This window comes from Spirosoma fluminis (assembly GCF_054778895.1).
In genome coordinates this window covers 113,918-171,588 of record NZ_BAAGZD010000041.1, presented here as the reverse complement: position 1 = coordinate 171,588, position 57,671 = coordinate 113,918, and the positions used below count along the sequence as shown (strand labels likewise).

Here is a 57,671-nt window from a genome sequence, read left to right as displayed (position 1 = left end):
CGTACTGGCCCTGAATATGCTGGATGTTGCCCGGCAGCAGTCGAAAGAAGTAAACAGTGTGCGGCTGGCCATGCGCTTGGGAGTTCCGGTCGTGCGGATTAACGCCAGAACCGGCGAGGGGGTTGATCAGGTCAGAAAGGCCGTTCTGGGCCAGATGAGGGAGCCAACCTTACCCGGCAAGTTATTTTTTGACCCCGCCGAAGAAGCGCCCGCCCTCATCGAAGATACCCGGCAGCAATACGAACTGGACAATAACTATCTGGCGCTTCAGTACGTCATTCAGCACGACGGCTTTACGTTCCTGAACCGTTCGCAGCAGGTCGGTCTGGATAAGCTCATCGATCAGCATCAGTTCAGCGAAACGCCGTTTCAGGCGGGTGAAACCATAACCCGCTACAAACGTATTGCGTCCATTGTGGCGGAAGCCGTAGCCGACAACCGCCCGGTTAACCAACCCACCTGGAGCCAGAAGCTCGATCGGTTGCTGCTGCATCCCATCTGGGGGTACGCCATTTTTGGATTTATTCTCTTTCTGATCTTTCAGGCCATTTTTGCCTGGGCGCAGCCGTTCATGGATGCGATTGATACGGGCGTTGCCTGGTTGAATGGCGAGTTGAAAACGCGTTTACCCGCTGGCCCACTCACGGATCTGTTGACGGATGGCGTACTGGCCGGTATCGGGGGCATACTCGTATTTATTCCGCAGATTGCCTTTCTGTTTTTCCTGATAGCGCTGCTCGAAGAATCGGGCTACATGTCGAGGGTAATGGTCATCATGGACCGGATCATGCGCAAGTTCGGCCTGAACGGCCGAAGCGTTGTTCCCCTCATTTCGGGTGTGGCCTGTGCCGTTCCGGCCATTATGGCGACGCGGAGTATTGGTACCCGGCGCGACCGGCTCATCACGATCCTGGTAACGCCCCTTATGAGCTGTTCGGCCCGCTTACCTATCTATACAATTCTGATTGCGCTGGTTGTGCCGGATAAGCGTCTGCTGGGAATTTTCAATTTACAGGGGGTAGTATTGATGGGCTTATACCTGCTGGGTCTGGTGAGCGCGCTGGTTGCTGCCTACGTCTTGAAACAGATGCTACGTACTAAAGAGCGCGGTTTCTTCATTATGGAGCTACCTACGTTCAAACTGCCCCGCTGGAACCACGTAGGCCTGACGGTATGGGATAGTGTTCGTTCGTTTGTCTGGGAGGCTGGTCGGGTTATTCTGGCGATTTCAATCGTTCTGTGGGTGCTGGCCAGTTACGGTCCTGGCAACTCGATGGATGAAGCCGAAGCACGCGTACGACAGCAGACAGGCGTAGCCGCCGATGAACTGAACAATCAGATTGCCTCGCAGCGGCTCGAAGCGTCCTACGCGGGTCGGTTTGGCCATTTTATTGAGCCGAGCATTCGCCCCCTCGGGTACGATTGGAAGATTGGTGTTGCCCTGCTCAGTTCGTTTGCCGCCCGCGAAGTATTTGTCGGTACAATGTCGACGATTTACAGTATTGGCGATGGCGATGACGACGCGGGAACAACCATTCGGGAGCGGCTCCGCCAGGAGAAAAATCCGGAGACCGGCCAGGCTATGTACACCCCGGCGGTGGCTTTTTCGCTATTGATATTCTATGTTTTCGCGATGATGTGCATGAGTACGTTAGCGGCCACCCAGCGCGAGACGAAGAGCTGGAAATGGCCTGCCGTGCAACTCACGTATATGATGATACTGGCTTATGGTTCTGCGTTTGTTACGTATCAGCTCATGAAGTAAGTCAGCATTGGCGTGAAAACAGAAAGGCCCGTTGAAGATGCTTCAACGGGCCTTTTATATTGAAAAAGCACTACCATAGTAATCCTTTAGAGATCAATGGGTAAATGAAGTGATAGACGATGTACGTAAACAAGCCTATCGTTAGACCGCCCAGGGCGGTCGTTTGGTCAATGGAGACCCGTGTTCTGCGTGAACTCCGGCTAACCCGCCAGTCTCTTTGTGCTGTATGCTTCATAGTATGTGTTGAAATGGGGTATTTTCCCATACACAAATTTTAGACCGCATTCAACCGCGCAGATGAGTTACAGATCTGTATTAAGTTAACGGCTTGTTACAACTGACGTTACGAATCTAATATTAGCTATATCCTGTCTGGTCCATATATAGTTCTATATGGCTATGTACTCTATCTGTGGAATAGTGTGGTGATGTTTCTACACTGCTGTTGCCCAGAATCCACAGCTACTCCCAGCGTAATGCGCTGATAATATCCGAAGCTATCATACCGATCTGGCCACGTTGCTTAGCTACTTTGTCTCCTGCCAGCCCATGCGCGAATACACCCAGCACGGCAGCTTCTACCGGGTCGTACCCTTGAGCCAGAAGCGCCGTCAGGATACCAGTCAGGACGTCGCCCGTGCCGCCCGTGCTCAAGCCGGGATTACCCGTTGAGTTAAAATGAACTTCGCCACCGGGAGTCGCTACGGCTGTGTGGGCTCCTTTCAGGACAACCACTACCTGATAGCGCTGGGCGAAGTCGCGCAGCATCGTTAACTTCTCGTAATCGTTTTCCCAGCTTTGAGTGAGTCGTTCAAATTCTTTCGGATGAGGAGTAAGGATGCTGTTTTTGGGTAATCGACTGAGCAAATCCCGATTTTCGGAAAGCAGATTCAACGCATCCGCATCCACGACCATAGGCTTCGTCAGACTCGGCAAAAGCTCACGTAGCAAGGTCAGCGTTTCCGGGGCTTTGCCAATGCCGGGGCCAATGCCGATGGCCGAATACGTTGTAAAGTCGGGAACATCGATTTCAGCTCGTCCGGTCAGGAAGTTCGAATGCCGGTCAGGACGGCACATAGCTTCAGGAACCGCAGTTTGCAGCACTTCGTAGCCACAACGCGGTACCTGAACACTCAACAGGCCAGCCCCGGCCCGTAGGCAGGCTTTGGCGGCCAGCACGGCCGCTCCCATTTTACCGTAACTACCAACCAGCAGCAACGCGTGGCCAAACGAGCCTTTGTTGGAAAATCGGTCGCGGGTGCGAAGCAACAGACGGGCTTCTCGCGGCTGCGTGTAATAATAAGGCGTTGGTGCCGTATCGATGTAGCGTTTCGACAAGCCGATCGCCACTACGTGCCAATGGCCAACGTAACGGCCATTTTTAGGCAGCATAAAAGCCAGCTTGGGCAGTTGAAACGTAACGGTATGATCGGGCTCAATAATGACGTCATCCTGCTGATTAGGCTGGTCGGCAGACAAACCACTCGCGATATCTACCGAGACAACCGTAGCGGGGGCCCGGTTGATACTCTCAATGACACTTTTCACAATGCCTTCGGTAGGGCGCGATAAACCGGAACCCAGAATGGCATCGATCACCACTTCGTTGTGCCGAATGGCGGGTACGTCACGCGGATCTTCGATGTAGTTGATCCGTTCGGTAACCAGTTTCAGGCGACGATGATTGTGCATGAAATCGTTGGACTCGCGGGGGGCGTAACGCACCACGTGGACTTCAATCGGATATGCCCGTTCCAGCAGCAGCCGGGCAATGGCCAGACCATCGCCCCCGTTGTTTCCCAGCCCGCAGAAAACCTTCGTGGAGGTGGTGTTGGGGAAGCGATCAACAAACCAGTCAACAAACGCGAGCGCTGCCCGCTCCATAAGGTTGATAGGAGCAATAGGCTCGTGTTGAATGGTAAATTGATCGAGCGCGCGGATCTGATCAACGTTCAGTATCTTCATAAGTTGGGTGTCGTCACCTAGTGTAATTTTACAAAAGTATTTTCTCCCCGCTAAAATTTTACTATCTTTGCGGCTCATTTCGCAAATAGTTATCTGGCGATTTATATACGGTCATGAGCGAGTTAATCAAATTAGTGGAGGCAGACAACGCGCAGCGTCGCGCCGAGATGCCCACGTTCCGGGCGGGCGATACGGTGAACGTACACGTCAAAATCCGCGAAGGAAATAAGGAGCGTATTCAGATTTTTACGGGCACGGTAATTCAACGCCGGAACCCAAGCAGCGGTGGTGAAACATTCACCGTTCGTAAAGTATCGAATGGTGTTGGTGTAGAACGGATCTTCCCGTTGTTGTCGCCCAATGTTGACAAGGTTGAGGTTGTCCGCCTAGGCAAAGTTCGCCGTGCGCGCTTGTTCTTCCTGCGCGGTCGTCAGGGTAAGGCTGCCCGCCTGAAAGAGCGTAAGCCAAAGGCAGTAGCTGCTTAATCGCTCTCAATGCGTACCCATTTACTGAAAGCTGCCTGTAAAGGCGGCTTTTTTTATGAGTTATAGAGTTGTACAGTCAAAGAGTTGTATAGTTGCTGGCGCTCCTAGCTCAACCGAAAGAACTTTACAACGCTGTAACTTTACGACATTACAACTTTTCTCCGATGAACTTCTCAAAATACCAGGGCACTGGCAACGACTTTGTTTTAATTGATGATCGGGCCGGTGAGTTTCCGGCTACGGATCAGCGGCTTGTTGAACAGCTCTGTCACCGCCGGTTCGGCGTTGGGGCCGATGGCCTGATTTTGCTGCAGACGGACCCAGACTACGATTTTCGGATGGTATATTTCAATGCCGATGGAGCCGAAGGAAGTATGTGCGGAAACGGCGGCCGCTGCATTGTTCGGTTCGCCCACGATCTGGGGATTTTCGGTACACATACCCGCTTTATTGCCGTAGATGGGGAGCACGCAGCGGAAGTTAATGAACATGGTATATCGTTGAAGATGAGCGATGTAACCGGCATTGAAGACCGAAACGATCTGACCTTTCTGAATACCGGATCACCCCATGTGGTTCGGTTTGCCGATGATCTGGAGTCGCTCGATGTCATGGCCGAAGGTCGATCCATCCGGTACAGTAGTGAATTTCAGCCGGGCGGAACAAACGTCAACTTCGTTCAGGTCGTTGGCGGCAATACGTTGTTTGTCAGGACGTATGAGCGCGGGGTCGAAGACGAAACGTACTCGTGCGGTACAGGCGTAACGGCGGCTGCTTTGGTGGCCTCTCAGCAACTTGGCCTGCCAAGTCCTGTGTCGATTCGCACGCTGGGCGGAAATTTACAGGTCGCGTTTACGGTCCAGGAAACCGGCGGTTTCTCCGACGTGTACCTCATCGGACCTGCTGCGTACGTGTTTGGCGGGGAGGTAACCATTTAGATCAATACCAGACAAGTCCTGACAGGAAGCGTTCAACTTACGCGTTCAGTTAGAAACTGATTATTTATAGACGACAAGATTGGTTACCGGCAATCTGGTATTTTTATACAGGACTTACGGCCTTTGCATTGTTTCGCAGGCCGCTGGTTGTGTTTATGTACGCTGCCATAAATACCATCATTGAGCTGCGATATAAAGACCTGCGCATGAAAGATACGCCAAGCGCCTTTTTACAGACCATGGGTATTCTGCTAAGCCTGCTTTGCTCTTTCGCACCAACACGGCCTATGATCGATTCTATGAGGGACGGCAGGCCTGGAGCAGGCGTACTCGTAAATGATACCCGAAATCTCGCTATCTTTTACAATACTGTGCTGCCGACGGATGACATGGATAATCGGCTCTTTTTTGCAAAACGATTTCTAACTTTCCGTTAGCGCTGAAAAATCACCTCCGCGATCAGCCGGGAGCCGATGAGCTTGACATGACTGAAGGAGGACAGCGAAATCTGGCTATCTTCAGTCACAAACCATCCAGTGGTTCTAACCAGCTCTGGTATCGGACAGAAGCGCTGTATCGGCAGGGAGCTATTTCTGAATCATAGCATATTAACCTCAGTAAGTACCTGACGAGCTTGATTAACATCTGTGGCATTTGTGAACGTATTAAGAGTACGCCAATTCCATTTTCCTACAATCTGCTTATCAAGCTGCTTATTATGCTGTACGTGGGTGTACTGCCGTTTACCATGATCGAAATATACGGCTATTTAACCATCCCGGCCGTGTTGTTCACCTCGTATATTCTGGTTGGTCTGGAGATGATCGGGGAAGAAATCGAAGAATCCTTTGGGTTTGAAGGGAATGATCTGCCTTTAAATCAACTGAGCCAGTTGATCCGGGTAAATGTTTACGACATTCTACAAATTGACCTGCCGCACCTAGAAAAAAAGGCTGCCAAACCTGGCTTCACTATTGTCACCTGACTAGCTTTCGTCCTCAATAATACCACCCTGTACGTGATAAATGGCTTTCTGGCGGAATTCGGGCTGACGTAGCAGATCTTTTGCCGCCACCCGGCTGCGGACGCCATTTGTGCACATTACCACAATGGACTCGTACGGCAGCAACTCGTCCTTACGAGCCCGAATATCGGGTAAGGGAATGTTTAACCCGCCCAGGTTGAACTCGTCAAACTCCCATTCGTCCCGTACGTCCACAAGAACCAGGTGGGGCTGCTGGCGAAGGGTTTCGAATTCACGTAACGTTATGTCAGTGTATGGTTGTGGTGTCATACACTGACATAACCGTCATTTTCGGCTTGCTGTTCCATCGGGCGCAACATGTCAACGGTCGCTGATGGCAAGAATTTCGATCTCGTCAACCTGAGGGCGGCTTCCCCATCCACACTCCAGCGCAACTTGTCGGCCTGTTTTATAGAACCGGATTCGGACGGGTTTCTGGGCGGAGTAGCGCTGCTCGGCGGGAACGCTGGATAGGGCATTCTGCAAAATTGGCAACGAACTCGCCGTTGGTTTGTATTGAATAAATGGAGTAGAAGAGCCTTCCGACTCGATTCGGACGGATTCTTCGCAGCCGTCAACCGGTAAGCTATTGCCGGTAATAATGGCAAGGGCTTCCTGCTCAGGAGACGAGAGCGTTGTTTTTTCGGACTGGCAACCAAACAGGCCTGCCAGAACCAGGAATATGGACAGTTTCATAATCTCGTTTTTTAAGATAAAGACCCGCTTACCGCACAACAGGTTGTAAGGTTAGTGTATAAACTCGGTTTCTGTCAATCTGTCAGCCTGATTTATCCTGGAACAGGATTTGTTCCCCACCGGTAGCCAACTATAACAAACATTTATTCCTTACTCATTTCTAACTTATGGAAGCCGTACAGAACGAAAAAGGCGAGTCCACGCAGGGCGAATCCACGCGGGGCCAGATCTCGATTCATACCGAGAATATTTTCCCGATCATTAAGAAATTCCTGTATTCCGATCACGAAATTTTCCTGCGTGAGCTTGTCTCCAATGCTGTCGATGCGACTCAAAAGTTGCGCCAACTCTCCTCATTTGGTGAATTTGGTGGCGAACTGGGGGAACTGAAAGTAACCGTTTCGCTCAATGAAGAAGCCAAGACCATCACCATCAGTGACAATGGCATCGGCATGACGGCCGATGAAATCAAGAAATATATCAACCAGATTGCATTCTCCGGCGCAACGGACTTTCTGGAAAAATACAAAGACAAAACCGACGACAAAGGCCAGATTATTGGTCATTTTGGGCTCGGTTTCTACTCGGCATTCATGGTGGCTGAGTCGGTTGAAATCGTTACGAAGTCGTACCGCGACGGGGCAAACGGGGCCGACCACTCGGCTTCGCGCTGGGTATGTGATGGCTCAACTGAGTTCGAACTGACGACTGCCGAACGTAGCGAGCGGGGCACCGATGTGATCCTGCACATTGCACCCGATTCCGAAGAGTTTTTAGATAAAGGTCGCCTGCGCGGTATCCTGGACAAATACGCGCGTTTCCTGCCCGTGCCAATCGAGTTCGATGGGCAGACGATAAACACGACTACGCCGATCTGGACGAAGGCCCCCGGCGAACTGACCGACGAGGACTACAAAACGTTCTATCGCGAGTTGTACCCGATGAGCGAAGAACCCCTGTTCTGGATTCACCTAAACGTTGACTATCCGTTTAACCTGACGGGTATTCTATACTTCCCGCGCGTTAAAAATGAGCTGCGTTTCCAGCGCGAAAAAATCCAGCTGTACAGCCGCCAGGTATTCATTACCGACGAGGTAAAAGACGTAGTGCCCGACTTCCTGATGATGCTCCACGGGGTCATCGATTCGCCGGATATTCCGTTGAACGTATCGCGCAGCTTTTTGCAGGCTGATGCGAACGTGAAGAAAATTAATGGCTATATCACCCGGAAAGTGGCTGATAAGCTGAACGAGCTATTCAATGCCGACCGCAAAGCGTTTGAAGAAAAGTTTGATGATATCGGGCTGTTCATTAAGTACGGTATTCTGAGCGACGACAAGTTCTGGGAGAAGGCGAAGAACTTCGTCTTGCTGAAAGATACGGAGGGGAACTATGCAACGCCCGACGAATACCGGGAAAAGATTCAGGCGAACCAGACCGATAAAAACGAAACGCTGGTGCTGCTCTACACCACTGACCGCAAGCAGCAGGATGCCTATATTGAGTCGGCTCGTCGGCGTGGGTATGACGTCCTGGTCATGGACAACGTCATTGATCCGCACTTCATCAATGCACTCGAATACAAACTCGAGAAAGTACACTTTGTGCGCGTCGATGCCGATACGCTTGATAAGCTGATCGATAAAGGGCTAAACAACGAGAGTGTATTGTCGGAGGACGACCGGACGAAGCTAAAAGAGGCTTTTGAGCAGGTGCTGGATAACAAAACGCTGACTGTAAGCATCGAAGCGCAGCCTACTGATGAACTGCCGGTTACCATTACCCAGCCCGAGTTTATGCGTCGGATGAAAGATATGTCGGCCTTATCGGGTGAGCAGTCGTTCTACGGTAACTTACCGGCAAGCTATAACGTTGTCGTTAACGCCAACCACCCATTGATCGGTAAAATCATCGCCGAAACCGAGGCTGATACGCAGAAGGCGTTAATCAAACAAGTATATGATCTGGCCTTACTGGCGCAGAATATGCTAACCGGTGCTGATCTGACTGCCTTCGTGCGCCGGACGGTTGCCAGCCTGTAATACTATCATCTATTAAAAATAGAGCGCCCAGCACTAGGTAGTGCTGGGCGCTTTTACATATACAACCTGCTGTTTCGGTCAAGCTTGCCCGTTTCTGCTACGTGGTATCCGGGAAACTACGGTTCCGGCGGATTTATCTGTAGCCTTTGTAAACCAAACCTTTCGCCGGGCAATAAGCCGTCCAATAATGAAGATTAGAACCAGCCCAATCAATACAAAAGCGACCAGAGGCAGTAATATGGTGAAGATCGATAACCCAACCGACGCTACGTTTTCGCCCGTAGCGACAACGGGATTGGCCACACCGCCAGTAGTCGCTGTTGAACCAAGACGTAACAAGCTGGTGCCAGCCTGAATAACGCCCGCCGATCCGCCACCCAGCATAAGGCCCAAACCCCAATGTATCACTGGGTTGTCGATGTGCAGAAAGGACGTACTCAGCAGAGTTCCAGCGGCAATAGAAGCTGGTGTCGCCAACGTATCGAGCAAGTTATCCAGCCAGGGAATGTAATAAGCCCCGACTTCGAATACGGTAGCCACGGCTAGTCCGCCAATGGTTGGCCATCCGCTTATCCACTCGAAACCCGACACAGGCCCAACAAGACCAAACTTCGTCGCCAGACTGGCGATTAATAAGGGAACAAACACCCGAAACCCGCAGCAGGCGGCCAAACCAATACCAACACAGGCACTAATGAACCAATCAATCGTCATGGTTGTGAATGGGTTTATAAAGCGTATATGCAGTTGCTAGAACTATTATACCGTTACGATAAACCCGTTTCACAGCCAAAGGTTTATCCAAAGAACTGCGGGTTGAAGTTCATCAGGAAGGCTTCGTCGGTGGCGCGGGTAAGGGCCGTGTAGAGCCAACGGACGAATTCGTCGTTTACCTGACCGTCGGGCAGAAAGCCCTGATCGACGAATACAGCGCTCCACTGACCACCCTGCGCTTTGTGGCAGGTTAAGGCATACGCAAACTTAACCTGTAAGGCATTCAGATAGGGATCGCGTCGCATGGCTTCGGTGCGTTCCTTTTTGCTCTTGATATAGAAGTAGTCCTTCATCACGCTTTCGTACAAGGCCTTGTACTGATCCGAAGTCAGCGAAGGGACCGGTGAGTGAAGCGTATCGAGCATGATCTTGGCGTCGAAATCAGGCTGATCTTCGTAATCGACCAGGCGTAACGTAACGGTGGCAAAGCGGAAACCGTGCTGCTCTTCTTTATTCCGAATCTTTAGCACTTCGGCAAACTCGCCATTGGCCAAAAATCCAGCGGGCGAATCTTCATCGAGGACGGTATAGTTATTACGGGCAATCATCAGCATATCGCCTGCGTCGAGTTCTTCCTCGCACTGGTCAATCATTCGCCGAACAAACTGGTTGTACTGGACGGCCGTTTTGTTGGAACGGCAGATAATCGCCGTATTTTCACGACCGTATTTGTCGTAAGCGTATCGAATACCATCTTCCAGCTTAGTGAGGGGCATTTTATAAATGTCCTGAAATGACCGGACGTTGAGCTGAATGTCGGGAGAGCCGGTTGCCGAAGGCGCATTGTCGCTCAGCAGCGCATCAAAGCCAACGGCTTTTGGGGTTAACTGCGGCTCATCCAGCAGCATGCGTAAACCCGTGGCGTTATATAAAATACCCGACTCTTCATCTTGCCGCATTACTTCGGTCAGCTCCTGTTCATACACCGTCATGTCGAACGAGCTGGCTAAAAAGCCCTGATCAAGAGCTGGGCTTAACTCCCGGCCAACGGGCGGCAACTGAGCCGTATCTCCCACCAGCATAAGCTTGTTACCCGGGTTTTCGAATACGTAGTCGATAAGATCTGTGAGCAGCCCCTTACCACCAAAGTCCGCTTCGTCGGAGATCATAGAAGCCTCATCAACGATGAACAGCGTGTCTTCGTGGTAGTTCTTCTGGCGCTGAAACGCCAGCGTTCCCGAACCCGGGTCGGCTACCTGCCGGTAAATTTTTCGGTGGATCGTTTGGGCGGGTTTTTTGGCGTAGTTCGCCATCACTTTGGCAGCCCGGCCCGTTGGGGCCAGCAACACTGATTTATACCCGAAACGCGGGAGAACTTTGATGAGCGTTCCGACGAGAGTAGTTTTACCCGTACCGGCGTAGCCACGCAGCAGAAAGCAATCGCGGTAGTGCTCGTAATCTTCGTGGGTGATGAACGCGCCGATTTTTTCGAAAAATTGCTCCTGGCCGGGTGTGGGTTTGTAGGGGAAGCGTTTGGCCAGCAAATGCGCGGCCGTTTGGGTTTCGTTCATGGTTCTAAGTTACAAAAAAAGCCGCTAAAAAGGAAGCCTGAGCCGGGCCAAACGAAACGTCGACCCACAAATATTTCTGCTTTTCAGGGTTAGACTTTACTCGGTTCGCCTTTTTTCTTACATTCACCTGCACTAAATCCTTCACGCACATGAATGTACGCCAAATTCTTCAGGGAAAAGCGGTTAACGCCCTCTACGCTGTCTCTTCCGACCAGACCGTTCTGGATGCGCTCCGGCTAATGGCCGAAAAAAACATTGGTGCGGTACTGGTCGTGGACCAGGGTGAGCTGACGGGTATCTTTTCGGAACGCGATTACGCCCGCAAGATCGTCTTGAAAGATCGCCATTCTGACGACACGCGGGTTGCCGACGTAATGACGACCAATGTAATCACCATTGAGCCTGATCAGAGCTTGGAAGACTGCATGCTCATCATGTCGGACCGGCACATTCGCCACCTGCCCATCGTTGACAAAGGCGAGTTGGTGGGCATCATCTCCATCAATGACGTAGTGACCTCCATTATCCGGGATCAGAAGAGCCGAATTGACTCGCTGGAGAGCTATATCTCAGGCAGTCCCTATTAGCCCGTTTATCCTAAAGTTGAACAACCGGGCGGTCACTTTGTCGTTCATGACGAATAAACTGACAGACTCTTTTGTACCTTTGCGTCCCGAAATAGGAAGAGCATTGTGACGCAAGTAGTTGAAATGCCCGGTTTAAGTGCCGGTACGATGGATTCGCCCCGAGAAGAGGTATTCAAACTGTATGGAAATCGGTTACGACTGCGTGTCTGTGGCCTTTACCGGGATGGTGACCGTTTGCTGATGGTTCGCCACCGGGGAATTGGCGTAACCGATACGTTCTGGTGCCCGCCGGGTGGTGGACCTCAGTTTGGCGAAACCGCCCCCGAAGCCCTCGTTCGCGAGTTTATCGAAGAAACGGGTCTCGAAGTCGAAATTGGAAAGCTGCTTTTTGTCAATGAGTTTATGCAGCCACCTTTGCACGCGATGGAACTGTTTTTCGACGTAAAGGCGACGGGTGGGTTCATTCGACAGGGCATCGATCCGGAAATGAGCTTAGACGAACAGATTATTCAGGACGTACGGCTAATGAGCTTCGCGGAAATAAAAAGCTACCCGCCCGAAGAGGTACACGCCGTATTCCGGCACTGTCAGTCACTGGATGATGTGTTCAATCTGCGCGGCTATCTGCATTAAGTGGTCTGACCTTATTTCGTAACTGCGTTATTCTGATACAAGCTGTTAAACTTTTCGTAAGTTTAGTAGCTTCCTTTAAAGTACATTTTTACCTGCCCTGTATTCGTGCAACTTGCTGTGACTTTAGCACCTACTGTTACTATTCGTTCTCACTCATTCGACCCAACGGATACCGCAAAATCCGTATTGTGTCTGGAGGTGGGCCGGGATCGGTTTCGGTTTGTGGTGCAGAACGCGCAGCGACGCAGCGTCTATCTTGAAGAGTATACCTTTCCGTCGTTATTAACCGAACGGCCGCTGGTCGGTGTGCTGCCCGATGTGTTTCGTGGGCACGCTGTGCTGTCGGCCGGGTCGTGGCAGGAGGTTCGGGTGAGTGTTAACTCTCCCTCATTTACGCTGGTACCCAAACAGTTATACCGGAAGGAGTACGCGGGGAGTTACCTCGCGTTGATGCGGGGTAGTCCGCTACCTGCTCATGAGTTCGCCCAGGCTTACGCCCACGAGTCTGAAGATTTCCTGTCGGTTTTCAACCTGGAGCACCCACTCGCGGACTATTTCTCGGAAGCTTATCCGCTCCAGCCGCTTACGTTTGTGCATCAGATGGGCGCATTGATTCAGGCCACAGCCCGTCTGGATCGTCAATCGCTTACGCCAGCAGCCATTCATCTGTACTTCGAGGATGAATTCGTTTCGATCATTTATCGAAACGAGCGGCAGCTTCGGTATTGCAACCGCTTTGGCTACCGAAATGTGCAGGATTTAGCGTACTATATCTTGTATGTGCTCGATGAACTGGCGTTACGTCCCGAAGCGCTGAATGTGCTGCTCTATGGTGAGATCACACCGTTTGCCGAGCAATACGCTGAATTGAGCCGTTTCCTGCCGAATTTAACGTTTGGTCATTTACCCTCCGGGCTGACGATGGCTAAGGAGTTCGACGAGCTTCCCGAACATCGGTATCTCAGTTTATTTGGTCTGTCATTACTTAGCGAATAAGCAGAAGAGCCAGAGAGGGGATAAACAATCCCAAAATCATTCCTTCGCTCGTTCCCGCATTGATATGAAGCGTATCGCCTTGTTTCCCGGCTCTTTTGATCCATTTACCAAAGGCCACGAAGACATTGTTCTGAGAGGGCTTAATCTGTTCGACGAAATTGTAATCGGTATCGGCCGGAATGCCCGTAAGGAACGGTACTTTCCGCTGGAGCAGATGACGATTTTGATTGAAGAAGCGTTTCGGGACTATCCGGCCGTACGTGTCATTAGCTACGACGATTTAACGGCCAGCGTGGCCCGTGCCGTTGGCGCGCGATTTCTATTACGCGGTCTGCGGAACACCACCGATTTTGAATACGAAAATGGCATTTCGCAGGTAAACCGCTACGTAAACGAGGCCGTTGAAACGGTGTTTCTGATTACTTCGCCCCATCTGGCACCGATCAGCTCAAGCATCATTCGCGATCTTCACCGCTACGGGCAGAAAGTAGATGATTTTCTGCCGTATCGCCTGGAGCAGCTAAAGCAATGATACGTTCGTACTTACCAAGTATAGGCTGATCCAGATCAGACTGGTTTGGTTAATAATTCCGGGCGTCCAGTTCTTTAAGCTGGTCAATTACGTAACGAATGGAGCTGAACGAGTTAGTGAGCGCCAACTGCGTTTCCCGACGGTCAAGCCAGGCCAGCTTTTCGATGTCCTCATCTTCCTGAGGAGCCATGTCCGTGTCGTCGACTACGCGCATCAGATACCACTTGGTACGTTTTAAAATACGACTGCCATTGAGCGTATACGTATGCCAGGTCGTGCAGATGCGCTCGCCTACGGCTACTTCAACGCCTGTTTCTTCTTCAACTTCCCGGGCGGCTCCCTGTCGGGACGATTCGTCCTGGTCCAGTTTGCCTTTGGGCAGGTCCCAGACGCCCCGCCGAAACATCAGCAGCATCTGGTTATCCTTAACCACCACGCCACCCGCGGCTTTGACGATTTTAAACGGCTTCTTTATCGCGTTTTCGCAGGCCACCTTGTCAAGACAGCCGAGGGTAACCGACAGCAACTGGTTCGCATCTGCTTTCTGAAGCAGGAGAAGCAATTTCTCGATGGTAGCAGGCGTCGCGTTTAGCACAAGCAGATGCCCGTGTAACATATCCGCTTTGAGTACCTCAAGGCGGGCGTCTACGATTTGATCGTAATCTTTAAACGCCTTTGAGTCTGAAGGATCAGTTAATTGAGAAGCGGCTTTAGGGCCAACGAGCCGGATTGGGCGGTCGTTTATAAAAACAATCATTGACGCAATGAGCAGTTCGGGCTGTAAAAGTAGTAAAACAGAAGCGCTATCACACAGTTGAACCCATTACAAACAGGTAGAGTTTACTATTTTTGCGACAAGCCAACCTTCTCCCTTTGTGGAACTTCTTATCATCCTTTTGTTAACGATTGTGAACGGAGTGTTTTCGATGTCAGAAATCGCTCTGGTTTCATCCCGTAAATCCAAGCTGGAAACGGCGGCCAAGAACGGGGACCGCCAGGCACAGACCGCCCTCGACTTATTCAATTCACCCAACCGGTTTCTGTCGACGGTGCAGATCGGTATTACGTTAATTGGCATCTTGCTGGGTATTTTTTCGGGCGATAAGCTGACCACCGACGTTCAGGACTTTGTGGCTCAGGTAGAGGTGTTCCAGCCCTACGCTCATTCGATTGCGGTGGTACTGGTACTGTTGCTGCTCACGTATTTATCGCTTGTTTTTGGCGAATTGGTCCCTAAACGTATCGGTCTTTCCAATCCCGAAGGAATCGCCAAAACGGTGGCTGCTCCCATGAACATCCTGTCGAGGCTGACCTCGCCGTTCATCGCGCTGCTTACGGTTTCCAGCGATTTGCTGCTGAAACTCCTGCGGATACGTCCGAACGAAAGCGCCGTGACCGAAGAAGAAATCAAAAGTTTAATTCAGGAAGGAACATCGGGGGGCGCTATCGAAGAAATCGAACAGGAGATTGTGCAGAATGTTTTCCAGCTTGGCGACCGGAAGATTACGTCGTTGATGACCAACCGTCAGGAAATTATTTACCTTGATCTGGAAGACGACCCGGTTGAGAATAAGCACAAGATACTGGAATACAAACATTCGGTGTACCCACTTTGCGCTGGTAGTGTCGATGAGGTTGTCGGGCTTATTTACTCAAAAGACTTATTGGGTAAAGACCTGGATTCGGAATTGTTACACCTGACTGATTTTAAACGGGAAGCGCTTTTCGTTCCGGAAAATAACCGGGCGTACCAGGTGCTCGAACGATTCCGGGAACGCAGGCAGTACGTCGGCGTCATTGTCGATGAATACGGGGGCGTACTTGGCGTGGTAACGCTCAACGATATTCTGGATGTGCTGGTCGGTGATATCAACGACGACAGTGATTCAGATTATGAAATCCGGGAACGCGAAGATGGGAGCTATCTGATTGATGCTCAGATTCCTTTTGAAGACTTTTTGTCTTACTTTGAAATTACTATAACCGCTCAGAACCGTCGGGATTTAACCGGATTTGATACGTTGGGCGGGTTTGCCCTGCACATTCTTAAAGACATTCCACAGGCGGGCGAATCATTTGTCTGGCAAAATTACCGGTTCGAGATCGTGGATATGGATAAGAGCCGAATCGACAAGATGCTGGTCCGTAAACTAAAGGAAGAATAAGCTTCTCGTGAACAGTCGATTGGCGTTATAGGTTATTGTGATGAACCAAAATCTCAATAACCATGCGACGCTTCATCCCCGATTCAGTTGATCTAGGCGGCACTCCATCGCCCCAACGGTCCAGCCGCGAGGTACCATCCGTGCTGGAAAATGATCCGCACGCCGACGAAGAAATCATCAACCAGCAGGCGGGGGAACAATACCCGAAGGCGGTAGAAGAACCCGCTGCCGAAGCTAAAATCGCGCCCGATGATCTGGCCGATTCGATTGCGTACGCGATTGACGGCAGTGGACCAGGCCCAACCAATGACCGCCCCAATGTCTCGGGGCATAAAACCATTACGGAGGGCATCACCGGGGCCAGTCTCGATGAAGAAGAGGACGCATTACGGGCGTAGTACGTTACACCACTTCCTTGTATTGCATCCGGTATAGATTCGCGTAGAACCCCTCGCGCTGGAGCAATTCTTCGTGGTTCCCCTGCTCGACAATGCGTCCTTTGTCGACAACAATGATGTTGTCGGCTTTCTGGATAGTCGATAATCGGTGCGCAATTACAACCGCCGTACGGCCTTTCATGAGCTTACTGATGGCGTTCTGGATCATCTCCTCGGTTTCGGTGTCAACCGAGGACGTGGCTTCGTCCAGCACAATGATTTTTGGATCTTGTACCATCGCCCTTACGAACGAGATGAGCTGACGCTGCCCCACCGATAGGGTTGCCCCGCGTTCCATTACGTTGTAATCGTAGCCACCTGGTAACCGCTCAATAAAGTCGTGAACGCCTACCAGTTTGGCGGCTTCAACGATTTTTTCGCGCGTGATCCGTTTGTCGCCCAGCGTAATGTTGTTCTCAATCGTGTCGGAGAAGAGAAAGACGTCCTGTAAAACAACGCCGATGTTTCGGCGTAAATGACCCAGTTCGTATTCGTGCACGTCAAGGCCATCGACCAGAATCTCGCCTTTGTTGATGTCATAGAACCGGCTCAGCAGGTTGATAATTGATGATTTACCCGCGCCGGTGGCACCCACAAACGCTACGGTTTCGCCAGCCTTAACCCGGAACGAAATGTCACGTAATACGTAGTCTTCGTCATTATAGGCAAACCAAACTTCTTTGAATTCGACCTCACCCCGTAACGTTGCGGGGGCGTGGGTGCCGTTGTTGGCCGTAAATTCATCGCTGTCGAGGAGCTTAATGATACGGTCAGTGCTGACGATACCCATCTGGAGCGTATTAAACCGATCGGCCAGCATTCGGATCGGGCGAAAGAAGAGGTTAATAAACATCACAAAGGCCGTAACCGTACCGAACGTAATGTCCGAGTTTATGATCTGTTTCGCGCCGTACCAGACGACCAGCCCAACCGCTACGGCCGAAATAATGTCGGCAACGGGATAGTAAACCGAATAATACCAGATCGAGCGAATATTAGCCTGTCGGTGTTCATTATTGATTTCCCGAAACTTGTCGGCCTCAATTTTTTCGCTGCTGAAAATCTGCACGATGTTCATGCCCGTTATGTGCTCCTGCACAAACGAGTTCAGGTTGGCCACCGCCGTACGGACTTCGTTGAACGATTTCTTGATCTTCTCTTTGAAGACGTACGTACTGAACAGCATCAACGGAATCGTCGATAAACTGATAGCCGCCAGCCGCCAGTCGGTGTAGAACATGACACCGATAATCAAGACCAGCTGCAGGATATCGCCGGCAATGGCCGCCATGCCTTCGCTGAATACGTCAGCCAGTGTCTCCACGTCCGAGATGGAGCGCGTAACTAACCGGCCAATGGGGGTATTGTCGAAGAATTTGAGCCGGAGTTGCAGAATCTTCCGGTAGAGCTGCACCCGAATATCCCGAATGACGTATTGTCCCAGCCAACCCGACAAATACGTATTTAAGAACTGGATCACAGCCTGCGCCACCAGTACCCCGATCATAATGGCCAGCATAACCGTTAGCTGCTGGTAATCGCCCACGGCAATAACATTGTCGATCGTGTGCCGGATGAGCAGGGGCGTCAGTGGGGCCAGGCAGGCTGCCAGCATAATAATGCCGATCAGAAGGTAAAAACGGGTTTGATACGGCTTAACAAACGTATAAAGTCGACGGAGAATCTCCCAGTCAAATATTCGACCGGCCGGCGACCCGGCGCTTTTCTGTTCTTGGTTCACGGGAAAGCAAAAATGGCGAGTTTAGGGTGTAACAGCTTTTTACGGCCGAACGTTTCCGCTTCGGTGCGATACTGAGAATTGTATAAAAAACTAAACGGCTTGTCTTGGTGAGCGTAAAGGATACGTGCTTTCGAACAGTATAAAGAAGGGGTATTTAAATTTTTAGATCAGCTGATAATACGTAACCAGGCCCATATATTGTCACTATGCTTATGCGAAGCGACCCGGCCGTGGCGAAACCAGTTAAGAATTGCCTATGAAACGAAGAACATTTAGCCGGTTGGCCGTTGCTCTGCCATTTGGGTTAGGGAGTAGGCAGGCGAAACTATTGGATGCATCGTCAAGCTTGCCTGCCGATGCGAACGATGATCGGACGTATTGGCTGCAAACCTTGCTGAAGGTAGCTGATCCGGTGCTGACGGCGTTGTCGCAGAATAAGCTAAAGGCGACGATGCCGATTGAATCAGCACCGGGACAGTTGGAAAGTCGAAAGGCTGTATCGCACCTTGAAGCCCTCGGCCGGACAGTGGCCGGGCTGGCTCCCTGGCTCGAATTAACGGCTGATAATTCAGCAGAAGGACGTTTGCGGCAGCGGTACTTCGATCTAACCCGTGCTTCCATCGTTAATGGTATCAATCCGAGCTCACCTGATTATCTGAATTTTACAAAAGGTGGCCAGCCCTTAGTAGACGCTGCGTTTCTGGCGCACGGCTTACTGCGGTCTCCTAAGCTTTGGAGTGCATTAAGTGCCGCAGAACAGGCGGATCTGGTCAAGGCGTTGCTGTCGACTCGGGTGATTAAGCCTGGATACAGCAACTGGTTGCTGTTCAGCGCCATGGTTGAAGCAGCTTTGCTGAAGTATACCGGCTCGGGCGATGAGTTACGCATGGATTATGCCATTAAGCAGCACCAAAATTGGTACAAAGGCGATGGAGCGTACGGTGATGGCCCGGATTTTCACTGGGACAACTACAACAGTTACGTAATACAGCCCATGTTGCTGGATGTCGTCAGAACGTTGGTAGAGGCTGGTAAAGCCGAAAAGAGTTTGTTCGATACGTTGCTGGCAAGAGCGCAGCGGTATGCGATCATTCAGGAACGTATGATTAATCCTGACGGCTCGTTTGCGGCTTTTGGGCGATCGCTGGCCTACCGCTGTGGTGCGTTTCAGTTGTTGTCGCAGGTGGCGTTGCAGAAAGATTTACCTCCGGAGCTAACACCTGGCCAGGTGCGGTCTGCTTTAACAGCGGTGATCCACCGCACGATGGACGTTCCGGGTACGTTCGACAAAAACGGCTGGCTGCAAATCGGTCTGTGCGGGCACCAACCCACTATCGGCGAAACCTATATTTCGACGGGCAGCCTGTATCTATGTTCAGTAGCCTTCCTGCCACTTGGCTTGCCTGCTTCCGACCCATTCTGGGCGTCTGCCTCAACAGACTGGACCGCGAAGAAGGTATGGTCAGGGCAGGCCGTAAAAGCCGATCATGCCATTAAGGGGTAAAAACTTATAAAATCAGAAAGCCATGTACACGTAGCACATGGCTTTCTGATTGTCAGCTTAATCAGTTAAAAGCTTGACCAATTCTGGTTTAGATTAGCTTACCGTTCCGCCGTTCCAGACTGAGTCGCCGGGAGCGATGAGCGATAGTTTACCGTCGCGGTCTTCGGCCATCAGAATCATCCCCTGCGATTCGAGCCCCATCATTTTACGGGGAGCCAGGTTCGCTAAGAACGTAACTTGCTTTCCGATGATGTCTTCGGGGGCGAAGTGCTTAGCGATACCGCTTAAAATCTGCCGACCACCCAGGCCGTCGTCAACTTTCAATTTTAACAGCTTATCGCTTTTCGGTACCCGTTCGGCCTCGGTAATGGTACCGATACGAATGTCCATCTTCGCAAAATCGTCGTACGTAATTTCGTTACGTAATGCCGGTATGGTCTTTGTTTCTAATTCATTCATGCGTTTGGCGTTCAGCAGTTTCTGAACCTGCTTATTAATTTCTTCGTCTTCAATTTTTGCGAATAGCAGTTCTCCCGTACCTAATTCGTGACCTCCCACTAGCAGGTCAGCTCGTCCTGCATTCTGCCAGTCAAGCCGGTCTTTGATGTTTAGCTGGTCGCAGAGTTTTTGAGACGTAAATGGCAAAAACGGCTCACAAACAATCGCCAGGTTTGCTGTAATTTGCAGGGCGATGTTCATGATGGTATTCACGCGTAAGGGGTCTGTCTTAACGGTTTTCCAGGGCTCAGTCTCTGCCAAATACTTGTTACCCAGTCGTGCCAGATCCATTACATACCCCAATGCTTCCCTAAACCGATATTGTCCGATGGCTTGACCAATGCGATCAGGTAACTCTGCAAGTGCATCCAGGACTTGTAAGTCGTAGTCCGTTAACTCACCCCGAACCGGAACTTTGCCGTCGCAGAATTTTTGCGTCAGGACAATCGCTCGATTGACGAAGTTGCCAAAAATGCCGACCAGTTCAGCATTGTTACGGGTCTGAAAATCCTTCCAGGTAAACTCACTGTCTTTTGTCTCTGGCGCATTAGCGGCCAGAACATAACGTAGCACGTCCTGCTTACCCGGCAATTCCTCTAAGTATTCATGCAGCCAAACCGCCCAGTTGCGCGACGTACTGATTTTGTCGCCTTCGAGGTTCATAAACTCATTAGCTGGTACGTTGTCCGCCAGAATGTAACTGCCTTCTGCCATCAGCATGGCCGGGAAAATGATGCAGTGGAAAACGATATTGTCCTTGCCGATAAAGTGCACGAGCTTCGTATGCTCATCCCGCCAGTATAGCTCCCAATCGCGACCCTGCTGTTCGGCCCACTCTTTGGTCATGGAGATATATCCGATGGGCGCGTCGAACCAGACGTAGAGTACCTTGCCGTCAGCGTCGGGCAAGGGCACTTTAATGCCCCAGTCGAGGTCGCGGGTCATGGCGCGAGGTTTTAAACCTTCTTTTAACCACGACTGGCACTGGCCAAATACGTTTGTTTTCCACTCGGTATGGCTATTTACGTATTCTTCAATGCGAGGCTGCATCCGATCGAGGGGCAGGAACCAGTTCTTCGTCGAACGCATCACGGGCTTGGAGCCTGACAACGTGGAGTGAGGTTCAAGCAGTTCGGTAGGGCTCAGCGCTGTTCCGCAACGTTCACACTGGTCGCCATAGGCATTTGGATTACCGCAGACGGGGCACGTACCGACGATATAGCGGTCGGCCAGAAATTGCCCGGCTACTTCGTCGTAGTACTGTTCGGTTACCTCTTCATCGAAGTTGCCGCTGTTATACAGATTCAGAAAAATTTCCTGCGAAGTCTCGTGGTGAATCGGCTTAGACGTGCGGGAGTAGATATCGAACGAAATGCCGAACTCTTCGAACGCCTTCTTGATCTGGACGTAGTATTTGTCGACAACCTGCTGGGGCGTAACGCCTTCTTTTTTGGCTTTAATTGTTATCGGTACACCGTGCTCATCGGTACCGCTGATAAAGGCGACATCCTTACCGGTTGAGCGCAGGTAGCGTACATAAATGTCAGCGGGCAGGTAACAACCAGCAATGTGGCCGATGTGAATCGGTCCGTTGGCGTAGATGAGGGCCGCCGTGACGGTATAGCGTTGGGGATTTTCTAACATGCTTTGTGGTCAATAGTCAATGGCGCTGGCAAATCGAATCGATGTGGTATAACCACGAACGAGCACCAGGTCACTATTCGGGCGCAAAATTAGCAATTCAGACCCGAACGTTGTTATGTTTACGCGAAGAGTAAAAAAGGGGCTGTAATGGAGAACACTCCGTCGAATACAAATAATTTCCTGAACTGGCCGGGCCACCGATGCGGTCGAAATTAAAAACTTCAAATCGATCAAAGATCTCCGGCTCGACTGCAGGCGCGTAAATATCTTTATTGGCAAGCCAAACAGACGCCAATTACTTCCGAATTCTGAATGACATCGTCACTACCTAACACAGTTTTCATTACCGGCGCAACGGGCTTTATTGGCTCTCACTTCGCACGACGTTACCTGAACATGGGCTATGGCGTTTCTGCCTTGAAACGCCCCGAAAGTGGGTATGGTCTGTTAGCTGATGTAGCCGATCAAATCAACTGGCGGGAGGGGGATATACTGGATATACCGTCTCTTGAAGCGGCTATTCAGCCTCATAATGACGTAATTCATGCGGCTGCCATTGTCTCGTTTCTGCCAAAAGACCGTGATCAGATGGAGCGAATCAATGCGGAGGGCACGGCGAACGTAGTGAACGTATGTCTGAAGGCGGGCGTGCGCAAACTCGGCTATGTAAGTTCAGTAGCGGCATTAGGGCGTCCGATGGCAAAAGGAGGGAAGACCGATGAATCCGTACTCCTTGCCGAAGATCAGAAATGGGAGGAGTCGCCCAATAATTCGACCTACGCAAAAACCAAATACCGCGCTGAACTGGAAGTTTGGCGCGGTGTGGCTGAAGGACTGAATGCCGTAATGGTGAACCCATCGGTTGTGCTAGGCGTCGGTGATTGGACCCGGAGCAGCCTACAACTGATAAAATACGTCTACGACGAAAAACCATTCTACCCCGCGGGTCTGGTAAACTATGTAGACGTACTGGATGTGGTTGACGCACTCGTTACGTTGATGCAGTCAGAAGTGACGGCTGAACGCTACATCCTGAATGGGGGCACCATTCCCTACCGTTCCTTGTTAGAACAGATAGCGGCTGCGTTAGGCAAGCGTGCACCCGCAATGCAGGTGCCGCCCGCCTTAACGCGGGTACTCTGGCCGTTAGAAGCACTACGGGCCTGGATAATGGGCAAATCTCCGCTCATCACGCGTGAGACTGCCCGATCGGCAAGTTCGTCGTATGCCTATAACGGTCACAAAATTGAGCAGGTGCTTGGTTTTCAGTACCGACCGTTGAGTGACACCCTGAAGCGAGTGGCAGCCGCGTTCAGAACCGCCCAAACCTAGGGTAAATAATCGGGAAAGGGGGTTGGAGTTTCGCTTTTTTGAGTTTATATTTCACTGCCAAAGGATAAATCGCGCCAATGGCGCGGCCCCTATCCGCCCCACATTTTGAAGGCAATAGCATGGAGCAAGAGTTCGAAGAACGAGAAGGTGACATAAAAGAATCAATCCGGCGTTTTGAGCAGATGCTGGACCAGCAGGAAAGCCAGTTTTTCGATTTGGACGTTTATGAACAGATGGTTGAACATTACCTCAACCATGGTGATTTAGACAAGGCCTTTAAAGCCGCCGAATTCGGTCTGGAAAACTTTCCTTACGCACTGGAGTTGATGCTCGATAAAGCCCAGATCCTGGCTAATTTCCAACGGTTTGATGAATCGCTGGATTTGCTGGAACGGGCTTCTTTGTTTAACCCCGGTGATCTTGACGTACCCTTTATGCAGGGTTCGGTCCTGAACATGGCCGGTCGATATGAAGAGTCGATTCAGGTGCTGGAAGAGTTACTTGATCGAGCCGACGATAAAGACGATATCCTCTTTCAACTGGGCCAAAGCTACCAGAACTGGGGTAAGTACGATGAGGCCATTACGCAGTACAAAAAGTCGATTGCCTTAAACATCAACAATGAAAATGCGCTGTATGAGCTGGCATTCTGTCTGGACGTAACGGGCGAACTCGAAAACAGCCTGTCGTATTATCAGCAACTGATTGATCAGGAGCCGTATTCGTATAATGCCTGGTATAACATCGGCATTGCCTACAGCAAGCTTGGGCGCTATGCCGAAGCGGCTGAAGCGTATGATTACGCGGTTATTATCAAAGGTGATTTCGCATCGGCCCATTTTAACCTGGGCAATACCTACATGAATCTGGGGTTGTTCGAAAAAGCCGAAGTGTGTTATCGGGAGACGCTCAAATACGAAGAAGCTACCGCTGATACGTACTGCCACCTGGGCGCGAGTCTGGAAAAGCAGGATCGATTACCGGAAGCCGTTAAAGAATACCGTGAAGCGCTTAAGCTCGACCCTATGTGGGATGAAGCCTGGTATGGTATGGGCGTTTGCCTGAGCGATTCGGGTAAGTGGTACGAAGCATTGCCCTTCCTGCAGAAGGCGGTTAAACTGAACGATAATAACGGGGAGTACCTGCTTGCGTTGGCCGAAACGGAATACAAGATCGGAAACGTTATTTCGAGTGTAGAAGCGTTCGAGAAAGCGGCTGAGGTCGATTCCGAGAATCCGGATGTTTATCTGACGTGGTCACTGGTGCCGTTTGATCAGGGCGACTTTCTGCGGGCGAATGAGATCATTCAGCTCGGTATCGAGGATATGCCCACTGAGGCTGATTTATATTACCGTTCAGCGGTTTACCTGATTCATGCCGGTTACTACCGCGAAGCGTTGATCCAGCTCGAAGCGGCTTTATCGCTCAATCACGATGCGCATGTTCAACTCTTCGAGTTTTTTCCGGAGTTAGAAAAGCAGAAAGCGCTTTATAAAATTATCCAGCAGTACAAGAAAGACTGAACTGGCGACTCCAGCCGCCTGCGTACCTGAATAAAGAGCCGCTGCCCATTCCGGTAGCGGCTTTCTTATGGTGGATCTTCTGGCCGCTCGTACCCGTAAAGAGCTGGAAAAGCCCTAATTTAGGGCCTAAAATCAATACGCTTACATGAAGTTACGCGTTCTGGTAAACATCATTTTTCGACGGTATGGGCTATGGATCGCAGCGGCTCTGGTGTTACTGGCAGGCATTTTAATTTTTCGTTCGTACCGCCAGAGCGATATGGACTGGCGTTTTGTCAAGGCCTTCGGCATTCGCTTGCCTATGCGCTACGGAATTCACGGTATAGACGTATCGCGCCATAACGATCGAATCAACTGGGAACGGGTACGGCAGATGGAAGCCGAAGGGGTACGCTTACAGTTCGTATTCATCAAGGCCACCGAAGGCGCTACGCTGGCCGACAAGCATTTTAAGAAGAACTGGCGGGAGGCAAAAAAAACGAACCTGCGTCGGGGTGCCTATCATTTTTTTCACCCTACCCGTGACCCTATTAAACAAGCCGCCAATTTCATCGACCATGTTGATCTGACCGCTGGCGACTTTGCGCCCGTGGTTGATTTTGAAGTGGTAAATAATCAGTCGGACGAGACGATCATTAACGGACTTCGGCTTTGGCTACAAACCGTTGAGGAACACTACGGGATTCAACCCATCATCTACACCAACGGAAATCTCTACCGCCGATACATCAAAGGCAACCTGGATGCGTACCCGCTCTGGATCGCAGATTACTCGACCAAGCATTTGCGCAATTACGACCCCGACAAACTATACCTGTGGCAGCACAACCAGAACGGGTGGGTGCAGGGTATTCGTGGTCAGGTCGATTTCAACGTCTTTGTGCTGGACGAAAACCGGATGCAGGAAATCTGTCTTCAGTAGTTCATTGTCACTGGGCCATTGGTTGTCTCATAATAAAAAAATAGGCTACAACCAACGGGTCAGTGATAGCAAATGATTAACTGTTCAAATAGTCATTTTGGCCAATTCGACTGGCTTCGCGAACCAATCTTTTGCTTTCTCGCCGAACGCGCTCATGTGCGGCATTTGGTTGTGCGCATCCAGACCGGCCTGGTCGTCCCATCGTTCGTGCATGATAAAACGTTCGGGATGTTCGAGGCTTTCGTAAAGCTCGTAAAGCTGGCAGGCTTTTTCGGTGCGCACCTGCTGGATGAGTTCGAGCAATCCTTCCCTCAGATTGGTTTCGGCACCTGGTCTGGCCGTGATCGTAGCGAAAACTAATAAAGGCATATTGGTTGGGTTTAGTGAATTACAGTAAATCACGCTTTGTCTTGCCAGATCTCCCAGGCTTTCTCGGCTTGCAGAACGAGCATCTGATAGCCATTCAGAACTAGCGCACCCTGCGCTTTGCCAAGCTGCATAAATCGGGTTTCGGCAGGGTTATACACCAGGTCGTAGAGTATATGACGGTCGGTAAGTTGATCGTAAGGGAGGTTGGGCGCTTCCTGTACGTTCGGATACGTGCCCACGGGTGAACAGTTGATGATTAAGTGGTGGGTAGGCAATAAATCCGGTACTTCCTCGTACGTACTGGTTTTGCTGGTTTTAGTCCGGGACACGTACTGGTAGTGTATCCCCATGTCGATCAGCGCAGCCACTACAGCCTTTGACGCTCCCCCCGTTCCCAGAACCAGGGCCTGCAGTTCCTTATTGCGTTTGGCCGTTTTCAGACAATCTTCCAACGTGCTGCGAAAGCCGTAGTAATCGGAGTTATAGCCAATTCGGGAGCCGTCGGCAGCGAGCTTGATAACGTTCACGGCCCCTACTTTTTCAGCGGATGCATCCAAGCGGTCGAGGTAAGGCAACACCGCCTGTTTATGCGGAATCGTTACGTTCAACCCGCGCAGATCAGGCGTTTGCAGTAAGGCCGGTAACGCCGTTACGTCGGGCATCTCGAACAAATCGTAGCGACGATCGGCAATACCTTCGCGACTGAATTTTTCGGTAAAGTAGCGCTGAGAAAACGAGTGGGTAAGCGGATAACCGATAAGGCCGTAACGTATCATGGTAGACTGAATTGACGATGCAAAAATGGGGAGCCAACCCCTGTGGTCGACGCCCCATCCTAAAAACCTTTGCTGAGGTAAGTTAGCTCATCCGTTTCCGGATTGCACCGATGATGATGGGAAGTACAGACAAGCCAATAATGCCAAAAACAACTAACTCAAAGTTTTTCTGAACGAATTCGATGTTGCCAAAGAAGTAACCCAGCAGCGAAATACCAGTTACCCACAATATGGCACCTATGATGCAGAACTTGATGTACGTACCATAACTCATACTCCCCGCTCCGGCTACAAAGGGAGCGATGGTACGTACAATCGGGATAAAACGAGCCATAATCACCGTTTGACCACCATATTTGGCGTAGAACTTCTCGGTTTCAGAAATATACTCCCGCTTAAAAAACAGAATACGTTCCTGCATTTTTATGCGATTTCCCAGAAATTTTCCGACGAAGTAGTTTACGTTATCGCCTAGTAAAGCAGCCGTTATCAAGAGCGGAATAATTACCCAGACGCTTAATTCATTGGTATCCCGGGCGGCCAGTGCCCCAGCCGCGAACAAGAGTGAATCGCCGGGTAACAGCGGCATCACAATCAGCCCCGTTTCGGTAAATACAATCAAAAACAGGATGGCGTACAGCAAAACACCGTATTCGTTAGCCCATAGATCGAGGTAGCGATCAAGATGAAGCAGAAAATCAAGCAACGATTTGATTATGTCCATGTGTTGATTGTGAGCAAGGAGTCAGAAGCGAGAAGGGCTGGCGCGTTCACGAATGGGCGTATGCCTACTTCTCGCTGCTGCTTTCTGATTACTTATCTAAAAAGTGGGTAAATGTATCTCCACGAAGTCCTAATCGGATGGTTTCTAGGGGGATAACTTCGTGAGGGGCAATGTTGCCGACGTTGACATTTGCGCCCAGCAGTTTAACAAACCAGACTTGCTGTTCTTTCTGGGGAGCTTCCCAAAGGATACTTTCGAACGGAATCTGGGTCAGAATTTCTTCGACCAGCCCCTGGCGAACTTCACCACTCGACCGGAACAAACCGACCGTACCCCCCTCGCGGGCTTCGCCGATCACTTTCCAGGCTCCAGCCTGCAGCTCTGCTTTCATGAGTTGAATCCATTTGTAGGGCGGAATGATCTTGGCCTCATCTTTCGAGCCTACCTCCGATAAGACGGTTACCTGCGAGGTTAGTTGCCGGATGTATTCGCATTTGTCATCCTGGTTCATGTCAATAGAACCATCGGACACTTCCGCGTATTCCATGCCATATTTATCCAGCAGCTTCCGGTAGTCGTCGAATTGATTGCGTACCACAAAGGCTTCGAACAGGGTACCGCCAAAATAAACCGGCACGCCCGCCGAGCGGTAGATCGCAAGCTTCTCTTTTAGATTAGGCGTAACGAATGAAGTTGCCCAGCCTAGTTTGATAATGTCGGCGTAATCGGCAGACGTAGACAAAAAATCCTCTACTTCGCGTAGGCTCAGCCCTTTGTCCATTACCATGGTTATGCCACTTTGGCGGGGCTTGGTAGTGCGTTCAGGAAGCTGCGTAAGCGTATAATTCATTACAAATGATTGAATAGGCGAGTTTAAAATCGCCCAAAAGTAGCATAAGTCCCGAAAACCTCCCAAGAAAGTACACAAATAAAAGCGGTAGATGGGCTTTGGACTTAGTTTAATGCTATTTTTGCTTCTAATGGACAATTCATTAAATCATCGCCTTAATCTCTTTCAGTCGCTGGTCGGTCAGGACATGAGCACGAGCATTTCGCCATTCGGCCGGTGGCTTAATGGGACGCTTCGGTCGGTTGAGATCGGTCGATTAGTGGCTGATTTTACGATTCGTGAGGACATGACCAATCCGGCGGGGGTGTTACACGGCGGGGCGGCAGCCGGTATATTAGACGACCTGATCGGGGCAATGGTCTTCACACTTGGCCGAGAGCACGCCTTTACGTCCGTGAACATCGCGGTGGACTTTTTGCATGCAGCCCGCATGGGTGAGGTCGTGATGGCAACGGCGGAGGTGATCAGAGCGGGTAAAAACATTATTCATTGCGAAGGACGTATCGTGGCTGCCGATGGGAAGTTAATTGCCAAGTGCGCAACAAACCTGGTTCAGACATCAGTCAAGCTTCCTTTTTAAAGACAAATGACCAGTTATTACGGATGGGCTATTGATTATTAATTGATGTATTCGTAATTTTGCACCCTCATTTTCAATTTTATACACAAATCATGTACGCAATCGTAGAGATCGCAGGGCAGCAATTCAAGATCCAGAAAGGTCGTTCTATCTATACCCACCGGTTAGAGGGCGATGTGGACGCTGCACTTGCCTCCGACAAGGTGAAAGTTCTCCTTGTTGACAACGAAGGGAGCATTACCGTTGGTGCCCCAACCGTCGCCGGAGCGACAGTAGCCGCCAAAATCGTTGAACACCTGAAAGGCGAAAAAGTAATCGTCTTCAAAAAGAAACGTCGGAAAGGCTATAAAAAGAAGAATGGTCACCGCCAGTATTTGACCAAAGTTTTGATCGAAGATATCACTTTATAAGTAGTCAGAAGCGAGCGGTGAGAGATGAGAATGCTCCGCAGAAGCGGATACATAGTAACTTCCATCTCCTGGCTCCTAACTCCTAAAAAAATGGCACACAAGAAAGGTGTAGGTAGTTCCAAAAACGGCCGCGATTCACACAGCAAACGCCTGGGTGTGAAACTGTTCGGCGGTCAGTCGGCCATTGCCGGCAACATTATTATTCGTCAGCGTGGTACGAAGCATCACCCTGGCAAAAACGTTGGTCTGGGTAAAGACTATACGTTATTTGCCCTGGTTGATGGCGTCGTGAAGTTCCGTCCCGGCCGCGATAGCCGTTCGTACGTCGACATCATTCCCGCTGGTCCGTCTGCCGTTGAGGTGGCACCCGTAGCTGCGGCACCTGTCGAAGCGTAGTCGAAGCGCAGAAGCTTTATATGAACCCGTCTGGCGAATACCCGGCGGGTTTTTTTGTGGTTAAAAACTAAAAAAAGGGGGATGCTGTTAAACGCATAACCACGAACCGGAAACGATAAACCGCATACGAAAATGAATCAGACGTTAGGTCGCCCAGTATCTATATTCACGGAAGGAAGCCCCAACCCGAACTCCATGAAGTTCGTTGTTAATTTTGAGCTGGTTCCGTCCGGGCTTTCATTCGATTATGCCACGCCGGGCGATGCCCTGCTGGATGGCAAGTCTTCTCCATTGGCGGTGGCTTTATTTGGGTTTGAGTTCGTGCGTCGCGTGTTCATATCCGCTAATTTCGTAACCGTCACCAAAGACGACGAGACGGATTGGGATGAGGTCCTGTTCGAGGTGAAATTGTTCTTAAAAGAATATTTCAGTGAGCAGAAGCCGGTGTTTGCGCAGCGGACGATGGATGCCAATACCACCAAACTGGAGATAGATTCGGAAACGGTACAAAAAATCAAGGCGGTGCTGGATCAGTACGTACGGCCAGCCGTTGAATCGGATGGAGGGGCCATAAACTTTCACTCCTTCGATGAGCCAAGCGGTACGGTGAAAGTGCTCTTGCAGGGCTCATGCAGCGGATGCCCCTCATCGACGCTGACACTGAAAGCGGGTATTGAAAACCTACTGACTCGCCTGGTACCAGAGGTTAAACTGGTCGAAGCCGAAGGCGTTTAGTTGCTATAAACAGGCCGCCCTCAGTTGGTTGTACATGCTCGAAAAAGCGTTTACAACCGACTGAGGGCGGCCTGTTTATTTTCCACTTACTCAATAAAGCACAAATCAGGTCAACAGGCAGCGCGAATAGACGTTTACTTTACACGAGAATTTACCAACTAATCTACCATTCATGAAGTATTCGCTGTTGCTGGGGTCACTATTGCTGATGACAACGGCCAGTTTTGGCCAGAATTTATTAGGCCTGTCAACGAGTCGTTACGGCGGAACCAATCGATTATACATTAACCCTTCATTAGCTGCCGATTCGCCGAGCAACGTTTATTTCAACGTATTTGTCGGCAATATTCACGCCAACAACAACTTTCTCCGCTACCAGGCCCCCTTTTCGCTGTTAAGCCTGATTACAGGTACGGTACCCGATCAGTATAAAAGCCAGGACGGTTCGTTGAATTTTGCGGTGGGCTACACCCGCGAAACGCTCGATGGGAGACCTAAAAATGGAACCCTGGCTGGCGAGGTACGGGGACCGGCTCTTCTGATGCGTACCGGCGCACGGGGTGCCTTTGCGATAACAAGCCGGTTTAGGGCTGTTGGACAGGTCATGGGCGCGTCAGAATCGCTGCTGTCTGCGTTTCGGGCGGGTTTGAACGATGGCGCTCTATACAGCATTCCGAGTAACGACAATCAGCTCAGTGCCAATACCAATACGTATGCGGAGTTAGGCCTGACGTATGCCGGTACCGTTTGGGAAGGGGATGGGCAACAGCTGTTAGTCGGTGCTACGGTGAAAGGGTTGCTCGGCTACAATGCACAGCACTTTATCAACCGGGGCCTGAACTACCGCATTGCTACGGACCCGAGCAATCCGAACACGGCTTTCCTAGAGGTCAATCAACTGAACGCTACGCTGGGCTACACAACCTTTCTGCAAAATCGGTCGCTGAATCTTAAATCCCTTCTCAGCACGGCCGCGCCCGGCGTGGGAATTGGGTTCGACCTTGGCTTTACGTACGTCAGTCAGTACGACTCCGACAGCCCCGCCTTGCGGATCGGGGCCGCAGTGACGGATCTGGGCGGGTTAACTTATAAAGGGGAGCAGTATAATTACACCGATATTGGTCAAAATCCTGTGCGGTTCGGAAGCAGCGACTTCAACAATGTCAGTGGTAGCATTGAGGTTACCCGCGTGATTCAGGAAAAGCTGAACACAGGGCGGAATCCAGATCGCACTACGTTCCGGGCCGGTTTACCTACCTCGATCAATCTGTCTCTTGACTATCAGATGCCGGATGGGGTGGGCATTAACGTAACGTATTTGCAGGACGCCCGGTCCATACAGGCTACGGCCATTCATCAGCCGACCATTTTTGCGGTTACTCCCCGTTACGATGCCCGATGGTTAAGCATCGCCGTGCCAATTGCCTACCTGAACCGGGGCTTTACGGCGGGGGCGTCGCTACGGGTTGGCCCCGCCTGGCTCGGCACTGACAATTTTCTGGGTCTCGTCGGAAACAGCTCAAATGGTATTCAGCCGCGAGGTTTAGACGTATACGCGGGTATTGCGTTCGGCATTAGCCGAGCCGACGATGACGAGTAATGCGGGCTTTTGTTTTCGGCGAAAATCCGTAAATTTGGTCGATTCAGACCGGGTCAAATCCCAGCCGTAAACCGAGATTTACTGGGTCAGTTATGACCGAACGAACGACTTTTTTCGATACACCACTTCTTTACCTGAAGGGTCTAGGCCCGCAGCGGACGGAGCTGCTCAATAAAGAGCTGAATCTGTTTACCTACGGCGACCTGATCCAATATTATCCGTTTCGCTACGACGACCGGTCGCGTTACTACACGATCAGTGAACTGATGGATTCCATGCCGTCGGCCCAGGTACGAGGGCGGCTCCGTGACTGGTCTATGGAAGGCGAAGGGCCCAAGAAGCGACTCGTCGCTACGTTCACCGATGGAACCGGATCCATTAGTCTGGTCTGGTTCCAGGGCATTACGTATATTGAAAAGACGCTCCGTCGCGATGGAGAGTACGTTGCCTACGGAAAGCCGCAATCCTTTAACGGTCAGTTCAGCATTGTCCATCCTGAACTGGACAATGCCGTGACGGCTTCGGAGCATGAGCCGGGTTTTTTTCCGGTTTATAACCTGACCGATAAGCTTCGTAAGCGCCACCTGGATAGTAAGGCGATCGGAAAAGTGATGCGTGGGCTGCTCGAGCAATCCTGGCCGCATATTCGCGAAACCTTACCCGAGTCACTGATCCAGCAATACCGGCTTATCGGCAAGCGGGAAGCCATGTGGAACATCCACCTGCCGCAGGATCAGGCCTGGCTGAAGCAGGCGCAACGTCGGCTGAAGTTCGAAGAACTGTTTTACAACCAGTTGCGGCTGATCAAAAACAAGCTGATTCAGAAAGAAGAGTTTCCCGGCCAGATCTTCCGCGATACGTCGCTGATGAAGCACTTTTATAGTGAACTGCTTCCTTTTGAACTGACGGGCGCGCAGCAGCGCGTCATTAAAGAAATCTACGCCGATTTTCTGACGGGCAAGCAGATGAATCGGTTGCTGCAGGGTGACGTAGGAAGTGGCAAAACCATAGTGGCGTTTATTGCCTGTCTGATGGCCATTGGCAATGGGGCGCAGGCCTGTATCATGGCCCCCACCGAAATTCTGGCCGATCAGCATTACAATGGGTTAAAGCCGTTTGCTGAGGCTATGGGCCTGAACCTGGGTATTTTAACGGGCTCAACCAACAAAAAACGTCGGGTCGTTCTGCACGAAGAGCTGCAATCCGGAAAGATGCATATTCTCGTCGGCACCCATGCCTTGCTGGAAGACGCCGTGCAGTACAAGAATCTTGGCCTGTCTATCATCGACGAACAGCATCGGTTTGGTGTAGCGCAGCGGGCTAAACTCTGGCGCAAGAACGAGACCGTACCACCTCATATTTTGGTTATGACGGCTACGCCCATTCCCAGGACGCTTGCCATGACGCTCTATGGAAATCTGGACGTATCGGTGATTGATGAGTTGCCCAAAGGACGTAAGCCAATCAAAACCGTTCATAAGTACGACAAGCATCGCTCGGAGGTATTCGGGTTTATGCGGCAGCAGATTGAGCTTGGCCGTCAGGTGTACGTTGTGTATCCGCTCATCGAAGAGTCCGAAAAGCTGGATTACAAAGACCTGATGGATGGCTTCGAGAGCATGCAGCGCGCTTTCCCGCGGCCCAGGTACGAGATTGGGATTCTGCACGGGAAGATGCTGCCGTACGAAAAAGATGACGAGATGAAGCGGTTCATCAACCGCGAAACGCAGATTCTGGTAGCAACGACGGTTATCGAGGTTGGGGTGAACGTACCGAATGCCAGTGTCATGGTCATCGAAAGTGCGGAGCGTTTTGGCCTTTCTCAACTGCACCAGCTGCGCGGTCGGGTAGGGCGGGGGGCCGAACAGTCGTATTGTGTTATGATGACGGGCTATAAACTAAGCAGTGATACGCGCACCCGGCTCGAAACGATGTGTCGTACGAATAACGGCTTCGAAATTGCCGATGTCGACCTTCAACTTCGGGGACCCGGCGACCTGACCGGTACCCAGCAAAGCGGGGTTATGGATTTAATGATTGCCGACCTGGCCAAAGACGGGCCTATTCTGACAGCTGCCCGCGAATCAGCGCAAACCATTCTCTTGCAGGACCCTGAGTTGATACTGCCTCAGCACGCACCCATCCGCAATCACGTAGATAACATTAAAAAGTCGGAAAACAACTGGGGACGTATCTCGTAGTAATTCCTGCAAATGATGTGTGACCGGTTTTACAAGAATCGAAGTATATACCGTTTAATTTATAACATTAATTAAAATAGAGTAAGCATCTGGTAAAAAAGAGTAAGTAAAAACAACTACTCAACCGGCTTTAACCTAAGATTAATACACGTTAAATCTTGGTTAAAGCCCATGAAAAATCAATCTACTAAACAAGCGGCTTGCTCAATTCGGGAAGGGACCATCCCGCGCCGGGTGAACTGGGTCCGGGTCAATGTACTGGCCGTGCTGCTTGGCTTGTGCTGTTCACTAAGTGTACTAGCCCAATCCAGGCTAACCGGGAAGGTTACCGATGAACAGGGGCAAGGTTTACCCGGCGTTAGTGTCGTTGTGAAAGGCACCACGACCGGGTCCGTAACGGATGTTGAGGGTCGGTTCTCGCTCAACGTACCGGCGAATAACCAGACGCTCGTATTCTCGTACATTGGGTATGTCACCCAGGAAGTTGCCGTGAATGGTCGAAGCACCCTCAATCTCACATTAGCTTCGGACAACAAAATGCTCAACGAAGTCGTGGTGGTGGGGTATGGCGTGCAGAAGAAAGAAACGATTACGGGTTCGGTTGTTGCCGTTAAAGGCGCTGACCTGGTCAAATCGCCAACAACCAACTTGTCGAACTCGCTGGCGGGCCGCCTACCCGGCGTAATTGCCGTAAACCGGAGTGGTGAACCTGGCGCCGACGGATCTGCCATCCGGATTCGGGGTACCAATACCATTGGTAACAACAATGCCTTGGTTGTAGTGGATGGTATTCCGGCGCGGGCGGGTGGCCTGGATCGGATCAACCCGAATGATATTGAGAATATCTCCGTGCTGAAAGATGCATCAGCGGCTATTTACGGGTCGCGGGCGGCCAACGGCGTTATCCTGATTACGACCAAGCGTGGAAAAACGGGGAAACCCCAACTTTCTTACTCATTTAATCAAGGGTTTTCGCAGCCAACGGTTGTCCCGAAGCTGGCCAATGCGGGCCAGTATGCTCAAATGCTTAATGACCTGGACATCTATGGGTTACCCGTCAGTGAGTGGTCAGCGGCTACGCAGGCATATAAGACTTCGGGTAACTATACCCGTCCAGACGGTTCAGTACGCAAAGCACCTTACACACCAGAGGATATTACCAAATATAACGATGGCTCTGATCCGTGGGGTCATCCCAATACCGACTGGTACGGCTCGACGCTTAAAACCTGGTCTCCGCAGCAGCAGCATAATCTGCAGCTAACCGGCGGAACTGAAGATTTCAAGTATCTGGCCTCGTTAGGATATCAGAACCAGGATGCGTACTACAAAAATTCAGCAACAGGCTACAAACAGTACGATGCGCGGGTGAACCTGGACGCCAATATCAACAAGTATATTCACTTATCTGTTGGTTTACTGGCTCGTGAAGAGTTCCGTTTTTACCCGACGCGTGGTGCCGGTGCTATTTTCCGGATGCAGATGCGGGGTAAGCCAAATCAACCGGCTTTCTGGCCCGACGGTCGTCCCGGCCCCGATATTGAAAATGGTGAAAACCCGGTAGTTATCACGACCAATGCAACGGGCTACGACCGCGACCGGCAGGATTACTTCCAGTCGAACGGTCAGGTCGATTTCAAGATACCCGGCATTGAAGGACTTAAGATCAGCGGTACAGCAGCTGTTGACAAACGCCTGCGTAACCGTCGGCTCTGGCAGACGCCCTGGACTCTCTACGAACGCGGAACAGGTACCGATGCCAACGGCATCCCGAACCTGACAGCCAGCGTACGCGGTCCGGCTGAACCTCGCCTGAACGTATACGGTGAAACGCAGTTAAATATTCTGCTGGGTGGCCTGGCTACCTATGAGCGGAAAATTGGCGACCACGGGCTGACATTCCTGGCCGGGGTAAACCGGGAGACCATCTCAGGGGATAACGTCGAGGCTTTTCGGCGCTTCTTTATTTCCCCCTCAATCGATCAGTTATTTGCGGGGGGAGATCTCGAAAAAAACGCAACGGGTGGTGCTTATAACCGGGCGCGTATCAACTACTTCGGCCGGGTAGCCTACAACTACAAAGAGAAGTATCTGGCCGAGTTTCTGTGGCGCTACGACGGCTCCGATATTTTCCCCGAAGCAACCCGCTATGGGTTCTTCCCCGGTTTTCTGGCCGGCTGGGTTATATCAGAGGAAAATTTCTGGAAGAACTCAGTGCCAGCGGTTAACTACCTGAAACTGCGGGGTTCGTGGGGGCAGCTGGGTAACGATCAGATTTACATTCCAAACACTGATCCACCACAATTTGCCACTTATCAGTACCTGGCTACCTACGGGTTCAATACCTGGATTGTTGACAACGCACCGCGGACTACTCTGTCAGAAGCCCGGATTCCGAACCCGACCATTACGTGGGAGGTGGCCAACAATGCCAATATTGGTCTGGAAGGACAGTTGTTCAACGGTAAGATCAACTTCGAGTTCGATTACTTCAATAACCTGCGGACGTCCATCCTGTATCCCCGTAACGCGTCGATCCCCCGCTCAACGGGCCTGACCTTACCGCCCGAAAATATCGGAAAACTACGAAACCGGGGCTTTGACCTGCTCGTCGGCTACAACGGTCAATCCGGAGCTCTGAAGTATTCGGTCAGTGTAAACGGCGGCTACGCACAGAACAAAATTTTATTCTGGGACGAGGCCCCCGGTGCACCCGAGTGGCAACGGACGACGGGCCGTGCGCTCGATTCATACCTGGTGTATGAGTACGACGGGGTATTTAAAGATCAGGCCGAGATTGATGCCAACAGGATCGATTATACGTCCATTGTGAAAACGATCCGCCCGGGCGACATGAAATACAAAGATTACAACGGCGACGGAAAAATTACCCCCGACGACCGGTATCGGCTCGAACGCACGAACCTACCCTTGTTTCAGGGCGGTATGAACATTACCGCTTCGTACAAAAACTTTGATTTGACCATCCTGTTTCAGGGATCGGCTGGGGCTCGTCAGTACATCAGCCTGGGCGAATCGGGTAACATCGGTAACTTTCTGAGTGAGTTTTATACCGATCGCTGGACGGTTGAGAATCCAAGTAGTGTTCACCCGCGGATTGCCAACCGGAGCGATCAGTATTACTCAAATGGAAACACGTACTGGCTGCGTTCGGCAGATTACATTCGGTTGAAGAACTTCGAACTGGGGTATACCATTCCCGAGGCTATTGGCCGGAAGGTAGGCCTTAACAACCTGCGGGTGTATGCGAACGGGCTGAACCTGTTCAACATTATTAATAAACTAGGTTCGTTCGATCCCGAATCGTCAAACTCGACTGGGCAATATTACCCACAAGCCCGTGTTATGAACTTCGGTGCATCGCTACGCTTCTAATCAGCAAGTCAATATGATACGTAACGTTAAAACCATAAGTTTAGCCTTGCTTCTCGGTGCTATGACCGTGACGGGCTGTAACGATAATTTTGTCAATACGCAACCGCTGGACCAGGTCTCCGGCACGGCTGTGTGGTCGGATGCTTCGCTCGCCGAAGCCTTCGTGACGGGCATTTATGCCGGCTTAGAGTTAGGTGGCTTCCGGGAGGAACAACTCGCATCGACCACCGACGAAGCGCAGTTTACGCACCCTGGCCGTAACATAACCACTATTACGGAAGGCCGGGCTAATGCCGCCGATCAGGGGTGGGCCAACAATCCGCATGAGTGGAATGCCATGTACCTGCGGATTCGGGCCTGTAACCTGGCTCTGGAGAACCTGGCCAAGCCTGGGTTCACCAATGCAAACAACATCGTGGAGCGGCTGACCGGCGAAGCCAAGTTTTTGCGCGCTTATTATTACCACCAGTTGGTTCGGTATTACGGTGGCGTACCGATTGTGGATAAGACCTACGGACTTGGTGCGGCTGATTACACCGTTCCCCGCAACACGATGGAGGAGTGTATCAACTTTATCGTGAAAGATGCCGACGAAGCGGCTACGCTGCTCAAGGGTAAAACAATGGCGCTGGGTCGGGCCAATGAGGCAGCCGCCCGCGCCCTGAAGTCCCGTATCCTGATCTATGCCGCCAGTGATTTGTACGACGCGGCAACGGCCAAGACTAAGTCGAGTGCTCATGCTGCCTTTTCCAGGCCCGAATTACTGGGCTATGTAAGTGGAAGCCGGACTGACCGCTGGCAGAAAGCCAAAGACGCGGCCAAAGCTGTACTGGATCTGACCGCCTACGGTTCACAACTGAATCTGGCCGCTCCGGCCACGAAAGAAGAAGGAACGGCTAACTACATGAACGTTGCGCTAGCCCGGAATGGTGGAGAAAAAGACATCCTTTTCTCGCGGCTGTTCTCGAACATCAAGCAGGAAGACGGCGGTCGTCAAGGGCTGTTCAACGGCCCGAACGGCTATCATAACTGGGCCGGAAATACGCCGATTCAGCAGATGGTCGACGACTACGAAATGATGGACGGAACCAAGTTCAGCTGGTCTAACCCAGCCCATGCTTCCACCCCTTACACGAACCGGGACCCGCGTTTTTACGCATCGATTCTGTATGACGGTGCGCCCTGGAAGCCCCGTACTGCCGACGTAGCGGCCAAAGACCCCGCCAATCAGATTCAGACTGGCCAGTATGAGGTAATCAGCGGTGGTAACAAAGTGTCCATAGCTGGGCTCGATACCCGTAAAAGTTCCGTGGAAGACTGGAATGGCAGCTACACGGGTTATTATATGCGGAAGTTTGTTGACCCCAGCCCGGCTATTGTCGACCAGAATACTTGGCAGCAGATTCCCTGGCCATTCCTGCGGTACACCGAGGCTGTGTTAAACTATGCCGAGGCCTGCATCGAACTGGGCCAGGATGCCGAAGCCGTTACCTGGCTAAATAAAATTCGCTTCCGCGCGGGTATGCCTGCCCTGACGGAAACGGGTGATGCACTGCGGCAGCGGTACCGGAACGAGCGCCGGGTTGAACTGGCCTTCGAAGAACACCGCTATCACGATGCCCGGCGCTGGATGATTGCCCCCGCCACCCTGGGCCGTAAGGTACAGTGGATTACGATTACAGGTACGCTAAAACCAGGCAAAACGGTAACACTCTATCGGTATGACCCAACCAGTTACGATTATATGTATCGGGTTGTAGAAGGCGATCCTGGAAAAGAAAATCGTTCTTGGGACGATAAAATGTATTTCCGGCCGATCAACCGTGACGAAATGAACCGGAACGGTAAACTGTTGCAGAATCCAGGCTACCAATAACCGTTTATCTGCCTGACGTTCTATGATTCAACCGGTGCCAGCGTAGCGATATGCTGGCACCAATTTTTTATGAATAGCCAGACGTTCGTCATGAAAACAAAACTGCTGCTAATCGGCATCGGGATTATCGCCCACGTAACCAGCTGGGCGCAGACATCGCCGGTAATTCGGATAAAAGGAGGGGCCGAAGGAGCCAAAGCGATCCCATTCGCCGACCGATACCGCTATGACCAGTTTCGCGAGGGAAAAGTAATCTACCAGAATGGAACGGCGGCCGCTGCCCGGCTGAACTATCATATTCTGCTGGGTGAAATGCAGTTTATCAATCCCAACGGCGACACGCTGGCCTTGGTGGACGACCCGGTTGTCCGGCTTATTGGGATCAACGGCCCGATGGCACAGCAGGATTTGTTTGTTTACGACCGGTTAAAAGGATATATAGAGGTTGTTGCCGATGATAACGGCTACAGGTTGGGAATGAAGCAAGGCGTGAAAACGGTCAAAAATGAAAAACGGGGTGGGTATGATCAGTCGTCTGGCGTGTCGGCCATCACCAACTATCAGTTCAGTGTATCAGGCAATGCTTCAATTGCCAAACTCGATGCAAAAGGCGATCTTTTGTTGATCAAAGACAAAACTTATTTCATTATTGACCCGAATGGCCGATCTTATCCCATTAACAGAGCCAGCCTGTTGAAAGTATTCAACAAACATCGTCAGCAGGTGGCCGCGTATCTCGACAACGAAGCCATCAACTTTAGAGAGGAAGCTGACCTGAAAAAATTGCTCCACTATTGCAGTGGATTGTGAAGCTATTTAGGGTTTAACTTTGAGGAAGTTTTGCCTATTTTAATCGACTACGTGTCCCGGTTAGTGTACCAAAAGTCGGCCGACTTTTCGCTGGATTCCCAGTAGCTGAACCGGCTCTATTTTAAACTTTATCTGTAGTGCATTTTTCGTTTCCGTTTTATATGAAGTTGTCGTCGCGGGCTGCGTGTGGTTGGTTAGTGCTGACAACCTGTTGGCTTGGTTTGAGTTGCCAGAAAAAAGAGGCTGCCAATGAGCAGACCACCACGGTCGAAACCAGTGGCCCACCGCTGTTTACCCTACTTTCTCCGGACCAGACCGGCGTTACGTTTGCCAATAACCTGGACGAAGGGCTGAACACCAACGTCATGATGTATGAATACTTCTACAACGGGGGTGGTGTGGCAGTTGGTGATCTGAACGGGGACGGCTTTGATGATCTGTATTTCACCGGGAATATGACCCCGAACCGGCTATACCTGAACCGGAAAAACATGCGGTTTGAGGACGTAACAGACAAAGCGGGTGTAGCTGGTCGCGAAGGTCCCTGGAAAACCGGCGTCACCATGGCGGATGTAAATGGCGATGGTCGGCTCGACATTTATGTGTGTCATTCCGGCAGCTTAAGCCCGGAAAAACGGTTGCCTGAACTGTTTATTAATGAAGGTCCCGATGCGCAGGGAGTTCCGCACTTTACAGACCAGACGGCCGCGTATGGTTTAGCTAAGCCGATGCAGAGCACGCAGGGCGCTTTTTTCGATTACGACCGCGATGGTGATCTTGATCTGTTTCAGCTAAACCATAATCCCCGATTATTACCAGTGCTTGAGGCCACGGCTACCGCGTCACTGCTCAAGCAGGCTAATCCTGAAATTGGGGTACGGCTGTTCAAGAACACGGGCAAGCGCTTCGAAGACGTTACCGAAAAGGCCGGGCTGAGTAGCTCGGTACTGACATACGGCCTGGGCGTTGGGGTTTCGGACCTCAATAACGACGGCTGGCCGGATGTATACGTATCGAATGATTATGGCGTGCCGGACTACCTGTACCTCAACCAGAAAAACGGTACGTTCAAAAATACGTTGAAAACCTCGCTGGGACATATCTCCAACTTCTCGATGGGAAATGCTCTCGCTGACGTCAACAACGACGCCCGTCCGGATATCCTGACGCTGGATATGCTGCCCGAAGACAACCGACGGCAGAAGCTGCTCATGGCCCCGGACAATTACGAAAAATACGCGCTTGCCGTTGAATCGGGCTTCCACCACCAGACCATGCGCAACATGCTTCAGCTCAACAACGGTGATGAAGCCAACAATCTTTCGTTCCGCGAAGTTGGGCAACTGGCGGGCATTTCGAATACCGACTGGAGCTGGGCACCCTTGTTTGCCGATTATGACAATGACGGCTGGAAAGATTTATACGTAACAAACGGCTACGTGCGTGACTACACGAATATGGATTTTCTGAAGTACATGAACGACTTCATGCAAAACCGACCGACTAATCCCACCCGTGAGGATGTGTTACAGCTGGTGCATCAGATGCCTTCGTCCAACGTAGCAAACTATATGTTTCGCAACCAGGGTGGTGATCAGACCGGAAACGTAACGTTTGCCAATGCCGGAGCCGCCTGGGGCTTAACCCAGGTGTCGAACAGCACGGGAGCGGCCTATGCTGATTTAGACAATGACGGTGATCTGGATCTGGTCGTAAACAACACCAATCAACCCGCATTCATCTTTCAAAACGAAGCGAACAAGCAACGTAACCACCATTACCTGACGGTTCAGCTGGCCGGAAGTGGGGCCAACACGCAGGGCGTGGGTGCTAAAGTGATCGTATACCAGGCTGGCAAGCAGCAGTTTGTGGAACAGATGCCGACGCGTGGTTATCAGTCCAGCGTTGCGCTCCGTTTGCATTTCGGCCTGGGTACTAACCCCCGTATTGATTCCTTACGGGTAATCTGGCCCACGGGAAAGCAACAACTCCTGACCAATGTAACGGGCGACAAGCTGCTGACGTTGCGGCAAACCGAAGCTAAAGAGACGTATCATCAGCTCCAACCCGAGTCTCCGTTGTTTCGGGAAACGGAATCCCCTATCCAGCAATCGTATCCGGCCCGGCCCATCAATGATTTTAAGCGACAGCCGCTGCTGGTAAATGCCTTATCATTCACTGGACCATGCCTGGCGAAGGCCGATGTGAATGGCGATGGCCTTGAAGATGTGTATGCCGGTGGCAGTAATGGACAAGCGGGTGTTTTGTTTCTGCAACAGGCCGGTGGACGTAATGGCTCCGGCTCATTCAGTCGTCGTACGCAGCCTGCCTTCGAAGCCGATAAGGCGAGTGAAGATGCTGATGCTGTTTTTTTCGATGCCAACGCCGATGGATTTGTCGATCTCTACGTATGCAGTGGCGGATACAATGATTTTCAGCTCAATGACCCCCGCTTGCAGGATCGATTGTACCTAAACGACGGCAAAGGAAATTTCACCAGAAGCACTACTGCGCTGCCAGCTATGCGTTCGAGCAAAAGTTGCGTGCGGGTCGCTGACGTTAACGGCGATGGTCGCCCCGATTTATTCGTGGGTGGGCGGGTTGTGCCGGGCCGGTATCCTGAAGCTCCGCAAAGCTATGTACTCATCAATACCAGTAAGGGTGGCCAGCCGCAGTTTACGGACCAGACGACGCGTTTGGCACCTGATTTGGCCCGTATCGGTATGGTGACCGATGCCGCCTGGACAGACCTGAATGGCGATCGGAAACCTGAACTGGTCGTAGTGGGGGAATGGATGCCCGTCAGCGTATTTGCGACCGAGAACGGTCAGTTTGTCAACAAAACAAGCCAGTATTTCGATAAAGAGAGCAGGGGGTGGTGGAACAAATTGCTGGTCGACGACTTCAACGGCGATGGTCGCCCCGACTTGATTGTCGGCAATTATGGTCTCAACACCCAGTGCCGGGCCAGTGATCAGCAGCCCGCCGAGCTGGTATATAAAGACTTCGATAACAACGGCAAAATTGATCCGGTCCTGTGTTTATACGTACAGGGCAAAAGTTACCCGCACGCCACCCGCGACGAACTGCTCGACCAGGTCGGTATGCTGCGCTCCCGCTTTACAAGTTACGATACGTATGCCAGCGCTACGTTGACCGACATCTTTACCGCTGATGAACTACGCGAAGCCAGTACGCTAACGGCCAACCAGCTGCAGACTACTTACTTTGCGAGTACGAAAGCGGGTAAACTAATACCGAAACCGTTGCCAGTGACTGCCCAGCTAGCGCCGGTTTACACCATAACCAGCCTCGATTACGACCGCGATGGTCGAAAAGACCTGCTTTTGTGTGGGAACACTACCCAGGCCCGGTTACGATTTGGCCGTTCCGATGCAAACAATGGCGTTCTGCTGCATGGTACCGCTGGAGGAGGATTTGAAGCGGTGCCCCCGGCTCGCTCGGGCTTTCGCCTGACGGGTGACGTACGGAGTGTGTTACCCATTGGAAACACGTTGCTCGTTGGCATCAATCAACAGCCTGTTCGGGCGTATCAATCCGCCAAACCCTAAGTTAAGTTACCAGATAGTTCATGTTGTATGGCAACGAACATTACAGTAGCTGAATACGGCTTAATTAGCGTTGCCCGCGAATATGAGGAGCCGACTGGTGACGTAGTGTTTGTGGCTGATACTACGTTTAAGGTGCTTCGGCAACTGGCTTTCGACACCGAAGGGGTTGATTCACTGCTCACTTTTTTTGTGCAGAAAGGACGCGAATACGTTCGGGTACGTAATTACGTCGGCGTAGTAACCCTGCCTGATGGCACGCAACTTGAAATTGTGCCCAAAGTAACAGGCGGGGTAGAGGGCCGGTCTGTTCTGTTCAATATGCTGAAATACCTGCGACATAGCCCGTTCCGGACGCTCGGATCGGCCCGAACCCAGGGTTTGTCGCTGCCCGTCTGGGATGTATTTGTAAGCGTGTTTCTGGATACCGTAGAACTGTTGGTCCGGCAGGGGCTGCAACAGGCGTATGTGTCGGCCGAACGAAACGGAACTAGCTGGAAAGGCAAATTTCAGCCCGCTCGTCAGCAGCGTGAGAATACATACCATGCTGAGCGCCTGGCCATACGGTACGATACGTTAACGGCCGACGTAGCGCCTAATCGCCTGGTGAAAACAACGCTGGATTTCGTGCTGCACCGAGCAACAAGTGGAGCAAACCAGCGCCGGATTCATCAGCTTTTAGGAGTGTTGGTCGACGTGCCCGTCTCTGAATCCATTCCGGCTGATCTGAAAAGCGTTCAGCGAATGAGCCGACTGTTTGACCGTTACAAACCGGCCATTCGCTGGTCGGAAGCGTTACTGACGGGAAACGGCTTTGGGGTTCGGACTGGATCGACCACGGATCTCTCCTTACTGTTTCCGATCGGGCAGGTATTTGAAGACTACGTTACGCATGGCATTCGAACGTATTGGCCCGAAGCGGGTGCCGTGGCCGTGCAGGAGTCGTCGGCTCACCTGGTCGATGAGCATGTTGGTCTGCCTAAGTTTAAGCTGCGCCCGGACATTATCATTCGCCAGCCGAGCCGGACGTTTGTGCTTGATACCAAGTGGAAGCAGATTAAAGGCGATGACCGGATCGGGAATTATGGTATCGAACAGACCGATTTATACCAGCTTTATGCCTATGGCAAGAAATACCAGGCTGACGAGCTGTTCCTAATCTACCCGGCTAATGAAACGTTTCGTGAACCACTGGCCGTGTTCGGGTATGATCCCGCTACCCGTCTGCACGTAGTGCCGTTCGATATAGCCGCTCCGTTAGCTAAAGAAGTAGAAATGCTGGCCGCGTACGCTTTATCGTTTTAATGATAGTTATAACGCAGATGACGCGGTAATGACGCAGGACGATAGCGCGAAAACGCTGTGTTTTTGCGTCATTTGCGTTTGAGCCGATCAACCACCGTAACCCTATGCCTCTAATTCTTACCCTCATCGGGATTCTTACCCTTGTTCTGTTAGTTGCTTTTGTTCGCTTAGACACGTTTATCTCGTTTGTGCTCGTTTCGCTCGGCATTGGGCTGGCATCGGGTATGAGCGTTGGGGACGTGGGTAAATCCATCCAGACCGGTATTGGCGGTACGCTCGGCGATCTGGTACTCATCATTGGGTTTGGCGCCATGCTGGGTCGGCTGGTTGCCGAGAGCGGAGCCGCCCGACGCATTACCGATGTACTGATTGGTATTTTCGGGCTCAAGAACATCCGCTGGGGGCTGGCGCTGGCGGGCTTCGTGGTCGGTATTCCCCTCTTCTACAATGCCGGGTTCATCATCGTTGTCCCGCTGATTTTCACCATTGCCGCTTCGTCCCGACTGCCGTTGCTGTCGGTGGCCGTTCCCATGTTATCGGCGCTATCAGTCGCGCACGGTTACCTGCCTCCGCACCCCTCGCCGTCGGCCGTAGCGGCCCAGCTTGACGCTAACATCGGCCAGACGCTGCTGTATGGCATCCTCATTGCCATTCCGGCCATAGTCATTGCCGGACCTATATTCGGTAAAACGCTGGTGAACATGAAAATCGCCCCCGACAAAGAGTTGTTCGATATTCGGGAGGTGCCTGATCAGAATTTGCCGGGTGCGGGCATCAGCTTTTTTGTGGCCCTGCTGCCGGTACTGCTGCTGACAACCTTTGGGCCGCTCAAAGGTGCGATGCCCGACGATTCACCGCTCAAAACCATCGTTACCATACTGGCTGAGCCGTATATGGGCATGCTCCTCTCAGTGCTGGTGGCTATGTACGCGCTGGGTATCCGGCGTGGAATGACCATGAAAGCGGTTACGAAAGACATGGAGGAAGCAGTAAAAGCCATTGCGCCGATTCTGCTCGTGATAGCCGGTGCGGGCGCATTGAAACAGATATTTAGTGACAGCGGCACCAGCAAATACATTGGTAGTTTGCTGGCCGATGCGTCTATTCCGCCGTTGGTACTGGCCTGGGGTATTGCCGCTTTTATCCGCATCTGCGTCGGGTCGGCTACCGTAGCCGGGTTAACGACATCCGGTATTATTGCCCCGCTTATTCAGAGCCAGACCATTAAACCCGAACTGATGGTACTGGCCATTGGCTCCGGGAGCCTGATGTTTTCGCACATCAATGATGGCGGTTTCTGGCTGTTTAAGGAGTATTTCAACCTGACCATCGGCCAGACGATTCGAACATGGTCGCTCATGGAAACCATTGTGTCTATTATCGGGCTGTTTGGCGTGCTGGCGTTGAACCTGGTTGTGTGAGAGCGTACCAAGTGAATTGCATTGTGTATGGTTTGTAATTAAAGACAGGCGCGTATCCCCGCCGTAGCGGGAATACGCGCCTGTGACTATTTCTGCAGTATTACTTCTAGCCAAATACGATCAACGTTCCGTAAGCTAGGGAGGCTTTCTTATCGGCGTATTTAGCGTCGTTTAAGTCAAGGATTTCGGTCCTAATTTATTCTTTTATACCGTCATCAGCCTTGCTCATGGCCGCTACTACGGGGGCGACAACATCGTTCATAAAATTCCAGTACGTAGCATTGCTGTCGTAAATCACCTGGTGATAACGACTTTCCCGTTGGTTACCAGTGACGCAATGGTTGGCCCCGGCTCCCCCATTCCGGAGGCCACATCAAGGACTATATCCGTACCGTGCAACCCTAACGCCCGAATAATTTCGTCCCCCATGGGTTTGAGAAAATTCATGGTGAAGTCGTCTCATTTCCGCCAGCCTGGAGAAAATTTATTCCAGGTCGCTTTCTGCTGTTCCCGAATCTATTCTAGTTAAGCTTCCATACGGTTACGATTTAGGTTGATTATTTACGTAAAGCCACGTATTGATTTTTCTAGGATATTATTGATACAAGCGATATAATCGCTGATAATCAGATTGTTGTTGGTTTTTGCTGCCGAAGATTTAGATTGATACTAGGACGATACAAATACGCTTTATCGAGTGGTATTGAGTTTCGACTGAAGGGTATCTCGGGAATTGGGCCCGTTCTAGCCAAAATTGTGACTGGGTAAATTCGCCAGATACGCTGCTTTTCTAGCCATGAAAACAATTCTCCGACTTTCCCTTTTACTGGTAGCCGGCTTACTGGCTATGGCCCCGGCAAAACCAACCCGTGTCGTTTTCTTCGGTGACTCAATCACCCAGGCGGGAATTAAACCCGGCGGGTATATTGACCGCTTAAAGACAATGCTGCCCGGCGATCAGTTTGAACTGATTGGAGCGGGTATCGGCGGCAACAAGATTTATGACCTGTTCCTGCGCATGGATGACGATGTGCTGGCGCAAAATCCCGATGTTGTTGTCGTTTGGGTGGGCGTGAATGACGTCTGGCACAAGGCAACCTACGGCACCGGTACCGATCCCGACAAGTTTGTGAAATTCTACGAAGCTGTTGTGAAAAAATTGCAGGCTGCCAATGCTCGGGTTGTTCTCTGCACGCCTGCGACTATCGGCGAGAAAACCGATATGAGCAACCAGCAGGATGGCGACTTGAACCAGTACAGCCAGTTGATCCGCGATATTGCCAAGCGCCAGAACCTGCCCCTGGTCGATCTGCGCAAAGCGTTCCTAGACCATAACCTCAAGAACAATCCCGAAAACAAGGATCGTGGCATTCTGACTACCGACCGCGTTCACCTGAGTGAAGCCGGTAATCAGTTTGTGGCCGAACAGATGCAAAAAGTGCTGTCGACGGTAAAATAAGAAGACTATAACTTTCAGACCCGTAGGGTTCTAGACTTCATTCCCCGAGCTGTTAGCTTTCCGTTGGGAGCTAACAGCTCTGCTTTTTTACTGCCTTGTCCGTAGCGGTATCCAGCCACTCAATGCGGTAAGCGCCTTTAGGCCTCATTAATTGTATCGAAAAAGTACAGGTACTCCAATCGTCCGGCGCCGTTACGTTAAAGTCAGTCACTTTATTCAACGCATAATTAGTTCGACGAAACCATCGCCAAATTTCAAGGTTATGGGTCTGATAAGCGGCTCAACAATTTCTTATTATTGATTTAAGCGGTGTTGCCATGATTAATGAATGGTTTGGCGATATTTTTCACAAAGATGATCAGTTAACCGATCCGCAAATGGCCTGTCGGGCGTTTGTTGTATTTATGCTGGCTATAGCGCTGGTTCGTTTAGCAGGCCGACGGGCGTTTGGGCTACGGTCACCGTTTGATACGGTCATTTCGCTTTTGTTAGGAGCTACACTGAGCCGCGGTATCGTGGGGGCATCATCCTTCACGGGCACCTTGATGGCCTGCATAGTGCTGGTTGTTTTGCATCGCTTGTGTGCCTATGTGAGTGTACGCAGCCCTGAATTTAGTCGATTGATGAGCGGCCAGCAGAGAATTCTGTATGAGAATGGCCGGTTCCACAAAGAGCACATGGATGCTATGTTGGTTACCAAACAAGACTTGCAGGAAGCGGCAAGGCACGAAGGAAACGAAGCCTCGCTGGATGATGTAGCCGCGGCCTTCATTGAACGGAACGGACAGATTAGCATCATTAAGAAGCAGCCTCCAGAGAAGAAAAAGACAGTGCTATGACCTATCATGTTGTGTAAAGCTGCTTATAAAACCCGTCGTCAGCCGGGCTATTTTGAAACATTCGGTAATCTTCATAAACCAAACAGGCGTCTGATGCTTAGACGCCTGTTTGGTTTCATATAATCAATTCAAAAACGTGTCAGGGCAGCGCGAACGCTACGTATTGATTACCTTTTCTAGCGCCTAACTTGGCTCCTCCGCAGGCAATTACTACGTACTGTTTACCTCCTGCCTGATACGTAGCGGGCGTGGCAAAGCCAGCCGCGGGAAGCTGCGTTTCCCAGAGGAGCTTCCCGGTTTTTTTGTCGAAGGCCCGAAATTTCTCGTCTTTAGTAGCCGCAATGAACAGCAGACCGCTAGCCGTTACGACGGGTCCGCCGTAGTTTTCCGTACCTGTATTGCGAATCCCTTTAGCTGCCAGCTCCTTTTCTTCGCCCAGCGGAATCTTCCACAGAAACTCGCCCGTGTTCAGGTTGATGGCGTTAAGCGTTCCCCAGGGTGGTGCAATGGCCGGGTAACCTTTGCTGTCCTGAAATTTGTTGTAGCCCGTTACTTTATAGGGTAAATAAGGCTCCTTAACCTTCGCGGGGTAGGGCGAGCCGCTCGACACCTCCTGCTTTTCGTCGTTGAACAGGAAAGCAACCAGCGCCTGCTTTTCGTCGGCAGAGAGGGCTGTAAAACCGGGCATCATGCCTTTACCGGTCGTAACGATATTCGTTACGTAAGGCCGGTCACGCCGTTGGGCAATATCGACCAGAGACGGGTAGCCGCTGCGTGCATTCCCTTTCCGCTCGGCCCCGTGGCATCCGACGCAATTCTGGGTGTAGACCCGCTGGCCAGGGCTAAGATGTGCGAGTTCGTCGCTTTTAGGAGCGTCAACGATGGTGAATATCCACGGTACATCGTTTGCGTTTACGTATAAAATACCGTCCGGGTCAGCCGCTGAACCGCCCCATTCAGCCCCACCGTCACAACCCGGAAACAGCAGGCTGCCACGTTTGCTGAACGGCTCATAGAATCGACTGCCAATGCCCCGGAATACCTTCAACAACGAATCACGATCAGTCGAATACGGGTTAATGTCGGCTTCGGTCATCTTCTGCCGGGCAAACGCAGCGGGCTTCCGGGGAACGGGTTGGGTAGGCCAGCTGAACTCACCCGGCAGGTCAGATTTGGGTACCGGAACCTCGTCAATCAGAAATAGAGGCTTGCCCGTTACCCGATCGAACACAAATACGTGGCCTGATTTGGTAACCTGAGCTACGGCATCGATTTTTCGGGGCCGACCGTCGGGGCCTTTCTGAGTAATCGTTACCAGATTCGGCGGAGAGGGAAAATCGCGGTCCCAGATGTCATGGTGAACGGCCTGGAAGTGCCAGAGCCGCTTACCCGTTCTGGCATCCAGGGCAAGCAGGCAGTTGGCAAACAGATTTTGCCCTTTTCGATTACCGCCGTAAAAATCGTACGAAGCTGAGCCGGTCGGTACGTAGATAATGCCGCGAGGCCGGTCAATGGCCGTACCCGACCAGTTGTTGGCTCCGCCTATATCGATGTTCTTATGGGCTTCTTTGGGCCAGGTTTCGTACCCATAGTCGCCGGGCTTGGGAATGGTCCGAAACGTCCAGGCCAATTTGCCGGTTCGTACGTTAAACGCGCGGATGTAACCGGGAGCCGCATCTGATCCTTCCGATACGCGAACGGGCATGATGATCAGATCTTCGAAAACGGTGCCGGGCGTATTCGAAATAATAAATTTGTCTTTGGCCTGTTCCCCCAACCCTGCGTGCAGGTCGGTATGGCCGTTTTCGCCGAAACTGTCGATAGGCTTGCCGGTTTTGGCGTCGAGGGCATACAGTAAGGGGCCGACGGTATAGAGGATACGCGCGGCTTCAGTGCCTGATCTAGGAGCCCAATAAGCCACACCCCGACTTGTGCTGTGCCATACTTTCAGGGGATCGCCAAATTTCCAGATTTCTTTGCCCGTCGTGGCATCGAGCGCAAAGGCCTGAACGGTGGGCGTAACGCCGTAGAACACACCGTCGATGATGATTGGATTAGTCTGGATCTGACCACTGTCGGGGGCCGAGTATGACCAGGCAACTTTAAGCTGACCAACATTCTGTGGATTTATCTGGGTGAGCGCTGAATAATGACTCCGATCCGGTCCACCGAGGTATTCGCCCCAGTTGGTGTAGTCATTGGGCTTGTCGTCCGTAAGGTTTTGGCCGAAGCGTACCCAGCCAAGCGCCAGTGCTGCCAGCGCACCGATCGGTAGAAGCAATCGTTTCATCGAGAGTAAACAAGGAATCCAACAAAACTATGAAATTTTGCTGTTTTAAAGAGAAGTGAAACGTATTGATATCAACCAAAACAAACGTAGTGTTTCACAATCCGCCAGCCCATAAAGCGGTGGACTATTCCATAGACAGCAAGCTGGCTAACTGCATAAAAAAAGCCCTGGAATACATTCCAGGGCTTTTGGTTAATAATTTTTATCTGAGTCGAAATTTGTGAATCGACTATTGCCGGTTCCGCGTTGGGGTCGTTGTGGTCTGGCTTCCTGACGAGGTTTGCCCGCATAGTCGTTGTTACGTTGCTGACCGTAGCCACCTTCGCGACGGGGCGAATCGGAACTAGCCGCTGCCTTTGGCCGATCGTTGGCCCGGCGCTGGTTGTTACTGGCTGATGCTCCGGCCGGGCGAGGGCTACTGCTCTGGCGACGATCGTTGTTGCGACCGCTGCCCCGCTGGTTTGTTTGTCCGCCTTTCCGTTGCGGGGCTGTGGGCGAAACCGCCGAAAGGGGAACATCCAGAACATACGGATGGTCTTCAATGACCGGTACGTGCTTGCCAATCAGTTTGTGAATATCTTTCAGAAAGTCGGCTTCTTCAGCATCACAGAATGAGAGCGCAATGCCATCATGCCCGGCCCGGCCCGTACGCCCGATTCGGTGTACGTAAGTTTCCGGAATGTTTGGCAACTCGTAGTTGATAACGTGCGAAAGCTCGTCAACGTCAATGCCCCGGGCGGCAATATCGGTAGCAACCAGCACGCGGGTTTGCCGGGATTTAAAGTTTGAAAGGGCGCGCTGACGAGCGTTCTGTGATTTGTTGCCGTGAATGGCTTCGGCCTGAATACCGGCTTTCTGCAGATCTTTAACAACCTTATCGGCACCGTGCTTCGTGCGGGCAAATACCAGAGCTGACGCGATTGCCTTGTCGGCCAGAACGTGAACCAGAAGCTTCCGCTTGTCTTCTCTGCCAACAAAGTATACCGCTTGCTGAATCGTATCGGCCGTCGATGAAACCGGTGTTACTTCAATCTTGGCAGGGTTATTCAGAATGGTATCGGCCAGTTTCGCTACGTCGGGCGGCATAGTTGCCGAGAAAAAGAGCGACTGACGACGTTCCGGCAAGCGGGCGATGACCTTCTTTACGTCGTGGATGAAGCCCATGTCAAGCATGCGGTCGGCTTCGTCCAACACAAAGAACTGAATGTCGCGCAGCGAAATAAAGCCCTGGTTGATCAGATCGAGCAAACGACCGGGTGTGGCAATAAGAATATCCAGACCAGCTTTAATGGCATTGACTTGTGAATGCTGCGAAACCCCGCCGAAAATAACGGCATGACGAAGTTTAAGGTGACGACCATAAGCCGCAAAGCTTTCATCGATCTGAATGGCCAGTTCACGCGTTGGCGTCAGCACCAGGGTTTTGATCCGGCGGGGTGCCGTTGGATTTTTACTCTGTCCTTCGCTGAGCAGTTGAAGAATGGGAATGGCAAAAGCGGCCGTTTTTCCCGTGCCGGTCTGGGCGCAGCCCAATAAATCCCGGCGGTTCAACAAAATAGGTATGGCTTGTTCCTGGATGGGTGTCGGCGTAGAATAGCCTTCTTCGGTAAGTGCCTTCAGGATGGGCTCACTTACTAATAAATCGGAAAATTGCATGTGTTGGCTGGACGTCGGTAGGCAAGGAAATGAATAGCGTCCAACGTCTAAATGGAAGTTATATATGTGTACAACCTCATTAGCGCAAATAAAGTGCCATCATTTCGCTTCGATTACTCGTAGATGCTCCCCGCCGTTTGCTCAACTACCCGTTTGGGCATAAGCCAGGCCATAAACGCGCCTAGCTTATTGAGCGCTCCGGTGATCAGTTCGGTGCGGCCTGCCAACGTAGCGTCAACTGCCTGCCGGGCTACGTCGGCCGGTGTCATATTGACCCGTTGAGCAGCTTTACGGCCTTTCTCGCCAATCTGCGCCCGCGTTACAAAATCCGTGTCAGTCGAGCCCGGGCAGACGCAGGTTACAGTTACGGATGTACGCCGAAGCTCCTGCGCCAGTCCGCGGCTGAATTGCAGCACAAGCGCTTTGGAAGCCGCGTATAAACTCAGCCGGGGCACGGCCTGGTAAGCCGCTGAACTGCCGATATTCAGAATGTATGCCCGGGGTTGTTGCTGAAGCTGGGGTAGAAACAGGTAGCACAGTTGCACCAGCGCCGTATTGTTAACGGCCAGCATATCTAAATGAGCGGCCAGCGGATGGCTCTCAAACGGGCCGCTTAAGCCGTAGCCTGCGTTATTAACGAGCAGTTGGACGGTGTAACCCTGCTGCTGACACCAGTCAAATACACGTTGCGCGGATTCGGGTTGCGCCAGGTCTGCGGCCAGCATGTCCGTTTTAACGCCAAAGGTCGAGGTTAACCGACTGGCTTCCTGCCGGAGCGCTGATTCCGAGCGGGCCACCAGCAACAGGTCGAATTTACGGCGGGCTAACTCCTGGGCAATGGCCAAACCAATGCCTTTACTGGCTCCTGTTACTAAGGCGTACGCCATAGGTGGTTATAAAGCTATAAAGTTGTAGCGTTACAAAGCTGTAGAGCTGCTATTGAAAACAACTATACAACTTTATAACGCTACAACTTTATGACTAATTAGATGTTGACTTTCGAAATGAATCGGTGATAGAAGGGGGTCTTGCTGTTTTCGTGCTTAGGCATGTATTTGCCTGTAACGACTGGAACGTACATGACCCGACGGCGGCTCGCTTCGCCAAAGTGAGGAGACTGCTGCGCCCGGTGCCAAAGCCGACCATCATGAACTGACAAATCACCGGCGTTTATGTCGAAGCCAATTTCGTGCTTGTCAGGGTCGTTATCGACAAAGTACTTTTTGCGGAACAGCATTTTGAACAGCCCCTGCTTGTGCGTACCAGGAATGACACGTAAGCCTCCATTCTCGTACGGTGTCGGATTCAGATGAATGCCTACATTCAGCATCGGCATAATGCGCTGACCCAGGAAGATGTCACGTGGGCTGTCGGTGTGCCAACCCATCTGCGAAAATTTACTGTTCGGTGTCCGAATGTAATGATTCAGAATAAGGCCGTCTTTTTCGATTTCAGCAATTCGACCTTCGTAAGGTTGAAGCAGATCAACGACCGCTTGCAGACGTGGGTCCTGCAAAAACTCATGGAGTGCTGCGCTGTGCTGAGACAGAAAACACATCCGCTGGATCATTGGCTTATCTTCTTCGTCCTGGCCAAATTTCAACGGAACGCCATTGACTTTGTCTCGACCTTCAGCCAGCCATTCTCTTTCGATACGCTCTACTTCACTGATAAATTTCTTTACTGTTTCGGGTTCAATAAAATTCCGGAAAACAATAACACCATGCTTGTTGAAAAACTGCCGTTGCTCCGGAGTAATGGTTTCGCCCAGGGTGAAGGGCGGCAAGTTAATTTTGCTCATATCGGTGGTTTACAGTTCGGGGGTTCGCCTTTCGTGCTGACCTTGCCTATGGGCGCAGCCTTAATGGTTTCTTAAAGCCCCAAATCTACAAAATTTACAATTTTAGGCTTACTTTGCGATCATTTAATTAATGCGACTTTAATTAACGGTCATCTATCCTTTCGTGAATGTTATTTGTGATAAGCGGCTGATTTGTTTGTTAATCAGCTTATTATTGGGTTCGGTCGCCACCTTGAAGGCCCAGCCTGACAGCGTAATTTTACCACGCGAGTCAGCGCCCAGTCAGTTAGTGCGGACACAAAATACGCTAATTTTACCCTTAATTGCACGTTCTATTGAAACAGATTGGTCAGTTGGGATTGCCGGTTCATTCACATTTCGCTTCAACCGAAACGACAGCCTCACTCGAACATCTAACACACAGGCATTAGCTTTATACTCATTACGCAGGCAGTTTATTGCCGCCGTGAACGGAACTACCTATCTGCCCGGTGAGCAGTATATCCTGTCCCATCAACTGTCGTATAGCTACTTTCCGGATAAATTCTGGGGATTGGGGAAAGAAGCTGCCGACGCCAACGAGGAGTCCTACACGTTTCGCCAATACTACCTGTATCTGCATTTACAACGAAAGCTGAAAGATCGGTTTTTTGCCGGACTCATCTACGAATATCAACGGCTACTGACGGTAGAACACGAACCCGGCGATCTGCTCGATCGGCTCAGCGTACTGGGCCGTAGTCCATATCACATCTCCGGTACGGGACTCAGTTTAACCTATGACACTCGTAACAATGCCTTCGCACCTGATAAAGGCGCATTTGCTCAGGTGCTTTTTACCCATTTTACGCCCTTGTTGGGTTCTGGGTTTCGTTATACTGCGTATGCCGTTGATGTTCGTCGTTTTATTCGCATCTACCGGCAGCAGGTCCTGGCGTTGCAGGCTTACGGTCAGTTTAACTCTGGCGACGTACCGTTGCGAAGCTTAGCCAGTTTTGGCGGCTCAAACAGCATGCGGGGATTTTACGACGGTCGGTTTCGCAGCAAGAACCAGGTGGTTCTCCAGGCCGAATACCGGGTGCCCATCGTCTGGCGGATTGGCGCTGTAGGGTTTGCGGGCGTAGGTAACGTCGGCGATCACCTGCGTGAGATAAACCTGCAAGACCTGAAATATTCTTACGGAGGAGGGTTGCGCGTAGCACTGAACCGCAAAGAGCGGCTTAACTTACGGATAGATTACGGCTGGGGCGTTGGCGAACATACGTCCCACGGCCTGTATTTTCAGCTCGGCGAAGCCTTTTAGGTTATTGATCGATGTTCTTCTCCTGGTCGTTCCAGCCGCTGAGTGCGATCTTCTTGCCAAGCCAGTAAAGGGGATAGGTAAACAAAAACGCGCCTAGTACGTCGACGGTGTAATGCACGTGCTGAACAAGCAAGAGACTTCCCACCAGCAGTGATCCGATCAGGGCCAGGAGCCGATCCCACCAACGCCGGAAGCATAAAAACATCAGAAAAATAGTGGAGGTGTGGCCCGAGTAGAAAAGGTCTTTGGTGATGTACGTTTTTCCATAAAAGGCGTTACTGATGGGGTCGATCAGCGGGATAAGGCCAATGGGTGGATCAAGTGGTACGAGGTTGATGCTCAACATCCGCGACAGGCTGACGATGATGTAGCTGTACATAAACATCATAAAGACCGCCGGACTGCGCCGGGCCCGAATCAGCAGCAGCAGCGCCGTGGCCCAGATCAGGAGAAAAATCGCAATCGATACGTCCTGCGGAGGGAGCTGAGCCAGTAGCCAATCGCTCAGAACAGGACCGGTATGCCGTTCAATGGTTTGAAAAAAGACGGGGAAAGTAAAGAGCAGCGCGATCGTTCCGGCGAGGCCAATGAAAAATTTACGGCGAAAAACGGGCGACTGCCAGGCTGCCTTCCAGGCTAGATCACCGGTCGGATCGGGAGTAAGTAAAGACATACTAAGGCGTAAAAGGCCGCAAAGGTACAAAGTTAGGCCGGAAGCTGCCAAGCCCCTACGATTTAAACCATCAGCAGGCGCCAAATGCCCGAAATCAGCAGGAGTACCAAGCTAACGGGGGTCAGCACCTTCCAGCACAGGAACATCATCTGATCGACGCGGATGCGCGGGAACGTCCAGCGGACCCACATCTGAAGCAGAACGGCGAAGGCAACTTTCGACAGGAGCCAGAATCCACCCGTAAGGTTACCCCAGATGGTACCGGGAGCGCCACTCGTCCACTCCGCCAGTCGGACGGGGCCGAGGTTAGGCAGCGGGGTGTTCCAGCTGCCGAGAAACAGAATGGCCCCCAGGAAGGACACCAGCAGCATCATGGCGTATTCGGAGAGGTACAGCAAGGCAAACCGCATCCCGGAGTATTCGGTGTGAAAGCCGCCTACAATTTCAGATTCGCCCTCGGGAAGGTCAAACGGAGCCCGGTTGCTTTCGGCCAGCGTACAGATAAAAAAGATGATGTAAGCGATCAGCAGAAACGGATTGCGGAGGATGTTCCAGGCGAAAATGCCGCCCCAGTCCGTTACGTCAATTCCGAGCGCTTTGAGGCCAAACAGGTAATTTGTCTCCGTGGCAAACAGACCTTGCTGATAACTGATTTCCTGTAGATTAAGCGTCTGGCAGATCATGACAACGCACAGGATGGTAAGCCCCAGCGGTATTTCATAGGAAATGATCTGCGCGACGGAGCGCATGGCCCCAAATAAGGAATATTTGTTGTTGGAACCCCAACCCGCCATTAGGATGCCCACTACGTCGAACGAAACGACGGCCATCAGGTAAAAGACACCCACGGCTGCGTTTGAACCTTGCAGGTCGGGCGTGAGCGGAAGCACGGCAAAACCGGCAAATACTGACGCAAAA

At 51.4% G+C, this 57,671-nt stretch carries 49 protein-coding genes (2 of these 49 running past the window's edge); 30 read left to right on the top strand and 19 right to left on the bottom strand.

The features are described from left to right. Positions 1-1,765 carry the 3' portion of a ferrous iron transport protein B gene (gene feoB, locus ACYVBJ_RS22625; protein WP_460984570.1) on the top strand. The gene continues 347 nt to the left of window position 1, outside the view, so 1,765 of the gene's 2,112 nt are visible here — the last part of the coding sequence; its start codon lies off the left edge, out of view; its stop codon occupies positions 1,763-1,765. 462 nt (positions 1,766-2,227) lie between these two features. Here feoB and ACYVBJ_RS22620 read toward each other — a convergent pair whose 3' ends face one another. Next, positions 2,228-3,730, bottom strand: a complete 1,503-nt coding sequence (locus tag ACYVBJ_RS22620; protein WP_460984569.1) for an NAD(P)H-hydrate dehydratase — start codon at positions 3,728-3,730, stop codon at positions 2,228-2,230. 113 nt (positions 3,731-3,843) lie between these two features. Here ACYVBJ_RS22620 and rplS point away from each other — a divergent pair, with 113 nt between their 5' ends. The 3 genes from rplS (at position 3,844) to ACYVBJ_RS22605 (ending at position 6,138) form a co-directional block, all read left to right on the top strand. After that, the gene (gene rplS, locus ACYVBJ_RS22615; RefSeq protein ID WP_460975537.1) at positions 3,844-4,215 is read left to right on the top strand and encodes a 50S ribosomal protein L19; all 372 of its coding nucleotides are present in this window, start codon (positions 3,844-3,846) and stop codon (positions 4,213-4,215) included. 164 nt (positions 4,216-4,379) lie between these two features. Continuing rightward, complete coding sequence (gene dapF / locus ACYVBJ_RS22610) at positions 4,380-5,153, top strand: diaminopimelate epimerase (protein ID WP_460984568.1); 774 nt, start codon at positions 4,380-4,382, stop codon at positions 5,151-5,153. Positions 5,154-5,787: 634 nt separating this feature from the next. Next, positions 5,788-6,138: a hypothetical protein gene (locus tag ACYVBJ_RS22605; protein WP_460984567.1), complete on the top strand. Its 351-nt coding sequence runs from the start codon at positions 5,788-5,790 to the stop codon at positions 6,136-6,138. On the opposite strand, the gene ACYVBJ_RS22600 is transcribed toward ACYVBJ_RS22605, so the two are convergent. Beyond that, positions 6,139-6,447: a rhodanese-like domain-containing protein gene (locus ACYVBJ_RS22600; RefSeq protein WP_460984566.1), complete on the bottom strand. Its 309-nt coding sequence runs from the start codon at positions 6,445-6,447 to the stop codon at positions 6,139-6,141. 51 nt (positions 6,448-6,498) lie between these two features. After that, positions 6,499-6,873 (bottom strand): hypothetical protein, encoded by a 375-nt coding sequence (locus ACYVBJ_RS22595; protein ID WP_460984565.1) that lies wholly within the window; start codon positions 6,871-6,873, stop codon positions 6,499-6,501. A 167-nt stretch (positions 6,874-7,040) separates the two neighbouring features. Between ACYVBJ_RS22595 and htpG the strand changes: the two genes are divergently transcribed. After that, positions 7,041-8,915, top strand: a complete 1,875-nt coding sequence (htpG, locus tag ACYVBJ_RS22590; protein WP_460984564.1) for a molecular chaperone HtpG — start codon at positions 7,041-7,043, stop codon at positions 8,913-8,915. Between the two features lie 78 nt (positions 8,916-8,993). Here htpG and ACYVBJ_RS22585 read toward each other — a convergent pair whose 3' ends face one another. Beyond that, complete coding sequence (locus ACYVBJ_RS22585) at positions 8,994-9,629, bottom strand: DUF4126 domain-containing protein (protein ID WP_460984563.1); 636 nt, start codon at positions 9,627-9,629, stop codon at positions 8,994-8,996. Positions 9,630-9,712: 83 nt separating this feature from the next. Next, the gene (locus ACYVBJ_RS22580; protein ID WP_460984562.1) at positions 9,713-11,200 is read right to left on the bottom strand and encodes an ATP-dependent DNA helicase; all 1,488 of its coding nucleotides are present in this window, start codon (positions 11,198-11,200) and stop codon (positions 9,713-9,715) included. Positions 11,201-11,349: 149 nt separating this feature from the next. On the opposite strand from ACYVBJ_RS22580, the gene ACYVBJ_RS22575 reads away from it, so the two are divergent. The 4 genes from ACYVBJ_RS22575 to coaD all read left to right on the top strand — a co-directional run bounded on the left by ACYVBJ_RS22575 (position 11,350) and on the right by coaD (position 13,948). After that, positions 11,350-11,787, top strand: coding sequence for a CBS domain-containing protein (locus ACYVBJ_RS22575; RefSeq protein WP_460984561.1), 438 nt, complete (start codon positions 11,350-11,352; stop codon positions 11,785-11,787). Positions 11,788-11,934: 147 nt separating this feature from the next. Then, complete coding sequence (locus ACYVBJ_RS22570) at positions 11,935-12,420, top strand: NUDIX domain-containing protein (RefSeq protein WP_460985262.1); 486 nt, start codon at positions 11,935-11,937, stop codon at positions 12,418-12,420. 105 nt (positions 12,421-12,525) lie between these two features. Further along, the gene (locus tag ACYVBJ_RS22565) at positions 12,526-13,416 is read left to right on the top strand and encodes a DUF3822 family protein (RefSeq protein ID WP_460984560.1); all 891 of its coding nucleotides are present in this window, start codon (positions 12,526-12,528) and stop codon (positions 13,414-13,416) included. Between the two features lie 64 nt (positions 13,417-13,480). Continuing rightward, the gene (gene coaD, locus ACYVBJ_RS22560) at positions 13,481-13,948 is read left to right on the top strand and encodes a pantetheine-phosphate adenylyltransferase (RefSeq protein ID WP_460984559.1); all 468 of its coding nucleotides are present in this window, start codon (positions 13,481-13,483) and stop codon (positions 13,946-13,948) included. A 49-nt stretch (positions 13,949-13,997) separates the two neighbouring features. Here the strand turns inward: coaD and ACYVBJ_RS22555 are convergent, their stop codons facing one another. Further along, entirely contained in the window at positions 13,998-14,705 is a 708-nt protein-coding gene (locus tag ACYVBJ_RS22555) for an NUDIX hydrolase (RefSeq protein WP_460984558.1), read from the bottom strand. Positions 14,706-14,823: 118 nt separating this feature from the next. Here ACYVBJ_RS22555 and ACYVBJ_RS22550 point away from each other — a divergent pair, with 118 nt between their 5' ends. Further along, positions 14,824-16,113 carry a hemolysin family protein gene (locus ACYVBJ_RS22550; RefSeq protein ID WP_460984557.1) on the top strand — a complete coding sequence of 430 codons (1,290 nt, stop codon included), beginning with the start codon at positions 14,824-14,826 and terminating at the stop codon, positions 16,111-16,113. A gap of 62 nt (positions 16,114-16,175) precedes the next feature. Beyond that, a complete protein-coding gene (locus ACYVBJ_RS22545; protein ID WP_460984556.1) occupies positions 16,176-16,511 on the top strand; it encodes a hypothetical protein in 336 nt (111 codons plus the stop codon). A gap of 4 nt (positions 16,512-16,515) precedes the next feature. Here the strand turns inward: ACYVBJ_RS22545 and ACYVBJ_RS22540 are convergent, their stop codons facing one another. Continuing rightward, positions 16,516-18,291: an ABC transporter ATP-binding protein gene (locus tag ACYVBJ_RS22540; RefSeq protein ID WP_460984555.1), complete on the bottom strand. Its 1,776-nt coding sequence runs from the start codon at positions 18,289-18,291 to the stop codon at positions 16,516-16,518. 256 nt (positions 18,292-18,547) lie between these two features. On the opposite strand from ACYVBJ_RS22540, the gene ACYVBJ_RS22535 reads away from it, so the two are divergent. Further along, entirely contained in the window at positions 18,548-19,795 is a 1,248-nt protein-coding gene (locus ACYVBJ_RS22535) for a DUF2264 domain-containing protein (protein WP_460984554.1), read from the top strand. 93 nt (positions 19,796-19,888) lie between these two features. On the opposite strand, the gene metG is transcribed toward ACYVBJ_RS22535, so the two are convergent. Next, positions 19,889-21,937, bottom strand: coding sequence for a methionine--tRNA ligase (gene metG, locus ACYVBJ_RS22530; protein ID WP_460984553.1), 2,049 nt, complete (start codon positions 21,935-21,937; stop codon positions 19,889-19,891). 312 nt (positions 21,938-22,249) lie between these two features. Between metG and ACYVBJ_RS22525 the strand changes: the two genes are divergently transcribed. The 3 genes from ACYVBJ_RS22525 to ACYVBJ_RS22515 all read left to right on the top strand — a co-directional run bounded on the left by ACYVBJ_RS22525 (position 22,250) and on the right by ACYVBJ_RS22515 (position 25,714). Next, positions 22,250-23,269, top strand: coding sequence for an NAD-dependent epimerase/dehydratase family protein (locus ACYVBJ_RS22525; RefSeq protein WP_460984552.1), 1,020 nt, complete (start codon positions 22,250-22,252; stop codon positions 23,267-23,269). A gap of 119 nt (positions 23,270-23,388) precedes the next feature. Next, positions 23,389-24,792, top strand: a complete 1,404-nt coding sequence (locus tag ACYVBJ_RS22520; RefSeq protein WP_460984551.1) for a tetratricopeptide repeat protein — start codon at positions 23,389-23,391, stop codon at positions 24,790-24,792. Between the two features lie 145 nt (positions 24,793-24,937). Then, the gene (locus tag ACYVBJ_RS22515; protein ID WP_460984550.1) at positions 24,938-25,714 is read left to right on the top strand and encodes a glycoside hydrolase family 25 protein; all 777 of its coding nucleotides are present in this window, start codon (positions 24,938-24,940) and stop codon (positions 25,712-25,714) included. A gap of 84 nt (positions 25,715-25,798) precedes the next feature. Here ACYVBJ_RS22515 and ACYVBJ_RS22510 read toward each other — a convergent pair whose 3' ends face one another. From ACYVBJ_RS22510 to ACYVBJ_RS22495, 4 genes are all read right to left on the bottom strand, one after another. Further along, positions 25,799-26,083 (bottom strand): putative quinol monooxygenase, encoded by a 285-nt coding sequence (locus ACYVBJ_RS22510; protein WP_460984549.1) that lies wholly within the window; start codon positions 26,081-26,083, stop codon positions 25,799-25,801. A gap of 29 nt (positions 26,084-26,112) precedes the next feature. After that, positions 26,113-26,859, bottom strand: coding sequence for a shikimate dehydrogenase family protein (locus tag ACYVBJ_RS22505; protein ID WP_460984548.1), 747 nt, complete (start codon positions 26,857-26,859; stop codon positions 26,113-26,115). Between the two features lie 82 nt (positions 26,860-26,941). Beyond that, positions 26,942-27,583 carry a DedA family protein gene (locus tag ACYVBJ_RS22500; RefSeq protein ID WP_460984547.1) on the bottom strand — a complete coding sequence of 214 codons (642 nt, stop codon included), beginning with the start codon at positions 27,581-27,583 and terminating at the stop codon, positions 26,942-26,944. A gap of 88 nt (positions 27,584-27,671) precedes the next feature. After that, entirely contained in the window at positions 27,672-28,433 is a 762-nt protein-coding gene (locus ACYVBJ_RS22495; protein ID WP_460984546.1) for a phosphosulfolactate synthase, read from the bottom strand. Between the two features lie 130 nt (positions 28,434-28,563). Here ACYVBJ_RS22495 and ACYVBJ_RS22490 point away from each other — a divergent pair, with 130 nt between their 5' ends. From ACYVBJ_RS22490 to ACYVBJ_RS22435, 12 genes are all read left to right on the top strand, one after another. Then, complete coding sequence (locus tag ACYVBJ_RS22490; RefSeq protein WP_460984545.1) at positions 28,564-29,013, top strand: PaaI family thioesterase; 450 nt, start codon at positions 28,564-28,566, stop codon at positions 29,011-29,013. A gap of 92 nt (positions 29,014-29,105) precedes the next feature. Then, a complete protein-coding gene (rplU, locus tag ACYVBJ_RS22485; protein ID WP_460975565.1) occupies positions 29,106-29,423 on the top strand; it encodes a 50S ribosomal protein L21 in 318 nt (105 codons plus the stop codon). 90 nt (positions 29,424-29,513) lie between these two features. Further along, a complete protein-coding gene (rpmA, locus tag ACYVBJ_RS22480) occupies positions 29,514-29,819 on the top strand; it encodes a 50S ribosomal protein L27 (RefSeq protein WP_460984544.1) in 306 nt (101 codons plus the stop codon). Positions 29,820-29,951: 132 nt separating this feature from the next. Next, on the top strand, positions 29,952-30,554 hold the full coding sequence (locus ACYVBJ_RS22475; protein WP_460984543.1) for a NifU family protein: 603 nt from the start codon (positions 29,952-29,954) through the stop codon (positions 30,552-30,554). A 172-nt stretch (positions 30,555-30,726) separates the two neighbouring features. Continuing rightward, positions 30,727-32,154, top strand: coding sequence for a DUF5723 family protein (locus ACYVBJ_RS22470; RefSeq protein WP_460984542.1), 1,428 nt, complete (start codon positions 30,727-30,729; stop codon positions 32,152-32,154). 92 nt (positions 32,155-32,246) lie between these two features. Then, positions 32,247-34,355, top strand: coding sequence for an ATP-dependent DNA helicase RecG (gene recG / locus ACYVBJ_RS22465; RefSeq protein WP_460984541.1), 2,109 nt, complete (start codon positions 32,247-32,249; stop codon positions 34,353-34,355). 171 nt (positions 34,356-34,526) lie between these two features. Continuing rightward, positions 34,527-37,751, top strand: coding sequence for a SusC/RagA family TonB-linked outer membrane protein (locus tag ACYVBJ_RS22460; RefSeq protein ID WP_460984540.1), 3,225 nt, complete (start codon positions 34,527-34,529; stop codon positions 37,749-37,751). 13 nt (positions 37,752-37,764) lie between these two features. Then, positions 37,765-39,627 (top strand): RagB/SusD family nutrient uptake outer membrane protein, encoded by a 1,863-nt coding sequence (locus ACYVBJ_RS22455; RefSeq protein WP_460984539.1) that lies wholly within the window; start codon positions 37,765-37,767, stop codon positions 39,625-39,627. Positions 39,628-39,717: 90 nt separating this feature from the next. Then, positions 39,718-40,437, top strand: coding sequence for a hypothetical protein (locus ACYVBJ_RS22450; RefSeq protein ID WP_460984538.1), 720 nt, complete (start codon positions 39,718-39,720; stop codon positions 40,435-40,437). A 161-nt stretch (positions 40,438-40,598) separates the two neighbouring features. After that, positions 40,599-44,009 carry a VCBS repeat-containing protein gene (locus ACYVBJ_RS22445; protein ID WP_460984537.1) on the top strand — a complete coding sequence of 1,137 codons (3,411 nt, stop codon included), beginning with the start codon at positions 40,599-40,601 and terminating at the stop codon, positions 44,007-44,009. A 27-nt stretch (positions 44,010-44,036) separates the two neighbouring features. Next, positions 44,037-45,311 (top strand): McrC family protein, encoded by a 1,275-nt coding sequence (locus ACYVBJ_RS22440; RefSeq protein WP_460984536.1) that lies wholly within the window; start codon positions 44,037-44,039, stop codon positions 45,309-45,311. Positions 45,312-45,415: 104 nt separating this feature from the next. Next, a complete protein-coding gene (locus ACYVBJ_RS22435; RefSeq protein ID WP_460984535.1) occupies positions 45,416-46,732 on the top strand; it encodes a gluconate:H+ symporter in 1,317 nt (438 codons plus the stop codon). Positions 46,733-47,026: 294 nt separating this feature from the next. On the opposite strand, the gene ACYVBJ_RS22430 is transcribed toward ACYVBJ_RS22435, so the two are convergent. Next, positions 47,027-47,179, bottom strand: coding sequence for a hypothetical protein (locus tag ACYVBJ_RS22430; RefSeq protein ID WP_460984534.1), 153 nt, complete (start codon positions 47,177-47,179; stop codon positions 47,027-47,029). Positions 47,180-47,528: 349 nt separating this feature from the next. Here ACYVBJ_RS22430 and ACYVBJ_RS22425 point away from each other — a divergent pair, with 349 nt between their 5' ends. Then, the gene (locus ACYVBJ_RS22425) at positions 47,529-48,191 is read left to right on the top strand and encodes an SGNH/GDSL hydrolase family protein (RefSeq protein WP_460984533.1); all 663 of its coding nucleotides are present in this window, start codon (positions 47,529-47,531) and stop codon (positions 48,189-48,191) included. A gap of 317 nt (positions 48,192-48,508) precedes the next feature. Beyond that, positions 48,509-49,030: a DUF421 domain-containing protein gene (locus ACYVBJ_RS22420; RefSeq protein WP_460984532.1), complete on the top strand. Its 522-nt coding sequence runs from the start codon at positions 48,509-48,511 to the stop codon at positions 49,028-49,030. A 139-nt stretch (positions 49,031-49,169) separates the two neighbouring features. Here ACYVBJ_RS22420 and ACYVBJ_RS22415 read toward each other — a convergent pair whose 3' ends face one another. The 4 genes from ACYVBJ_RS22415 to ACYVBJ_RS22400 form a co-directional block, all read right to left on the bottom strand. Next, entirely contained in the window at positions 49,170-51,320 is a 2,151-nt protein-coding gene (locus tag ACYVBJ_RS22415; RefSeq protein WP_460984531.1) for an outer membrane protein assembly factor BamB family protein, read from the bottom strand. Positions 51,321-51,512: 192 nt separating this feature from the next. Continuing rightward, positions 51,513-52,976 (bottom strand): DEAD/DEAH box helicase, encoded by a 1,464-nt coding sequence (locus ACYVBJ_RS22410; RefSeq protein ID WP_460984530.1) that lies wholly within the window; start codon positions 52,974-52,976, stop codon positions 51,513-51,515. A gap of 113 nt (positions 52,977-53,089) precedes the next feature. Continuing rightward, entirely contained in the window at positions 53,090-53,863 is a 774-nt protein-coding gene (locus ACYVBJ_RS22405; RefSeq protein ID WP_460984529.1) for an SDR family NAD(P)-dependent oxidoreductase, read from the bottom strand. A gap of 98 nt (positions 53,864-53,961) precedes the next feature. Continuing rightward, the gene (locus ACYVBJ_RS22400) at positions 53,962-54,777 is read right to left on the bottom strand and encodes a phytanoyl-CoA dioxygenase family protein (RefSeq protein ID WP_460984528.1); all 816 of its coding nucleotides are present in this window, start codon (positions 54,775-54,777) and stop codon (positions 53,962-53,964) included. Between the two features lie 466 nt (positions 54,778-55,243). Between ACYVBJ_RS22400 and ACYVBJ_RS22395 the strand changes: the two genes are divergently transcribed. Beyond that, the gene (locus ACYVBJ_RS22395) at positions 55,244-56,080 is read left to right on the top strand and encodes a BamA/TamA family outer membrane protein (protein WP_460984527.1); all 837 of its coding nucleotides are present in this window, start codon (positions 55,244-55,246) and stop codon (positions 56,078-56,080) included. 1 nt (position 56,081) lies between these two features. On the opposite strand, the gene ACYVBJ_RS22390 is transcribed toward ACYVBJ_RS22395, so the two are convergent. After that, a complete protein-coding gene (locus ACYVBJ_RS22390; RefSeq protein WP_460984526.1) occupies positions 56,082-56,753 on the bottom strand; it encodes a phosphatase PAP2-related protein in 672 nt (223 codons plus the stop codon). Between the two features lie 62 nt (positions 56,754-56,815). Beyond that, positions 56,816-57,671 carry the 3' portion of a complex I subunit 1/NuoH family protein gene (locus tag ACYVBJ_RS22385; protein ID WP_460984525.1) on the bottom strand. Its footprint extends 227 nt past the window's final position, so the window shows 856 of its 1,083 coding nt (coding positions 228-1,083); its start codon lies off the right edge, out of view; it ends in the stop codon at positions 56,816-56,818.

Bases quoted from the DNA above. Each gene is read 5' to 3' on its own strand.
- ACYVBJ_RS22440 (WP_460984536.1), top strand. From the start codon at position 44,037: ATGGCAACGAACATTACAGTAGCTGAATACGGCTTAATTAGCGTTGCC.
- ACYVBJ_RS22580 (WP_460984562.1), bottom strand. From the start codon at position 11,200: ATGAACGAAACCCAAACGGCCGCGCATTTGCTGGCCAAACGCTTCCCC.
- ACYVBJ_RS22600 (WP_460984566.1), bottom strand. From the start codon at position 6,447: ATGACACCACAACCATACACTGACATAACGTTACGTGAATTCGAAACC.
- ACYVBJ_RS22415 (WP_460984531.1), bottom strand. From the start codon at position 51,320: ATGAAACGATTGCTTCTACCGATCGGTGCGCTGGCAGCACTGGCGCTT.
- ACYVBJ_RS22390 (WP_460984526.1), bottom strand. From the start codon at position 56,753: ATGTCTTTACTTACTCCCGATCCGACCGGTGATCTAGCCTGGAAGGCA.
- ACYVBJ_RS22525 (WP_460984552.1), top strand. From the start codon at position 22,250: ATGACATCGTCACTACCTAACACAGTTTTCATTACCGGCGCAACGGGC.
- ACYVBJ_RS22470 (WP_460984542.1), top strand. From the start codon at position 30,727: ATGAAGTATTCGCTGTTGCTGGGGTCACTATTGCTGATGACAACGGCC.
- ACYVBJ_RS22535 (WP_460984554.1), top strand. From the start codon at position 18,548: ATGAAACGAAGAACATTTAGCCGGTTGGCCGTTGCTCTGCCATTTGGG.
- ACYVBJ_RS22400 (WP_460984528.1), bottom strand. From the start codon at position 54,777: ATGAGCAAAATTAACTTGCCGCCCTTCACCCTGGGCGAAACCATTACT.
- ACYVBJ_RS22410 (WP_460984530.1), bottom strand. From the start codon at position 52,976: ATGCAATTTTCCGATTTATTAGTAAGTGAGCCCATCCTGAAGGCACTT.
- ACYVBJ_RS22460 (WP_460984540.1), top strand. From the start codon at position 34,527: ATGAAAAATCAATCTACTAAACAAGCGGCTTGCTCAATTCGGGAAGGG.
- recG (WP_460984541.1), top strand. From the start codon at position 32,247: ATGACCGAACGAACGACTTTTTTCGATACACCACTTCTTTACCTGAAG.
- ACYVBJ_RS22405 (WP_460984529.1), bottom strand. From the start codon at position 53,863: ATGGCGTACGCCTTAGTAACAGGAGCCAGTAAAGGCATTGGTTTGGCC.
- ACYVBJ_RS22430 (WP_460984534.1), bottom strand. From the start codon at position 47,179: ATGAATTTTCTCAAACCCATGGGGGACGAAATTATTCGGGCGTTAGGG.
- ACYVBJ_RS22425 (WP_460984533.1), top strand. From the start codon at position 47,529: ATGAAAACAATTCTCCGACTTTCCCTTTTACTGGTAGCCGGCTTACTG.
- coaD (WP_460984559.1), top strand. From the start codon at position 13,481: ATGAAGCGTATCGCCTTGTTTCCCGGCTCTTTTGATCCATTTACCAAA.
- ACYVBJ_RS22545 (WP_460984556.1), top strand. From the start codon at position 16,176: ATGCGACGCTTCATCCCCGATTCAGTTGATCTAGGCGGCACTCCATCG.
- ACYVBJ_RS22455 (WP_460984539.1), top strand. From the start codon at position 37,765: ATGATACGTAACGTTAAAACCATAAGTTTAGCCTTGCTTCTCGGTGCT.
- ACYVBJ_RS22520 (WP_460984551.1), top strand. From the start codon at position 23,389: ATGGAGCAAGAGTTCGAAGAACGAGAAGGTGACATAAAAGAATCAATC.
- rplS (WP_460975537.1), top strand. From the start codon at position 3,844: ATGAGCGAGTTAATCAAATTAGTGGAGGCAGACAACGCGCAGCGTCGC.
- dapF (WP_460984568.1), top strand. From the start codon at position 4,380: ATGAACTTCTCAAAATACCAGGGCACTGGCAACGACTTTGTTTTAATT.
- ACYVBJ_RS22500 (WP_460984547.1), bottom strand. From the start codon at position 27,583: ATGGACATAATCAAATCGTTGCTTGATTTTCTGCTTCATCTTGATCGC.
- htpG (WP_460984564.1), top strand. From the start codon at position 7,041: ATGGAAGCCGTACAGAACGAAAAAGGCGAGTCCACGCAGGGCGAATCC.
- rplU (WP_460975565.1), top strand. From the start codon at position 29,106: ATGTACGCAATCGTAGAGATCGCAGGGCAGCAATTCAAGATCCAGAAA.
- ACYVBJ_RS22620 (WP_460984569.1), bottom strand. From the start codon at position 3,730: ATGAAGATACTGAACGTTGATCAGATCCGCGCGCTCGATCAATTTACC.
- ACYVBJ_RS22505 (WP_460984548.1), bottom strand. From the start codon at position 26,859: ATGATACGTTACGGCCTTATCGGTTATCCGCTTACCCACTCGTTTTCT.
- ACYVBJ_RS22475 (WP_460984543.1), top strand. From the start codon at position 29,952: ATGAATCAGACGTTAGGTCGCCCAGTATCTATATTCACGGAAGGAAGC.
- ACYVBJ_RS22490 (WP_460984545.1), top strand. From the start codon at position 28,564: ATGGACAATTCATTAAATCATCGCCTTAATCTCTTTCAGTCGCTGGTC.
- ACYVBJ_RS22575 (WP_460984561.1), top strand. From the start codon at position 11,350: ATGAATGTACGCCAAATTCTTCAGGGAAAAGCGGTTAACGCCCTCTAC.
- ACYVBJ_RS22585 (WP_460984563.1), bottom strand. From the start codon at position 9,629: ATGACGATTGATTGGTTCATTAGTGCCTGTGTTGGTATTGGTTTGGCC.
- ACYVBJ_RS22595 (WP_460984565.1), bottom strand. From the start codon at position 6,873: ATGAAACTGTCCATATTCCTGGTTCTGGCAGGCCTGTTTGGTTGCCAG.
- ACYVBJ_RS22445 (WP_460984537.1), top strand. From the start codon at position 40,599: ATGAAGTTGTCGTCGCGGGCTGCGTGTGGTTGGTTAGTGCTGACAACC.
- ACYVBJ_RS22495 (WP_460984546.1), bottom strand. From the start codon at position 28,433: ATGAATTATACGCTTACGCAGCTTCCTGAACGCACTACCAAGCCCCGC.
- ACYVBJ_RS22435 (WP_460984535.1), top strand. From the start codon at position 45,416: ATGCCTCTAATTCTTACCCTCATCGGGATTCTTACCCTTGTTCTGTTA.
- ACYVBJ_RS22555 (WP_460984558.1), bottom strand. From the start codon at position 14,705: ATGATTGTTTTTATAAACGACCGCCCAATCCGGCTCGTTGGCCCTAAA.
- rpmA (WP_460984544.1), top strand. From the start codon at position 29,514: ATGGCACACAAGAAAGGTGTAGGTAGTTCCAAAAACGGCCGCGATTCA.
- ACYVBJ_RS22450 (WP_460984538.1), top strand. From the start codon at position 39,718: ATGAAAACAAAACTGCTGCTAATCGGCATCGGGATTATCGCCCACGTA.
- ACYVBJ_RS22420 (WP_460984532.1), top strand. From the start codon at position 48,509: ATGATTAATGAATGGTTTGGCGATATTTTTCACAAAGATGATCAGTTA.
- ACYVBJ_RS22515 (WP_460984550.1), top strand. From the start codon at position 24,938: ATGAAGTTACGCGTTCTGGTAAACATCATTTTTCGACGGTATGGGCTA.
- ACYVBJ_RS22570 (WP_460985262.1), top strand. From the start codon at position 11,935: ATGGATTCGCCCCGAGAAGAGGTATTCAAACTGTATGGAAATCGGTTA.
- metG (WP_460984553.1), bottom strand. From the start codon at position 21,937: ATGTTAGAAAATCCCCAACGCTATACCGTCACGGCGGCCCTCATCTAC.
- ACYVBJ_RS22510 (WP_460984549.1), bottom strand. From the start codon at position 26,083: ATGCCTTTATTAGTTTTCGCTACGATCACGGCCAGACCAGGTGCCGAA.